The sequence below is a fragment of the Halorientalis brevis genome (assembly GCF_042678165.1).
Taxonomy (GTDB): domain Archaea; phylum Halobacteriota; class Halobacteria; order Halobacteriales; family Haloarculaceae; genus Halorientalis; species Halorientalis brevis.
This window is the reverse complement of record NZ_JBHUDJ010000001.1, coordinates 637,432-689,614: the sequence shown is the minus strand read 5'-3', so window position 1 is coordinate 689,614 and position 52,183 is coordinate 637,432. Positions and strand designations below refer to the sequence as shown.

Sequence of the window (52,183 nt, the reverse complement as noted above, 5' to 3'; positions counted from 1 at the left end):
CGAAAAAATCTGGACCAAAAAAGGCGCGCCCTCCGGGCGCGTGAACCGCTCGCGCCGCCGGCGCTCGCGGATGCTTTCTAGAACTACTGCGACAGCGTCTGTGCGAGCGCGTCTGGCGCGCGATCTGCACAGGACTCGCACAGCCAGTTTCCTTTGAGCCGGTAAACGGGCCATCCGACCCGCAGATGGGGCAACTCTTGAGTACGGTCACGGGCTCTCGGACGGGCGCTAGCCACAATGTGACTACTCCCACGAGTGAACTCGTGGGCTTCCTTCACTGAAGGTTAGGCCCACGTCATCTGGGGAGTTCGCAGATTCTATCTCATCGTCGAGTCCTTCGAGTCTGATCTGCGTTTCGGGCTGAGCCACGACAGCCCCCGCCGTCGATAGCGGGCTTTCAATATCCTTACCGACGGCTCGTTGACCGATATTTGAAGCACCGTTCTTGTCTGCACTATCGTCCAGACCGCAGCTGTGGCACTCAATGCGTCCCTGAACCTCGCGGTTCGTGTTCTGTGAGCCACATCGCCAGCACGTTACAGACGTGTCGTATTCCTCGATAGGGAGACACTCTCGTCCATCAAGATGGGCTTTGTACGTGAGGAAATTCGCCATCTTCGCAAACGGCATCTTGTGGGTCTTGTCGTTCACGTACCGGCCTTCGTCGCTGTCGAAACGAATGCCCGTCATGTCTCCAAAGACGATCACGGCGTTGCGCTTTCTGGCACGAGCGACGATCTCGTTTGCTGTCTTGTGGAGCGCGTCTTCGACGGTTCGAGATTCTTTGTCTCCAAGGCGTTGGATGACCTGAGCGCCCTGTCTGACTTTCGCGTTCCCGATGGACTTGCGGAGTTGCTTGTAGTGTTCTCGAACGTCACGAACACGCTTGCCGTGGAACTCAGCATCGCGGTCAGACAAGAAGGTACTGACAGCGATCCACTTCGCACCCATATCGACGGCAAGTACGTCATTGTATTCCTCGTTGACGGTCACAGACCGTGTACAGACGAGGTGGACGTACCAGTCACCGTTTTTGTAGACAAGTTCGGAATCACTGAGATACTCATCTCGCATCAGCGATTCATCTTTGTCGGGGACAATTGCTGGACACCAGATACTGTTCCCCTGCCCTCGGTCGGGGTCATAGACGGGAACTTTGAACCACCAGTCGGACAGAACCGTATCTTCGTCGTGTTCGATGGTGATGCAGTCATTACGGAGAACGACTGGTTGCATGGTGTCTGTTCGTGGATTCTTGTTCGAGCGAACCTTGTCTGCCTGTTGACTTGTGGCAGAATAGAGGTTCACATCACTGGTAGCATCCTGAACAGCAGTCTGAAACGTACTGTATTCCCGTGAGAGAAGGGACTCTTTGCGTTGAGTGAGTGAATGGAGCCGGATGCGAACAGTGGTCGTGACCTCTCGAAGCATCGGTTCGCTGTATGCTGATTATCGGCTTGAACTAGCTTAAAGCTGTGCTTCCACCAACCGTTTGGCTGCTATCGAGAGTGGCTTGATTGTCGGAGCGGCGGATTCATCCCACGACTGAAGTCGTGGGCTTTCTCCTTGTATCTCTGTAAACGGGGACTTATCGAGTCGAGACACCGTCTGCGGACCCACCACCGCGGTTCCGCTTTTGCAGATAATAGGCGTAAACCAGCACGGCACCGATAATGGGTGGAAAGAAGAACCCGATGAAGAATCCGACGGCCCACATATCCGCAGTGTCCATGTTCCGCTTGCTGGCATCGCGATAGATCCACACCGCTCCGAACGCGGCGAGCGGGATGGCGAGGAACCACGGAACGACGATCTCCACCATTGGACTGTCTCTACTTTCGTTCTCCCTGTTCGTTACTCCCGCACTGCGTCGGCGATCTCCGCGACGTCGGCGGTCGTCTTGAACGTCGTCCCCCCGTAGTGGGTCCGCGAGGCCTCGAATCCTGCGTCCCGCAACCGTTCCAGGAACTCGTCCATGCCGATTGCAGACTCGTTCCACCGCTTGTAGAGCCGATGCTGGTCGTAGTGCATCGGGCGGTGGAGTTCGTCGCTGATGGTCGCGAGCAGGTCCCGCGCACGGTCGGCGGTCCCCATCTCCTCGGTGACGTGCTCGCGAACTGCGTCGACGAACGCGGCGTCGTGGGCCGGGCCGAGCCACAGCGGCCCGGCGGTCTGGAGGTGGTGGCCGCAGTGCGGACACTCGTCCATGGGGTCGGCGATGAGGCCGCGGTCGGCCCGCCGGAACAGACAGTGCTGGCAGTGGTCGACGTAGCCCAACTCGTCGAACAGGTCGTTGGCGGCCTTCGCGCCCTCCGAGACGCTGAGGTAGGTCCGGGCGTAGTGGTCGGTGACGTGGCTCAACACCGGCCGAGCGGCCACGTCGAAGCGTCCGGCCGTGCGGACGAGCGACGAGAGGAGAACGCGCAGCCCCATCTCGGCGTGGTACTCGGTGTTCCGGGGGACGGCACCGTACTTGCGGACGCCGCTCATGAAGTGAGCGCCACACAGCGGCGCGGTGTCGGTGGCGGTGACACAGAGCAGTCCGCGTGTCCCCCGACTGGCGGCCTCGACGAAGGGGACCGGCGTCCCGAACGGGTCGACGTCGACCACGTCGTAGCGCTGCTGGTGCATGCGGACGTTCGCGTCCTGGTGGCGAACGTCGCCGGCGAGGTCGTTCCGCGCGAAGTTCTCCTCGGCCAGCGCGACGGCGTCGGGATCGATGTCACAGGTGGTCACGTCCCAGCCGTCGGCGGCGGCGCGCACGCCGCGGACGCCGCTGGCCGCCGTCGCGTCGAGATACGAGTCGGCCGGGCCGTGGTCGCCGTCCCGGTAGGCGCGCAGCGTCGCGATCGTCACGTCCCGGTTGAGTTCCATCTCGGGGTTGTAGAACACCCCGTCCTCTTTCCCGTCGGTCGCCTCGCTCGGGACATCGACTTCGACGTTCCCCTCCTCGACGAGCATACCTCCTCTCGCATCCCCGGTGCGTTAAGCCGTACGCTCTCGGTTCGCTGTGCCGTGTGCACCGAACTCCTTTTCTCACTCCTACTCGAACGACATGTTCGTGACCCCGGTCGAGGAGTGGGTAGCGACCCTCGAAGCCGCCGGCGAACTCACGCCCGAGGCCGTCGATCGCATCATCTCGCTACACGGCGAGCGCGGCACGCAAGCGATCGACGCCGTCGCCGAGCGCCGGGTCAAGCAGTACCGCGATTTCACCGTGGTCGTCGGCTACGACGACGAGTACATCGTCGAGAACGGCTCCTGTAACTGCGCCGACGCCGAGTACAACCTGGACGCCGACGACCCCACCCAACTCTGCTGGCACACCATCGCGGTCAAGATCGCCGAGGCGATCGACGCCGCCGACCACCACGACATGTGGTATTCGGACGTCCGCGAGTTCCTGTGACTGCGTCTTCCCATCGGTGATCGGAACGCTCGGATAGTACCCTCGTGGGAAATCTCCCCGACAGACGGCCGTCACCTCACGGCGGAATCGGGACCATACTGGTCGTTGCAGAGCGTGAAAACACTGCCCGGGCGGTGAAAGGGCGGACGGCGCGTCGGTGAACGGACTGAACGAACTGAACGGTCTGTCCCCTTTATCATCTTCCCGTCAAAATGGTGACACGGGCGCCCTGGTGCTCACGATTCGGGCCTCCCGGGCCAGTGCGGTGGGTGTCGGGGCGTCTTCTTCCCCAGTTTCCGCTGGTCGTGACTGACTCCTGGAGCCGTCGCGTCGGCTGGACTGGCTACCCAAAAACGAAGTCGACAGGTGGCGTCAGTCGCCGGCGGATTTCATGCCGGTGTCTTCGAGGTCAGCGCCGCCGACGGACGAGCGGAGCGCGTCCATCCCGTCGTCGCGGTCGATGCCGAAGTTGTCCTCGTAGAGCTCCTCGACGCGCTCCTGTTCGTCCTCGGAGAGCGCGGGCGTGTCGGGTGCCCCGGCCCACTCGTCGATGTCGTCGGTGGTGCGGAACGTGGGCGTGACGGTCGCGACCTCGTCGAACGAAAGGAGGTACTGGATGGCAGCCTGGCCCATCGTGCGCTCGCCGTCGCGTTCGAGGAAGCGGACGTTCTCGACTTTCTCCCAGCCGGTCTCGTACCACTCCTGGGGACGGTGCGCGCGGTGGTCGCCTTCGCCGAGTTCCGTGTCGGGCGTGACCTGCTCGTTCAGCAGTCCGGACGAGTGTGGCACGCGCGGCAGGACGGAGGTGTCGGCGTCGAGGCGGCGGACCTCCTCGATGGCGTGGCGGCCGGGCACCTGCTCGAACATGTTCCAGACGAGCTGGACCGCGTCGAACTCGTCTTCGACGGACTGGGTGGCCTCGGCGAGCCAGCCGATCGAGGGGCCGAGCGCCCAGCCGATGGCCTCGACTTTCCCCTCTTCCTGGAGTTCGTCCAGGGTTTCGAGCACGTCGGGGGTGACCTCGTCGACGTTGGCGTTGTGGAGCATCAGCATGTCCACGTAGTCCATCTCCAACCTCTCGAGCGAGCGGTCGAGCGCGGTGCGGATCCACTCGGGATCGACGCGCTTGGGGAGTTCGCCGTGGCCGGCCTGGGGGTTGTTGTAGAAGTCGTAGCCGACCTTCGTCGAGACGACCGCCTCGTCGCGGTACTCGTCTAAGGCCTCGCCGATGAGTTCCTCGGAGTCGCCGTGGCCGTACACGTCGCCGGTGTCGAAGAAGTTGATGTCCTGTTCGAGGGCGTGCTGGACCATGTCGATCGCCTGGTCGCGGGAGCGGTCGCCCCACCAGTCCGTGCCGACGACCCAGGCACCGAAGCCGACTTCTGAGACCTCGATACCCGACGAACCGAGTTCGCGGTAGTTCATGTCCGCCGCTTGGGACGCAGGCCACTTAGCGAACACGGTCCGCGCTGGAAACTTTTGTATCCCTCCCACGCGCACGCCAGCGTATGAACGACGCCCTCGCGCGCCGACTGGATCTCGTCGTCACGCTGCTCGGTGCGATCCTCGGTGCGCTCCTGGCGATCGCACTCCTCACTTGGGGAGCCAACGGCTTCCTGCTGGTCGGCAGCGCCGCGTTCGTCCTCGGAATCGGTGCCGGCGCACTCGTCCAGTTTTCGGGGCAGCCGACGGACGGCGAGTCCGCCGACGCGTCTGCTCAGGACGACTGATCGCGCAGCGTCGGCGTCGCCACGGCGTCCCGGAGCGCCACGTCGCCGTACGCCCGGCGGACCCACCACCAGAGCAGCGCCAGCCCGAGGACGAGTGCCAGCAGCGCGACGAGGCCGCCCTCCGGCCCGAACGCACCGCCCGTGAACAGTTCGGGACCCGTCGTCTCCGTCTCCATGACGGTCACGCCGACCGTGATCCCGCTGACCGGGAACCCGTACACCGCGCCCACGGTGGCGTTCCAGGTGAGGTGCATCCCCACCGGCACCCCCAGGCGATCGGTCAGCACGTAACCCAGCCCAAGCAGGATGCCAAAGAGCGTGATGTTGACCACCGAGAGGGCGGTGGCGTTGGGATTCGACGCGTGGAGGACGCCGAAGATACCGGCGGTCACCAGCGTCGCGATGACCATGGCAGCGCGGGTCCCGATCCGCCAGAACCCGGCCAGCCCCTCCGCGATGTTCGTCAGGAGATAGCCGCGCACGATCAACTCCTCGAAGACGCTGACGCCGACGAAAAACAGGACGACGAGCAGGACGGCGAACCACGGCGGGGCCGATCCGAACCCGAGCAGCGCGCTCTCGCTGGTTCGGAACAGGCCCGTCACGGTGAGCCACCCGAAGGCGAGTTCGACCAGGAACACCGCCGTCGGGAGGACGACGCCGAGCGCGAGGCCGAACGCGCAGTCGCGCCACCACTGGCCGTCGAGCCGAAGGCCCAGATCGGTGAGGTGCCGTCTGTCGATGACGTAACTGAGTCCGAGGAGGGCGGCCAGCAGCACAGCGGTGAGTACGAGATACAGGAGCGTGCCGTACAGCGCGGGGAGGTACGGGCCGCCGAACTGGCCGGGTTCAGGGAGCAGGGTCGACGCCAGCCCCACGAGAAACAGGACGACGCCGAAGCCGACCAGTCCGAGCGCGAGTCGCCAGGGCATGCGGGGGCGGCGTTCGGTCGAATTTATGAACACCCGTTGCAGCGTGGACGCTGCCGAACTCCGTCCGGTTTCGCCGCTCGTCTCGACGTCCTCGTCGGTACGCATACTCGTTCGTTTGCCCCGCTGGTGGGTAAAGTCCGGTGTCGGGTTCCGAAAAGAATTCGAGTCACTGCGTTGTCGTTTGTCTCATGGACCCTGCCCTCCGTCGTCGGCTCGACGCCCTGATCGTCATCTGCGCAGCGATCCTCGCGTACCTCGTGAGTTCAGCCCTGTATCGCGATGCCGTGTTCTTTCTCGTGGGATGGCTCGTGTTTACCGTGGGTATCGCGAAGGCTGCCGACTGGTATGTGCAGTTCTCCGTCCTCTGGGAGACGACCGAGCCAGCTGAATCCGAGCTCTGACGTTTCTACTCCGGCCTGAACGGCAGTCGTGGCTGCTGTTCGTACTCTTCTGTGCATGGTTTATTTTACCGACACAACGTATCGCCGATATGCACCCCGCTCACCGTCGTCGCCTCGACGCGTTGATCGTCCTCTGTTCGGCCATGCTCGGCCTCGCAGTGACCGTTCTCTTCCTCTCAGAAATGGCCGGACCGTTGCTGTTCGTCTTCGCGCTCGTTCCGACGGCCGTCATCGCGCTTGTTGCCCTCACCTACGCCGACGGTAGTATCTCCGAGGAACCGCTGGCCGACGGATAGACCGTCCCGGACTGCCCTACTGTTGCCGATCGCGGACCTGCTGGTCGAGGCGGTCGAGTCGGCGCTGCAGGCGCAGCATGTAGCCGAACAGCAGGCCGAAAATGGTCGTGTAGCCGACGAGTAGTAGCGGTTCCATCAGCGGTCACCTCCGTTGCGTGGCTGTGTCATGCGAATGCGGTCTTCGACTTCGTGGAGTTCGATGCGCAGTGCCATGAGGTACGTGTAGAGGAAGGTCGCGGCGGCGAGCGACACCATGAGCGTCGTGGGATCGATGTTGGCGCTCACGTTCGGGTTCGCCAGCGTCGTCTCGTGGAAGGTCGGCGTCCACAGTCGGGTCGAGAGGTAGGAGATCGGCACCGTCACGAACCCGAGGACACCGTAGACGGCGGCGTAGGTGTCGTCACCGCCGTGTTCGGTCGCGCCGTAGACGACGAGGTAGCCGGCGTAGATGAACCAGACGACCAGGAACGTGACGAGTCGGACGTCCGTCCACTCCCACCAGGAGTTCCAGATGACGCGGCCCCAGATGCTGCCGGTGATGAGCGTCAGCGTCGCGAACAGGTAGCCGATCTCGCCGGCGCTGTGGGCGAGTCGGTTCCAGAACTGGCCGTCGTAGCGCAGGTACAGCGCGCTGCCGACGAACGTCACCGACATCGCGAGCGCCGCCACCCAGGCCAGCGGGATGTGCCAGTAGGCGATGAGGTTCGCGCCGTGTTTGACGCCGTACATCGTGTCGGACGCGTGCCCGAACACCAGCACCAGCGAGAGCACGCCGGACGCGAGCGTGCCCCACCGCACTGTCCGGCTCCACATGACCCAGTGGGCCAGGCGGATGACGCGGGCCAGCGCCGACGATATTGTACTCATTGTGAGATTCTCTGTCGTGGTAATGGGACGGGCCGTTTAACGCTTTTCACCTCGGGTCGCGCAGTCACTCAGACCACTCCGTTGGCGACCGTCATCGCGAGCTTGTCGATCTCGAACAACATCGACACGCCGGTGAGCACGAGCAGGCCGCCGGCCACGCGCCTGAGTACCGCTGGCCGATCCTCGGTCAGCACGCGGTCGCGCAGCCACTGCCCGCTCCGCTTGCCGCCGTAGGCGACGACGAGCAGCGGGAGCCCGAACCCGGTGCCGTAGACGAACAGCAGCGCGCCGCTCCGGACGAGGTCGCCGGTCGTCCCGACGTACGCGAGCACCGCGCCCAGGACCGGGCCGACGCAGGGAAGCCAGATCACGCCCAGCAGCAGGCCCAGTGCGACGGCGCTGGCGAGCGGATGGGACCCGCGCTCCAGCGTCGTCGAGAGCGAGGTGGCACGCCCGGCGACGCGCGAGGCGTACCGCTCGTAAATCGCGTTGAGGTCGTCGTCGACCATCACTGCGCCGAACCCGATCATGAGCACGGTGAAGGGGAGTCGGAAGGCGTCGGGGTCGAGCGAGCCGAGTGCGCCGGTGGCGACGCCAGCGGCGGTAAAGGAGACGACGCTGCCGGCGACGATGCCGACCGGGCGCAGGCGGTGGCCGACGCCGCCGGCCAGCAGCGGCGGCAACATTGGCAGACAGCAGGGCGTCAGAATCGTCAGTATCCCTGCCAGAAACACCGCCGTTGCGCTCGGGAGGTCGACCATGCTCGAAACGAAATGGTGGCTGAAAGAAGTGGCTGTCGTCAGTTCCCGCCGTCCATCGCGTCAGCGATGCTGTTCTGGTTGTCGGCGGTCTCGTTGCGGAGCGGCTGGTCGTACCGGTCGACGTCGGACGGGATCATGCTCTCGTTGAGCGGCGTGTCGTCGGTCGGGATGCCAGCCAGTTCGAGCTTGTGCGTCATCGGGTTCTTGTCGTAGCCGAACCGTTCCTGGACGCGCTCGTAGTAGACTGCCTCGTCCGGCGCACCGGCCTCGGACCAGTCTTTGGGCTGGCGCGGCAGGTGCGGCCGGTCGTGAGCGTTCATGTAGCCCGCCATGTCCTGGACGTCGCGCCAGTCGGACACCTGGTGGGCGTAGCCGTACGGCATCGCTTCGCGGATGAACGCCGCGGAGGTGTAGATCCGGCCCATGCCAGCGCCGTCGTTGTAGGAGCCGTTGCCCCACAGCGGCGGGTACTGTCCCTCGATGCCCTGCCCGTCAGCGCCGTGGCAGGACGCGCAGTTCTCGAGGTACAGCTCGGCACCGCGCACCGGGTTGACCTCCGGAATCGGCACCTTCTCGTCGCCCGTCGGCTTGTTCAGGTGCTGCCAGTACGGTTTGCTCCCGGTGGGCTGGCCCTGGGCGAGCCACTCCATGTAGGCCTCCATGGCCTGCACTTCGCGGCTCGTGTACTCGGGCATGCCCTCCGGGGAGTCCGGCGAGTTCATGCTCCGCATGAAACAGCCCATGATGCGCTGGCGCATGTCGCGCATCCGGCTGGTCCGGTTGGTCCACTCGGGGTAGCTCGCGGCGGTCCCGACCAACGGAATCATGTCGATGTCCTGCCCGACCATGCCCTGGGTCGTCGGCAGGTCACCGCCGCCGTGACAGTTCGCACACGAGAGGTTGTTGCCGACGTGGTTCGGCATCTCCTCGGACGTGTTGGCCATGATCTCCCGGCCACGCTTGACGAGTTCGCGCTCCATGGGGTTGCTCGGCAGCGTCGACGCGTTCATCTGCTTGGGGACGAAGTTGACCTGCTCGCCAGCGGTCGCGTTCCGGTAGCGGAAGTTGTCCTTCTGCTCACCGGTGCGCAGGTCCTGGTCGTAGACCTTCGAGTCGTTCCACTGGGCGGGGAGGTCGGTCGGTCCGCCGCCACCGCCGACGCCAGCACCGCTGCCCGGCGCTGCCGTGTTGTTGAACGCGTCTTTCGTTGGCGCACTGCCACAGCCCGCGAGCGCGACGAGCGCGACCGCGAACACTGCTGCCAGCATGTGCCGGCGTGTGAGCCAACTCATACTGTACTCACCTCGAAACTGCCCGACTTGTGTTGAATTCGTGCCAGCATAGTAGAAACGTTACAATATCGAATGGGTGTTTACAGACCTCCCTCATAATTATTTCCATGGCACCGCTCTGTGAGGGTCGTTCGAGCGGTTCGACTGTGTCAGTGTGCGAATATTTCGGAGTATTGGGACGGATCTCCGACTAGCAGTCGAGGGTTATTTACTCGCCGGACACCGAGGCCCGAGCAGTTCGATGAACGCGCGGAAGGTCCTGACGGTCGTGTTTTTCGTCGCTGCACTCGCCATCGGCTACACGTCGATGAACACGGCGCCGGTGTTGCGTGACGAATCGTACTCCTATCACGGCGACACGGCCTGGCACACCGACTACGAGAAGGCCCAATCGATCGCCGAGAAGGAAGACAAGCCCATGCTCGTCTACTTCTGGACGACGTGGTGTACCTACTGTGAGGACTACAATCGGAACGTCTACTCGAAGCCCGCCGTCCAGGACCGTCTCGACGACTTCGTCCTGGTCGCGGTCAACTTAGACGCCGACGACCCGCAGACGTCGCGCCTCGCGAACCAGTACAACGCCGACTACCCGCCCCAGCTCGTCGCGACTGACCCGCAGGGCGACCAGCTCGTGAAGATCAACGGCTACGTCGAACGCCAGCAGTTCCTCTCGAACCTCGACGAGGCCGAACGGAGGATGGGCGAATGACGACCCTCGGGACCGCCGTTCTCGCGGGCGGGACCCTCCTGTCGCTCGTCGCGACTGTCCTGCTCGCGGTCGGATACGTTCGACGCGACGACCGCTTCGATGCATACGTAATCCGGCTGGTGGCGGGCGGATCGGGGCTGTTCGTCGCTGCGCTGTCGCTGCTTACGTATCAGTTCGTCACGACGGACTACACGAACGCGTACGTTTGGCAGAACACCGCGGACTACCTGCCGCTGCTGTACCGGGTCACCGGCGTCTACGCGAGCAACGCCGGCTCCCTGCTCCTGTGGGCCACGATCGCCTCGCTCGTGGTCGCCTGGGCGACCTGGCGTCGCGGGCTCGCGGACGCGCCATCGCGGCTCGTCGCCGCCCTCACCACCGGCGCGGTGGCCTACTTCGGGACCATGCTCCTGTTGGACAGCCCGTTCACGCACGTCTCGACGGTCGTCTCCGGGGGCGTCCCGACGACCGGCAACGGCCTCAACCCGCTGCTGATCGACCCGTACATGGCCATCCACCCGCCGCTGATGTTCATCGCCTACGCGCTGTTGACGATGCCGTTCGCCATCGGCGTGGCCCACTTCGTCGGCCTCGTTCGGAGCGGTGAGGGGCTGTTCAGGACGTGGAACGGCTCTGTCACCAGGTGGCTCCGCGCGGCCTGGCTGTTCCTGACCGCCGCGCTGGCGCTGGGCGCGCTCTGGTCGTACACTGTGCTCGGGTGGGGCGGCATCTGGGCCTGGGACCCCGTCGAGACGGCGATTTTCATCCCGTGGCTGTTCCTGACGGCGACGCTGCACGCCGTCGTGAACTACCGGCCCGGGGACCGGTACTCCGTGCTCGCGCCCGCGATGGTCGCGTCGACGTTCGCGCTCGTCGTCTACACCACGACGGTCGTCCGCAGCGGCGTCTTCCGGAGCGTCCACTCCTTCGCCGACAACGGCGCTGGCCTGGGCATGCTGCTTCTCGTGGGCGCGACGGCCGTCCTCGGCGTCGGCCTCCCGCTGGGCTTCTGGCTGCTGCGCGAGGAAGACGACGCGACCGACGACGGAGAGTGGCTGACGCGCTCGACGCTGCTCCACGGCGCGGTCCTCGCGCTGGGGCTGCTCGCATTCATTTCGCTGTGGGGACTCACCTTCCCCGTGCTGCGTGACCTCGCGACCGGGATCGAGGTGGAGGTCACCGCCCGCTACTACAACCGCTGGAGCTACCCGGTCACCCTGCTCACGATGCTCCTGCTGGGGTTCTACATGGACTTCGACGTGGAGGGCAAGCGCCGCGCCCTCGCCGGGCTCGGCGTCTTCGCGGCCGCGACCGTCGTCGCTGCGCTGTACGCGCCCTCGCCGGCCTGGCAGCTCGGGGCCGGGACCGAGGCGAGCGGCTTCTACGCGCTCGTCGGCCAGCTGAGCGCGCTCTCGGCGTTCCCGCCGGTCGCGTACGTGCTCATGGCGGTGGTGAAACGGGCGCTCGACCGCATTCCCGGTGCACCGCGCCGGACCCAACTCAAACAGACCGGCGTGATGCTCGTCCACGTCGGCGTCGCGGTCCTCGTCTTCTCGCTGGCGTTCACGTACCTGTTCACTGGCCAGGCGTCGGTCATCGTCGGCGGTGGTGGCGCGAACGGCGGCCAGGTCGACGTGCCGAACTCGCCGTACGCGGTACAGGCGCTCGGCTTCGAGACGTACTCGCTGCCGGAAGACCCGAACGTCGAGGGAGTCGCGCTCTCGACGACCGAACTCCAGCAGCGCGGGGCTGCGACCAACGGGACGACACAGGCTGTCCACGGCACCGTCACGGACATGCGCCAGGGGCCGCGGGCGACGGTGTATCAGCTCGACGACTCGGGCATCTGGGTCGGCGTCACGTCGCCCAACGGGACCGCCGGCCCGGCGTACGCTCGCGGTGACGCCATCGTCGCGCGCGGCGCCGTCATGTGGAACTACGTTCCCCAGACCGACGCCGTGGTCGTGACCGATCCGACGAACGTCGGGACGACGGCGTCCCCGCCGGACTCGCTGGGCCTGGAGCGCGTTCGCGTCCAGGCAGTCAACCTCGCGGTGATCGAGGGCAACCGGCAGGTCGCGGTCGGGCAAGCGGCCCAGCGGCGGTATCCCCGCCAGGGCGGCATGCAGACCCGTGACGTCCTGATCGACCGCGGACTGGCGTACGACACGTACGTCATCGCGGCCGTCCAGGGCGACACCGCCTCGCTCACGGTCAAGCGCATCCCGCTCATGACGCCGCTGCGACTCAGCATCGTGTCGCTTTTGGTCGGCATGCTGCTGATCTTCCTGTTCGACCCGGCACACGGCGTCTGGACGCGCCCGCTCGCCCCGGCTGCGGAAACTGACTCCGACCCCACGACTTCAGACTAACATGTCACGCTCGCTGCTCACGATACTGCTCGCGCTCGCCTGTCTCGCTACCGTCACCGGCGTCGCCGCCGCGGCCCCGGTGACCGGCACCGTCTCCGTCGACAACGGGACCGCCGAGGGCGACCAGGTCACGGTCACGCCGCTGAACGGGAACTTCGAGCGGGCCGGTCAACCGGTCACGACCGCCGTCGAGAACGGCTCGTATCGGGCGGCCGACGTGACCGACGCGCCGCTGTACGCCGTGGAGCTAGACCACAACGGCCTGCGCCACTACGCGGTCGTCCAGGAGCCGACCGCCGACTTCGAGCTGTCGGCCGGGCTGTCGGCTCGGCTGGCTCGCCCAGACGGCACGCCCGTTGCGAACGCGACCGTGACCGTCACCTCGCCGAACGGGCCGTCCGTGGCACAGCTGCAGACCGGACCGGACGGTGCGCTCGCGCTCGATCAGTTGCAACCCAACCGGACGTACCGCCTCAACGCTCGGCTGGACGGTGCTCCGTATCGCTACGTGCTCCGGACCGGCGAGAACGCCACTGACGCACGGCTCACGGTTCGCCCGCCGACCGCGGACGAAGCGGTTCTGACGGCGACTGGCGGGAACCCGGCCAGCCACATCGTCCAGCCGATCCAGAACGGCTCGACCACGCGCGTCGTCGAGACCATCCGCCTGCAGAACGCTGGAAACCAGCCGTTCCGCGGCCCGATACACGTCGGCCTTCCGGACTCGGCGACCGTCCAATCGGTGTCGATCGAGGGGCAGCGACTCCAGTACCGGCGCACGGCGGACGGGCTGGCGGTGAACGCGTCGCTGTCGTCGGGATCGACGATCCGCACTTCCGTCCAGTACACGCTCGCCGACGGCACCGTCTCGAAGTCGGTGCGACACGAGACGGACTCGCTCGCGGTCGTCCTGCAGGGACTCGATCCCGCCGCCGTCAATCACTCGTCGAACCTGCGCCTCCGCAACGCCAGCGGGATGCCTGTCCCGATGTTGACCAGCGCGGACGCGCTGGCTCCTGGTGACGGTATCTCGGTGACTTTGCCGGGCGCAGGCGGCACAGACCAGTCGAGCGGCTCGATGCCGCAGTTCCCGGCCGGCCCGCTCGTGGCCGGCCTGCTCGCCGTCGTCGTCGTCGGCATCGCGGCGTACCGAACCGTCTAGTCAGCGACGACGGCCTCGAAGACGACCATTCCTGCGAGGAGGATGATGCCGGTGTAGGCCACCAGGAGCCGCAGCCACGCGGACGGGTCGCCGCCGACGCTCAGCAGGCGGGTGAGTTCGACGCCGGCCAGCAGGACGGGGATGACCAGCGGCACCAGCAAGATGGGGACGAGCGACGTCCGGAGGTTCGACTGCGCGGCGAGCAAGGAGAGCACGACGCCGACGGCCGAAAAGCCCAGCGACGCGATCAGGATGGTTCCCGCGAGCGCCGCCAGCATCGTCGCCGGCGGCCGGTAGTTGAGAAAGACGGTGATCGCCACGAGCGTCACCAGCGAGACGCTCGCGACGAAGATCGTGTTGCTCGCGACCTTGCCGAAGTAGATGGCTGTGCGGTCGACCGGTGCGAGCAACAGCCCGTCGATGGCGCTGTCGCGGTTCTCGGCCGTGATCGCCTGCGTGACCGAGATGGTGCCCGCGAAGACGAACGCGATCCAGAGCGCGCCCCGGCCCAGCACGGTGAGATCGGAGACGGACTTGGCGAACCCGAAGGCGAAGGCGACGACGACGAGCAGGGAGAACACGAGCGACGTGGCGAACACGCGCTTCGAGCGGAGTTCCACGAGCAGGTCTTTGCGGACGATGGTCCACATCGCTCGCAGGTACGTCTGGGCGCTCATGTTCCCTCCAGTCCGACGGCCTCGCGGTAAGCCCGCTCGAAAGCGCCGTGGTCGGCGTACTCGTCGGCCCGCGCGTCGAGTTGCACCTGGCCGCGGTCGAGGACGACGGCCCGGTCGCAATGTTCGAACCCCCGGTCGAAGTCGTGGGTCGCCATGACGACCAGCCGGTCGCTGACGTCCGTGAGCACGTCCGACAGCGTCGCGGCCGCGCGCTGATCGAGGCCGGCGTACGGTTCGTCGAGCAAGAGCACGTCCGGATCGTGAAGCAGCGCGCGGGCGAACGACAGCCGTTTGCGCATGCCGTGGGAGAACGCGTTCGGCCGCTCGCTGGCCCGGTGGGCGAGCCCCACGCGATCCAGGAGCGTTTCGCAGCGGTCGGCGTCGACGCCGTGCAGGCGGGCGTGCAGCCGGAGGTTCTCGCGAGCGGTCAGGTCGTCGTACAGCATCGTGTCGTGGGTGACGACGCCGAGCCGCCCGCGGACGGCGTCTGACGCCTCGCCGAGGGGCTCGCCGTCGAGCAGTACCGTCCCCTCCGTCGGCGTCGCGAGCGTCGACAGCAGGCGAATGAGCGTCGACTTGCCGGCCCCGTTCGGTCCGAACAGGCCGAGGAACTCGCCGTCACTCACTTCGAGGTCGACCGCGCGGAGCGCGTCGAACTGGCCGAACCGCTTGGAGAGCCCGTCGACGGCGAGCCGCGTCACGCCGGACCACCACGGTTGCCACTCGAACGGCCCTCGTCAGCGGCTCGAAACCCCGGGACGGTCACGTGTCGTCGGGGCGCTCGGACCCCTCGTGTGCCCTGACCGAGAGCTGGCGGGCGTCGAGTCGGCCGTCCTCGTAGACGCCCTTCGCGACGACGATGCGGCCGTTCGCCATCGTCTCGGGCATCGTCTTCTCGTAGACGACCGGGACGGACGCGTTCCCGTCGGTCACCCTGAACGTGATGCGGTCACCGGCGGTGCTGAGATTCGCCACGCGGCCTTCGAGGTTGACGCGGTCGCTGGCGTGGGAGCCCTCGTCGAGTTCCGTCGGCGAAACGAACTGCGTCGTCGCGGTTGACGTCGTCGTGAGCAGTCCGAACAAGAGTGCGATGCCCACGCCTGCGACGACGAGTTTGAACTTTCGCTGCACGTTATGTCGTCCCTGTTGGCGAACGTGTTTCAATCTTCCGTGCTCGTCCGGAGCCGTGTACACGATTGGCAGAACTGTCCTTGTGTGGGACGACGCCCGCTATCGGTCCGGAACCGTTCGGTTACCTCGCGGTAATGGCGGCGCAGCCAACGAAAACCACTATCACTGGGCCGGTCTATCGAAGGGACATGACGAAGCGCCACGTCTCGCTGCCGCCCCTGGCTGAGGAGGGGCTCCGGGCGTTCCTCACGGAGGTCGACGAGCGACTCTCCAGCGATGAGAGCACCTGCGACGTCGTGGAGGACGTGCTCGTCGATCTGCACGGCGATCGAGAGGCGTACGAGCGCTGGCAGGACGGCGGCGACGTCTCGCCTGCCGAGCGCGTTCGCCTCCAGGGGTACGACCCCTGCAACGCGACGCTCGAAAGCGAGTACTACGCCGAGGTCGAAGCGATGGAGGACGAGTTCCGGCAATCGAAGTACCTCCAGTGGCTCTGGCGGCAGTTCGACGCCACGCCGATGGCCGACAACATCGCCTTCGCGCTGCGCTTCCGCCAGATGCTCGCCAAACACCTCTTCGCCGAGGCCGGCGACGACCTCCGCCTGTTCAAGGGCATCACCTTCACCTACGGCCACAACATCGAACTCGGGGACAACGTCGTCGTCCACGACGACGTGCACCTCGACGACCGCGGGAAACTCACCGTCGGCGACCGCGTCTCGATCTCCGACAACGCGCACGTCTACAGCCACGACCACGACGTCAACGACCAGACCCACATCGACAACTACCACACCATCATCGAGGACGACGTCCGGGTCACCTACGACTCGATGGTCCGCGCCGGCGTCAAACTCGGCGAGAACTCCATTCTCGCGGCCAAATCCATCGCCGGGAGCGACGTCCCCGCCCACCACATCGCCGCCGGTCAGCCCGCGAAATCCGTCGCCGTCAAAGAGGGCTGGGAGAGCGTCGCCGAACCGATCGAAGACGCCAACGAGGACAACCGCGAGGCGCGGCGCGTCGAGTACGAAGTGCCCGAGAATCTCGACACCTTCGACGAATTCAAGCGCGACCTCCAGCCGCCGGACGCCTGAGGACGCAGGTCCGATCTGTCGCCTTCTCTTCTCCCGAACCTCGAACTCCGGTTCTCTGCTTGCTCAGTACAGAGTACCTTTTTTGCACTCGGGTGTCCTCACGCTGACGCGCTGCGGGCACCACTCGTGCAAAAAATCTACGCTAAAAAAGCCGGACGGCTCGCTCCTTGCGGTCGCTCGCGTCCGGTAAACCGCTCACTTCGTTCGCGGATGCTGGCAGTCTTCACTGCTCAGTGGGCACACACAGTGAGCACGCTAGCATCTGGCGCGCCGGTTCGCCTGAAGACACTCCGCGTTTTCCGAGCCCTCGTTCGTTTCCGTTGGTCACTCATGATGACACCGGACGCGAGCGAACGAAGTGAGCGAGTCGTCCGGCAGTGTTAGTCCAGGTTTTGCAGACGGGGGTGCCCGCAGGCCGGAGGCCGAGGACACCCCCGTGCTGTAAAAAGTGGGGGGACAGACCCAAGTACTGTGACAACGTATACCACGCCATGGAGGTCTGGACCTGGATCGTGGCGTACATCGTGGGGTTCAGTCTCCTTCAGTTGCTGGTGTACCGGTATTTCCGGGACAGCGAGCCATCGGTCGAGCAGCCCTCGCCTGGAACCGGCGAGCGGTACGCGGCAGGGGACCGACTGAAGCGGGATCAGACCGGCGGGAGGGCCACGGAGGACGGTCTGTACTGCCAACACTGCGGTGCGTTCAACGAGCAGGCGGCCACGTATCGATACTGCAAACAGTGCGTTTCGCCGCTGCGGTAGCGAGTCGCTTTTCCCTGCACTCGTCGGAGTGCGGGTATGCAGAGCGTCGCGATCAACGTCGCCGCCAACACCAACGAGCCCGGCGTCCGCGGGCCGCTCTTTTCCGACGGCTCCTTCGAGTACGTCCCCATTCCCGAGTCGAAACCGACCAGCGACGCGGTCCCGACCTACGCCGATCTCGACCTCGAAACGTCGCTGCCGGACGGATACCGGGACGCGCCGGTGCACCTCGATCCGGAGTTCGCCGAGTATCCACGCTGTGAACGCTACACCTACGGCGACGAACACGGGATCAAAGCCAGTCCGCTCTCGAAGCTCTCGGCGGGCGACTACCTGTTGTTCTACGCGACGCTCGCGACCGGTGCGGACCGCCCTGACTGGGCACCGCCGGAGTGGGGCGCCTTCCTCATCGGGCAGTTCCGCCTGGCTCGCGACGCCATCACCGGCGAGGAGTATCGCGAGCTGGCGGCGGCCGAGCGGGCTCCCTACGCGAACAACGCTCACGTCAAGCGCAGCGAGTTCGACGCGCGCGTCCTCGTGACGGGCGACCCCGACGGGTCCGGGCTCTACGACACGGCGATTCCGCTGAGCACGCGGACGGCCGGGAGCGACGCGAACCAGTTGGTCACCGAGCTGTCGAGCGACTCCGGGAAGGGACCGTGGTGGCGGCGGCCCATGAAATTCGACGCCGAGGCGACCGAGCACCTCCACTCAATCCGAGCGACTCACTCTTTCGACGCGTGTTTCGCTGACTGACGGAACCCCCGGATCGAAGCGACCCCGCCGCCGTCTGTCGGTTGCGTTCTCAAACGTGAGAACAAGAAGCAAACAACTATGGTCGGACGCGGGTATGTTGAGCGCATGAGAGTTTCGACCGGCGTCCCGGGCTTCGACGAACTCGTCGAGGGCGGTCTCCCGGCGCAACGGCTGTACGTGGTGAGTGGCCCGCCGGGGAGCGGGAAAACCACGTTCTCTTCGCAGTTCATCACGGACGGGGCGCGGAACGGCCAGAACTGCCTGTACGTGACGATGCACGAGTCGAAAGAGGAACTCATCCACGACATGGGAAACTTCGACTTCGGCTTCGAGAAGGTGATGCGGTCGGATCGGGTGCAGTTTCTCAATCTCGTCACCGAGGCCGGCAAGCGGACCATCACGCAGTTCGGGACCGAAGGGGGCCTGACCAATCGGCTGGCGGCGTTCATCGAGTCCAACGGGATCGATCGGGCGGTCATCGACTCGACGATGCTCCTCCAGCACTTCTTCTCGGACATGTCCGACGAGATCACCGGCTTTCTCTCGGCGCTGAAACAGACGGATACGACCATCCTCCTCATCTCGGAGATGACCGACCCGACCTCCTACGCCGACGAGCACTACCTGGCGCACGGCGTCATCTTCTTCCACAACTACATGGAGTCGGGCGGCATGACGCGAGGCGTACAGACGATCAAGATGCGCGGGACGGCCATCGACTGTGACATCTACAAGATCGACTTCTCGGATAACGGTCTCCGCGTGTACCCTGACGAGAAGGTCAAACGATGAGCCTCTACGAGGAACAGTTCGACCCCGATTGGGACTCGCTCGACCGCGACGAGGCCATGGTCCGCGCGTTCGCGCTCGGCGTCGCCGCTTCGATGGGCGAACCCAACGAGGAGGAGTTCGAGGCGGTCCAGGCGGAGATGGGAACGAACTACGACGCCAGCATCGTCGAACTCGCCTACAGGGAAGGAAAAGGCAAGACGGCGAAACGAATGCAGGAGACCGACGCACGCGGGATGACACTCTGGCGACGACTCCTCACCGACGAGTTCGACGCCGAGTTGATCGGTCTCGACGAGGAGTGGGACGTCGACACCGTACAGCTCCTCAAAGACGCCGCCGACCGCGCGACGGATTTCCCCTCCGCCGTCGCCGACCGGACCGAAGCGATCGACCGCCCCGATCCGGACCCGGAACAGACTGATTTTCCCGACTTCCTCGAATAACCGCTCGCCTGCTACTGGCCGTCAATTCAGACTTTCGGGAGCGACAGCTTCACGACGCTCCCCGTCCGGTGTTCGTCGGCCTGCGGCTGACTGCCTGCAGCGCTTCGCGGCGCTCCGTCTTCCATCCAGGACTCGCCGCCGTACTGCCGGACGATCGACGCGGTCAGGAACAGACCGAGTCCCTCGCCGTCGCTGTTCATTCCGCGTTCGCTCGCCTCGAACACCTCGGTTTTGCGGTCGTCGGCCACGCCGGGACCGTTGTCCGCGACGGCCACCACCACCTCGTCGTCACGCTCGGTGAGCGACACTTCGACGTGTGGCTCGGCGGCCGTGTTGTGTTCGACGCCGTTGTTGAGGACGTTCGCCAGCGCCCGCCCGAGCAGGTCGTTGGCTTCCACGGCGATGCCCTCCGGGTCCGTCCCGTTCACCTCGAACGTCGCCTCCGGGTAGTTCCGCCGCGCTCGCTCCAGTTCCGCGTCGAGGACCGACGCCAGGTCGACCGGGAGCAGTTCCGGATCCTCGGTGAGCGTCCGGGTAATCGTCCGGATCTCTTCGATGGTGTCTGCCATCTCGCTGGCCTGGTCGATCACCGTCTCGACGTACTCCTCGCCGTCCTCGTCGACGTGGGTTTCGAGGACCTGTGTCTGCCCGCGGATGACCGTTAGTCCGTTCAGCAGGTGGTGGCGCAGGATTCGGTTCAACACCTCGTTTGTCTCCTGCTGGCGTTCGAGGAACTCCTGTTCGAGCTTCGCCTCCGTCGCCTTCTGGGCGTTCTGCTGGGACCGCACCTGTGCCGTCCCGACCAACAGCCCGAAGAAGCCGCCCGCGACGACTTGCGTCAGAATCTCGACGCTCATCGGCACCCGTGACTGACCGAGTATCTCCAGCAGCACCGTCCAGCCGCCGAGTCCGAGCATCGTGTAAATCCCCAGCGCGTACCAGACCGCGACCGTCCGTCGCTGTCCCGTCGCGAGGTCCGACTGGTGGAGCTGCAGCCCCTGCCACACGATGAGCATCACGAACAGCGCCGGCAACAGCAGGTCCACCACGAAAAAGAACGGCTCTGCGACGTGTAACCGTGCGAACCCCGTAATGAGCCCGAGCAACATCAGGCTCACCATCGGGACGATCCACTCGAACAGCGTCTCGTCCACCCCCTCCTCGACGAACTCCTCCCAGTCCATCGCCTGTGCGTAACTTCCGCTACCGTGTAATATAATCATCGAATCATCATGATCCTCAGCAAACACAACTGTGCTCGGCCCCGTTTCAGTCCGGTAGGTTCTGCGACGAAACCGATCGTCGTCTCTGTAGATGGGTCCAGTTTGATAACATGTGGTTTTGTTTATTTCACATATTAGATTATGAAAACAGCGGCAAACGCTTACAAGGACGCATTCGAGACGTACCGGTCAGACGGAAGTCTCGGACCTGTGGGGGGTGCAGTCGACGACCGTCGACGCACAACACGGGGCGCTTCCGGGGGGTACAATGAACCGTTCCAGCACGCAGTCCGGAGTAGGGGAATCGCCGGTCGTTTCGACCGAATCAGTTCGATCACTGGCAGTGACAGCGCTCGTTCTCGCGCTGCTCGTCACCGGCTTGCTCGTCGGGAACGCGACCGCCGTGACGGCTGCGAACACCACCGACGAGACGACCAGAACGATGGTCCCACCGGCGACCGCAGCCAGCGCCGCAGACGCACCGCCGGCATCGACGTCCGCGTCTCAGCAGGGACTCCCCGCTGTGACGGGACCGGCCGCAGCCGCCGGCGTCGTTGCCGGCGTCACCATCGCGACCGGTCTGTTCGTTCGCCGGCAGGGGTGACCGGAACACAGTCCGTGGCGGCGACTCGGTGAGCGACAGCGGTACTCGTCACTCGCGGGCCGTTCCTTGCAGGATGCGCCGGCCGGGAATTGAACCCGGGCTATGAGCTTGGGAAGCTCATGTCCTACCACTAGACCACCGGCGCTTCGTTCGCTTTGCTCACTCGCGCCGAGCATCGACGGACTTCGTCCGTCTCAACACCGGCGCGCTCACTTCGTTCGCGCCCCGAGCCCTGCGTCGCCGCGCTCCGCAGGACACCGGCGCTCATTCCATCCGTATCCGACCGCGGCACTTGAACGTAGCGCTTCCGGCCACGCGATCGCCGGCGAGCGCTGTCTGGAAAGCCCGCCGAAACGCGCGCTCGCTTTCGGTAACCTACCCACTAGCGTCGAGATAGCGACCGATACTCCGGGACGGGGACGAACTCGGTGGACATACGGACCGGTCGCTGTCGCACTCGTTTCTCCTGGCCCCTGTCGGATGCGGGGCACGTTGCTACGATTTTTCGGAAATCCAGTCTTTCCAGTGACCGTTCACTGGGCGCCGTCTGGCGGTCTGGAATACCTCACTCATAACGAAGGTGCTGTCGGCCAATGTGTGCGGTGCATGTCTGGCAGCGAAAACAGAGGATTGACTGCAGTACAACTGGTGGCGCTCACGCTGGCAACGGTCGCGATCGGCAGCATCGCGATCGCTGGTGGCGCAGTGGCGGCCACACAGGAACAGACCCCGAACCAATCGCAGGCGCAGAACCAGTCACAGGGACAGGCACAGGTCCGGCTCGTTCACGCGTCCCCCGACGCGCCGCCGGTCGACATCTACGTCGACGGTGAACCGGCCGTCGAAGACCTCGCGTTCGGGAACGCGACGGACTACGTCGAGCTCCAGCCCGGGATGCACAACGTCACGATCACGGAAGCTGGCAACGCCACCAACGTGGTGTTCCAGCAGGACATCCCGGTCAAACCAGGACAGTACACCATCGCTGCCGCGGGTGAAGTCACCCCCGGCGCGGAACGCGCCTTCACGCCGGTTCTGCTCGCCGACGACGCGCAACCGGGTGAGGACGAAGCGATGGTCCGCCTCGCACACCTCTCTCCCGACGCGCCGACAGTCGACGTGACCGTCGCGGAGAGCGGTGACGTGCTGTTCGACAACGTGAGCTTCGGCAACGCGACCGACTACGAGACCGTCCCGCCGGGCGATTACACCCTCGAAGTCCGTCCGGCGACGGCGAACAACGACGGCGAGGTCGTGACGACCGTCGACGTCTCCGTCGAGGGCGGACAGGCCTACACCGGCATCGCGACCGGCTACCTCAACCCCGACGAGGCCGCCGGCAACGAGACGTTCCGGGTCCTCGTCCTGGAAGACGAGACCGCCGATCAGCCCGGACAGGGCCAGGGCCAAGGCCCGCCGATGTGAAAGCAGCGTCCTGCAGTCGCGAGGGCAACCGCCGATAGCGCATCTCCGAACGGCCGCCATTTTTTCCAGTAAGTGGACGCTCTTCCGATTCTTGCGACGATTGTGCGATAATGTTGGCGTAATTCCCCGGATGGAAAGCGTATAGTCCCTCCCGGACGTAGCCGTCGGCATGTCTGAATCGAGTTCGGTCGAGCGCGCTGGCGAGCCACTCGATCTCTCGTTGTCGGCGGCTGAACTGGAACGCCATCGCGAACACATCGTCGCGTTCATCCGGAACCAACTCGACGCCGCGGGCGTCGAGGAAGCCGTTCTCGGGCTCTCGGGGGGCATCGACAGCACGACCACTGCGTACCTGGCCGTCGAGGCGCTCGGAGCCGACAGCGTTCACGGACTCGTACTCCCGAGCGAAGTCAACCGCGACCGGAACATGAGCGACGCCGAACGCGTCGCCGAGACGCTGGGCATCTCCTACGACGTCATCGAGATCGAACCCATCGTCGACGCAATGCTGACGGCCGTCCCGAGCGTCAACGCGGACGCGGACACGAGCAGTGATCCCCTCAAGACCGCCGTCGGGAACCTTCGCGTGCGGACGCGGGCAGTCCTCAACTACTTCGCGGCGAACCGTCGGCAGGCCCTGGTCCTGGGGACGGGGAACCGCAGCGAGGCGCTCGTGGGCTACTTCACGAAGTACGGCGACGGCGCGGTGGACTGTCACCCCATCGCCAACCTGTACAAACAGCAGGTCCGCCAGCTAGCGAAACACCTCGGCGTCGAGGACGACCTCGCCGAGAAGACCGCCAGCGCCGAGATGTGGTCGGGGCAGACCGACGCGGAGGAACTCGGCGTCGACTACGACACGCTCGATTCGATCCTCGCACTCCACGTCGACGGACCGCTCTCGACGTCCGCGACCGTCCGGACGCTCGACGTCGACGAAGACCTGATCGAGCACGTCCGCGAACTGTACGAACGCAGCGCGCACAAACGGCAGGTCCCCCCAGGCCCCGAGCCGCTGTACTGAGCTACGCCGATTCGTTCATTTCGACGAGGATGCGGACGAAGTCGCCGCCCTCGCCGCTGTCCGGGCCGACGCCTTCGAGTTCGTACGTCGCCGGATTGACGGACTCGTTGTTCACCTGGACCGTGACGTTCGTCCCGGGATCGCTGTCGCGGTAGGTCGTTCCGTCGTAGGTCACCGTGCTCCTGGTGACGTCGATGCCCAGCGTCGCCATCGCGTACTCGAGGGTGACGCCCTTCGCGTGGACGTGCCATGCCGACCCGTCGCCGGCCTCGAAGTGGAATCCCGGGTACTGCTGTGGCTTCTGGAACTTGGGCTGGCTGAAATCGAGCGTCTGTCCGTCGATGGTGACGTTGATGTGGCCGTGTTCGTGGACGTCGCCCACGTTCGTCGGAGTCTGTGCGACGTCACCCATCGGTGTGGTCGCGGCACTGCTGCCGCCCCAGACGAAAAACGTCACGTAGACGATGACGCCGACGGTGAACAGGAGCAACCCGCCGAGGACGACCGGCCCGGTCGGGAACTCGCCGCCGTCGTCACCCACGTGCTGTTCGACGCGTCGCCTGTCGATTCTGCTGAGTTCCCCCTCGTCGTGCGCCGCGTGCAGGTGCTCCAGGTAGGCGTCCTCGTCGGCGAACGACTCCGCACAGTAGTTACAATCCGGCATGTGCTCTCCCTTGTCGTCTCAATTGCTTGGCGAGTCTACGATTCAATCCTTTCGGTTCACGTGATATTCCCTCGCTGCGGGATTCATCGGTCATCAGCGGTCGAAATCCGCCCGCTCGATGAGCGTCGCGAACGTTTCGGCCTCGCGGGCCTCCTGAGTCTCCTGCGCCGCGGTATCCCGCATCCGGTCTTTCAGCAGTGAGAGTGCGGCGTGGTCGTTGTCGGTCAGCGACTCGGCGACGGCTTTCGGGTCGTCGACGACGCGCGAGACGAGTCCCATGCGCAGCGCCTCCTGGGCGTCGACGACGCGTCCGGACAGCGCGATGTCCATCGCCTCGCCCTCGCCGACGACGCGGGGCAATCGAACCGTGCCGCCCCAGGCGCCGAACAGTCCGAGCGTCACGCCGGTCTCCGCGAACGTCGCGCGTTCGGTCGCCACGCGCAGGTCACAGGCCAGTGCCAGTTCGACGCCGCCGCCTCGCGCCGGGCCGTCGACGCCAGCGACGACGACGCTGTCGCTGGTTTCGATGGCCCGCGCGACCGCCTGCCCGTGCTCGGCGAAGGCTGGTGCCGCCTCCCCGTCGAGGTCCGCGACCACGTCCAGATCGGCACCGGCACAGAAGGCGTCGCCGGCACCCCGGAGGTAGATCACGGGGGCGTCGGTCTCGGTTACGGCCGTTTGCAGTGCGTCCAGTCCGTCGGGGGTCAGCGCGTTCCGCCGGTCGGGGCGGTCGAGCGTAATCACCCGAAGGGACTCCTCGTCAGTCGTGGCAAGCATTGGACACTCCTGGTCGGTCGTTTCCAAAGGTCTTTGCCTTTCCCGCCGCTAGGTCGCGGTAATGGAGGAAGCCGCTGCGGTCCGGCGAGCGGCGCTGGAAGCAGTCGATGACGTCGACCCCGCCCGGCTCTTCGAGCGCATCGAGCAGCGCGTCGAGGCCGGCTCGATGGCCCCCGGGGCGCTCACGCTTCTCAGCGCAGCGGCCGTCGACGATGCGATCGGCTCCGAGGGCATCGACGACCGCGCTGCCGGCGTACAGCTCATCTACGAAGGCCTGCGCCTGACCCGTGCACTGGCCCACGAGAGCCCCTGGGACACCGGCGAGTCGACCGGCGCCTGGCAGGCCGTCCCGGTCACCGCCGACCGACCCGATTCGGACGGCAAGTCGCGACGCGCCGCCGCCGCCGACGTGGACGTTCTCGTCGCCGACATCCTCGTGGCTCGGGGGTTCTACCTGCTGGCCCGGACGGAAGCCGCCGACGCCGCCGTCTCGGTCGTCCGATCGTTCGGCCGCGACCAGACCGTCCGCCGCGAGACCGCCGACCCGACGCTGGACCACAACCTCGAAACCGACGTGCTCGAACTGGCCGTCGTCGCCGGCACGACCGCCGCCGGCGGCAGCGCACCGGTCCACCTCCGGGAGTTCGTCACCGACCTCGCGGACGCCGGGACCGGGCTGCCACCGGCCGATGCCGTGCTCACCGAGGCCGTCCGCGACCGGCTCGACGGCCTCGTCGGAACCGACGCCTCGCCGACCGGTGAAGCGCGGACCTCGGCCGACCACTAAATCGAAACGCCTAAAGACAATCTCCTGTTACCGTGTATTGCGGACACAACGACGGTATGCCTGGGTAGCTTAGCGGTAAAGCGCGTCCTTGGTAAGGACGAGACCCCGGATTCAAATTCCGGCCTAGGCTCTTCTCGCGAACGATATGGAACGGAGTTGTATCTCCGTCCCCCAGGGTGAGCGTGTGTGCCGAGCGGAATTTGAATTCCTGGAAGACGAGCATAGCGAGTCTTCCTCCGGTTCAAATTCCGGCCTAGGCTCTTTTCACGAACCAACGACGCGGAGTTTCATCTCCGTCCGTCAGAGTACACGTGCGGCGCGGGAGCTACCTGCTCTCAACCGACGCCCGCGATCGCTAACGCTGTAATAACTATCCTGAAAATACTTGCCGTCGATTTATTAGTTCGGCATACATTGACATGATTGGTAATGATTCACGGGAAAGGGCCGCTGCTCAGTATCGACGTCGGGGATCGAACGACGACGGAAGAAGACATCGACGACGTCCTCCAGTCGTTCATCGGGGGTCGAGGGGTCGGGACGAAACTCGCGCACGACCGGATTCCGTTCGACGCTGACCCGCTCGGGCCGGACAACCGGCTCGTCTTCGCGACGGGACCGCTCCAGACGGCGACGATGAGTTTCACCGGGCGGATGAACTGTACGGGACTGTCGCCGCTGACCGACGGCTTGCTCTCTTCGAACGCGGGCGGGTACATGTCCCGGCCGTTCGTCGAGACGGGCTACGGCGCCGTCGAGATCACGGGGGCGAGCGACGACCTCGTCGGGGTCCACGTCTGGGACGATTGCGTTACGTTCGAAGACGTATCGAACCTCGACGGAGCGACGATCGACGAGGTCGTCGAGTACGTCGACGCAGAACACGACCTCGGGATGGAGCACACCGCCATCGTCGGGCCGGCCGGCGAGAACGAGGTGCGCTACGCGGCGATCATCACCTCCGAGTCGCGCGCGTTCGGCCGCGGGGGCCTCGGCGCCGTCCTCGGCGCGAAAGGCGTGAAGTTCGTCACATTCGACGGGGACTCCCGACCGGAGTACGACCTCGACGAGGAGATCACGCGCGCGGTCCACCAGGAAGCGGCGACCTCCGATAGCCCGATGAAAGACGCCGGCACGGTGTCGGTCTCGTCGTACGCCAACGCCGTCGAGGCGATCCCGACGAAGTACTTCGCGGAGCAGTCCTTCGACCGGATGGAGTCGATCGGCTCGTCGGCGGTCATCGACCACAAGTACGAGAACGGCACCTGCTCGTCGTGTGCGTTCGCCTGCAAACTCCCGACGAAAGACGAGGAGACCGGGTTCACGACGGAAGGCCCCGAGTACGAGACGGTGATGGCGTTCGGGTCGAACGCGCTGGTCGACGACTTCGTCTCGATCATGACGGCGAACGACAAGTGCGACCAGCTCGGGCTAGACACCATCTCGTGTGGGGACACCATCGCCGCCTATCTCGCCGCAAACGACGAGTTTGGCAACGACGACCTGCTGCTCGAACTCGTCGAAAAGATCGCCTACCGCGAGGACGAGGGCGACCTGCTCGCTGAGGGAATCGACCGCATCCACGACGACCTGGGCGTGGAGAACTGGACGATGAAAGGCATGGAGTTCTCGGCGCACGACGGGCGCACGCTGAACGGCCAGGCGCTGTCGTTTGCGACCTCGAACCGCGGTGCGGACCACATGTACGCCGAGATGTACAACCTCGAGTATCCCCTGGTCGCGCCCAACGAGGCGCTCCCGAAGGAGGGCGTCGACGGCAAATCGGCGACGCTCATCGAACACGAGAACCTCAACGCGGTCAAAGACAGCGGCGTCCTCTGTAAGTTCTCCTTCTCGAACATGACCGAGGAGCGTACGGAAGCGCTGTTCCAGGCCGAGTACGACCGGCTCATGGACGTGGGCAGCCGCATCGTCGAGCTCGAACGGCACTTCAACAACCAGCGCGGGAGAGACCGCGCCGACGACGAGTCGCTCCCCTACGAGATCGAGGGGTTGGCGGCGGAGCTGTCGAACTACTACGAACAGCGCGGCTGGAACGCCGACGGCACCGTTCCCGACGAGAAGATCGCTGGTTCGTCTGCCGCCGGCGACTGAGCCCCTCGCTCTGTTACAGGAAGCTTATACGGAGTGTTCTCCTACGGCCGGCCACATGACCGCAGAGACGCCGTTCTCACGTCGCCGACTGCTCCAGTCGGGTGCCGCGCTCGGCACCCTCGCGCTCGCCGGCTGTTCCGGTGGCGGTTCGTCCACGCCGACGAACCGGCCGTTCAGCCAGGAGGATCGAGGGGGAGACGCACCGGCACCCACCGAGACCGAGACGCCCGTCGAGTACACGACGGTCGACGAGGCCGAACCGACGGCGACGGTGGGCGAGATCGTCGCCGACGAGAAACTCGCCCTCGTCGTCAGGGGGTTCGAGCGGCAATCGGCCCAGGGGCTGGATCAAGAGTTGCTCATGCTCGACCTCGGCATCAAGAACCGAACCGTCGGCGAGTACATCTCCTTCAGCAACATGCGGATGCACCTCGAGGACGAGCAGGGGGAGACGTATCGCCACTGGCGGTTCGGCACTGACGTCGGCGCCGAGGTCAGTTACGAACAGCTCGCGCCCGGCGAAGTCGTCTGGAGTTCGGTTCCGTTCCAGGCGCCGGCCGACCCGAGCAGTGCCAGCGCCGTGTTCACGTTCGAGACGCCCTCGGTTTCGTTCGATCGAGTGACGGTCGACCTCGGGGAGTCGGTCGAACTCGCCACGCGGTTCGAGCAGACGCTCGACGTGGTGACCTACGACGTGGGCGAGACGGTCACCCAGGAGGGCCTGTCCGTGACGCTCGAGGACTTCCGCATCGTCCAGTCGATCGACGGCGCGGGCGCCGCCGGCGACGGACGGGTGTACGTGATCCCGAAACTGAGCATCGAAAACGGGGCCGACGCCCCGAAACTCGTCCGCCAGATCAGCCACACGAGCCTCAAAGACGACCGTGGGCAAGCCTTCCGGATCGACGCTGCGGCACGCGAAGCGCTCCCGAACGCGCTCAAGCGGCGGAAGCAGATCGCGCCGGGGAACACGCGCACCCGCGAAATCCCCTACGTCGTTCCGGAAGCCGTCCAGTCGCTCTACTTCGTCTTCGACTTCTCGATCGACCTCGGCGGGTTCCGACGGTTCTGGGAGCTCTAGTCGCCGTTCCCGGCCGTGTCTCGGTTTTCGGCCGCTGTCTCCACGCCGTCGCCGTCGAGCCACGGCGTGTTCTCGCTGTCACCGCCCGTCTTGTAGACGCCGCGAGCCGTCGCGACGTGGTGGTCCTCGACGTCCCAGACGTCGATGCTGGCGACGGCGACGCTCCCGCCCATGCGCAGCACTTCGGCTTCGGCGACGAGGTCGTCGGTGGCCGGCGCGAGGTAGTCCATCCGCATGTCGATCGTCGGCGAGACGTCCTCTGAGAGGGAGATGACCGCGGCGCCCCCGACCGTGTCGGCCAGCGAGTAGGTCACGCCGCCGTGGGCGACGTCGCCACCGGGGACCGACGACAACTCTTCGCGCATCGTGACACGTCCCGCCGCGTACCCGTCGGCAGCTTCGGTCAGTTCGATGCCGAGCAGGTCCGTGAAGGGCATATACGAGAACATCTCAGTAACGTCCATGCAGCAACATGTGACCACCGGGAAATAAGGGTTCAGAACACATACGGTGTCACACCACACGTCGTGGCGGGCCGCGCTGCCGGGCCTGGGGGAAAAGGGACCGACTGTCGTTTCGCCACGATACGCAGAGAGCATGACATCATCGAACGCGTCTCGTACCCGACAGTCAGCACGAGGTATCGCCACGCAGCCAGCACAGCAGCGACCGACCGGAGTGGGGACACGCACATGACGATGCGCTATTTCACCTTCTCGCTCATCCCGCTGGAAGAGCGAGATTTCCACCCGATCATCGCGGCACTCAAAGAGCACCCCGACCTTTCGCCGGAGCAGCTGAAGTACATCAGTCTCCGCGAAGACAAGACCGGGATCGTCCTCGTCGGCCTCCGCGGCGACGAGTCCGCAGCCGAATCGGTGTTCGACGAGCATCCCAGCGCGCTCGACTGGGAGCTGATCCCCGGCGACTCGGGCTTTTACGCCTACGTCCACTTCGACGACAGCGACCCCGCCGTCGGGCTCCTGGAACTGCTCGACGAGTACCGTCTCGTACTCGACCTGCCCTTGCAGTTCACCAGCGAGGGGTGGCTCCGCGTCACCGTCATCGGGAGCGACGACAACATCCAGGAAGCGCTCGCCAACGTCCCGGACTCGATCAAGGCCGAAGCGACCGAGATGGGCACGTTCCAGCCGGACGACAGCCGCGCCATCGCCACCCTCACAGAGCGCCAGCGCGAGGTGTTAGAGGCCGCCGTCGAACTCGGTTACTACGAGGTGCCCCGCCAGGCCACCTACGAGGAGATCGCCGACGCGTGCGACTGCACCGTCGGCACCGTCGGCGAACACCTCAACCGCATCGAGGCCCGCATCATCGCCGCGACCGTCACCTGACCGCCGCCAGCAGGTCCTCGAACAGCCGCCGTTCGCGGTCGGCCAACTCCTGAACCGCGTCGGCCGCCTCGGCCAGATACGGAGCCATCGCGTCGGCGTCGTCGCACTCGCTGGCCGTTTTGAGCGTCTCGCCGACCGCCGTCCAGTCGGCGGCGACGTCGGCCATCTCGTCGGCCGCGGCCATCGGAACCGCCGGGACGGCTTCGGCCGCGGCGTCGAGGAACTCGGCGTACATCCGCCGGAAACAGCCGCCACCGGTGCCTCGGCGTTCGACGTTCTGGTAGGCGAACCTGACTGTCCACTGCGGGTCGTCGAAGGCCGTCCACTCGGTGAGTTCGTCGGCGAACGCGCGAATCCCCGCCAGCCCGTGCGTGCCGGGGCCGAGTTCGCGGTCGACCGCCGACGGCGAGAGCATGTATCTGGCCGTCCGGGCGATAGCCGTCGGCGCCGCCTCGGCGAACGTCCTGTTCGGCTTCGGCTCCGTGACGACCAGCGAGCGGGTGGTGTCCGGCAGCATGTACTCGGAGGTCATCGCCGCGCGGAGGCGTGCCAGCGGTAACTCCTGTGGCGTCTCGAACTCGCTGTCGGCGAGCAGCACCGTCTCTTCGGTCTCGTCGTAGCCGATCACCAGCAGCGAGTGGGGAGCGAAGTGGGTGTCCGTCTGATAGTAGTCCAGATAGTAGATGTCGGTGAACACCAGGACCGGGTCGTCCTCGTCGATCCGCGTCCGGAGCGACGCCAGGAAGTCGGCCCAGTCCTGTCCGCTCCGGTGGTCGTGTCCGATGGCGAGTTGCTCGAAGAAGGCGCGTTCGAGCCAGAGCGGGCGACCGAAGAAGGCGCGATGCGGACTCTCCGGCAGCTCGAAGAAGGTGAAGCCGAGGCCGGACGCGAGGCCGAAACAGGTCAGTTCGTCGTATCCCCATCCGTAGTAGTCGGCGAGGTTCCGGAGGGAGGTCGACCCACAGTGGTTGCCCGGCCGGTGCTCGAATCCGTCGACGCGGTGCATACTGGTGGTGGAATGCGGGTCACTATAACCGTGCTGCCGCCTGACAGTCGCCGCTCGCGGTCGTTGAACGTGTGGAAGGGGGAGAGATGGGCATCGCCGGGGACCCGAGCGCCGCGATGGGTCATGAGCGACGACGAGGGTATCCTGGCAGCGCGGCGGAGCGCTGCGGACGTGACGGGTGGTCGTGGACGACGCTCGGATGACGCGTCGGTGATGCTAGTTCGGGGAGTAGGTGAAGCGTCGGTGCGCGAGCGAACACTGCTCGTGTATCCACCTCCAGTGCTATCCACCCGCGCCAGTGCCGTAGTTATGTATCGATTGGGCGTCCCCTCGCGCCGACCCCGCGACCGTAAGACCTGCTTATCGGGCCGAGCGCGGCATACGCAGTTCCTAGCGTAGGGCCCCGGTCACTGGGAGTGCTTCGTTCGGCGCTCTTCGTCGGTGCCGGCGCGTCAGGAGAAAGAGTGCACTGGGTCGCTGCTCAGGGCAGTCGGAACTCGATCGCAGCGCCCTGGCCGAAGCCGACGCATTCGGTGGCGAGGCCGAGTTCGGCGTCGCGCTTGTTCATCTCGTGGATGAGCGTCACGGGCAGGCGAGCACCGGAGGCGCCCAGCGGGTGCCCGATGGCGATGGCGCCGCCGTTGACGTTGAAGATGTCGTCGTCGAAGCCGAGTTCCTGCTGTGAGTAGTAACACTGGGAGGCGAAGGCCTCGTTGAGTTCGACGAGGTCGTAGTCCTCCGGATCACGGCCCGTGCGCTCACAGAGGCCGCGGGTCGCGGGAACCGGGCCGATTCCCATGACGGTCGGGTCGACGCCGGCGACGTTGTTGCCGCCGACCTCGGCGAGGACGTCCAGGTCGTGCTCTTCGGCGAACTCCTTGCTCGTGATCATCGTCGCGGCCGCCCCGTCGGAGACCTGGCTGGCGTTGCCGGGCGTGACGGTCCCGTCCGCTTTGAACACGGTCGGCAGTTCGGCCAGCTTCTCGGCGGTCGTCCCCGGGCGGAGTCCCTCGTCTTCCTCGACGGTGATCTCGTTGCCGTCCTCGTCGTGGCCCTGGATCGGGATGATCTCGTCGTCGAAGCGACCTTCCTCGGTGGCCGCGACGGCGCGCTGCTGGCTGCGAGCGGCGTACTCGTCTTGCTCTTCGCGGGAGATGTCGTACTCCTCGGCGACCTTCTCGGCGGTCATCCCCATGTCCAGCTCCGCGACGTTGTAGTCCTCGTTCATGCTCGGGTGGACGTTCGGGGTGTTCTGGCCCATCTTGACCCGGGACATGCTCTCGACGCCGCCGGCGATGATGCACTCGCGCTGGCCGGCGCGGATTGCGTCACTGGCCGAGATGATCGACTGCGCCGAGGACGCACACCAGCGGTTGACCGTCGTCGCGGGGACGGACTCGCCCAGGTCGGACAGGAGCGCGATGACGCGGGCCATGTTGTTGCCCTGTTCGTCGCGCTGCTGGGCACAGCCCCAGATGAGATCGTCGACGTCCTCGCCGGAGAGACCGGTCTCGGCGAGCATCTCGTTGATCAGTGGAATCGACAGGTCCTCGCTGCGCACGTCCGCGAAGACGCCGTCTTCTTTGCCCTGTGGGGTTCGGTAAGCCTGCACGACAACAGGTGTGTTCTCTGCCATACACACCCAATCAGGGTCCACGATGTTAAATGCCGTAGAACTGGTAACACCTGCACGAACAGTTGTCTCGCCCGTCCGACCTCCCGGTGGGGACGACAACCGCCGCTTTGTGGTTGTTAACTCTGTGAGATGTGTGGTTAACAACTGATGTTCCTGTGTGGGTGGCTGTCTCTCACACCTGCGATCGAGTCCGGGGGGCTTATATCCGTCGCGCGGTAACCGAGTTGGGAATGAGTAACCCGGAGCTGGACGTTGTCGAGTTCCTGCTGACGACAGCAGTGTACAATGGGGACCGCGACTTGGACGAGGACGACCTGCCGCCGGCCTACCGGCAGGTGTTCTGGACGGACGGCCGGATCGAGCGGCCGCTGTCGGCGACCGGCCAGACGGCCGCCGACGCGACTGACGTGGACCGTCCCTGGGACGCCGTGGGGGACCTGATGTTCACCCAGCGCGACGACTTCTCGGGCGACATTGAGTTCACCGACCAGGAGTTGGCCGAGGAGTGGTTCCTCGACCGCGCCGACGAGGATCGCATCCGCGCGAACCCCGCCCTCGCGGCCGCGTACGGCGAGGAGTTCGACGTGAGCCACGAGGCCGCCCGCGAGGTGAACCGACCGGCCCGCGCGGACCGCGCCTGGATCGACAGTCTCCTCGAGGAGTACTTCGACGAGGAGGAAGAAGAGGAGATGCTCGACCTCGTGGACATCCGCGCGCCCGAGGAAGTCGAGATGACCATGGACGACCTCGTGTTGACGCCCGACCAGGAGGGCGAGATCCACAAGATCGTCAAAGCCATCGAACACCGCGATTACCTCGCACAGATCGGTCTCCGAGAGATCGGGAAGCTCCTGTTCGTCGGGCCGCCGGGCACCGGGAAAACGTCCGTCGCCCGCGCGCTGGCGCACGACCTGGAACTCCCGTTCGTCGAGGTGAAGCTCTCGATGATCACCAGCCAGTACCTCGGCGAGACTGCCAAGAACGTCGACAAGTCCTTCGAGGTCGCCCGGCGGCTCGCGCCCTGTATCTTCTTCATGGACGAGTTCGACTTCGTGGCGAAGACCCGCTCCTCGGACGAACACGCGGCGATCAAGCGGGCGGTCAACACGCTCCTGAAGAGCATCGACGACATCAGCCTCATCGACGACGACGTCCTGCTCATCGGCGCGACCAACCACCCCGATCAGTTAGACGCCGCGGCCTGGCGACGCTTCGACGAGATCGTCAACTTCCCCAAGCCCGACCGCAGCATGCGTTCGGACATCCTCCAGGTCGTCACCCGGGACATGGAGATCATCGACTTCGACCCGGACACGCTCGCGGAGATCACCGAGGGCCTCACCGGCAGCGACCTCCGCCTGGTGCTCCGGGAAGCCGTGCTCTCGGCGCTGACCGAGGAGCGCACGACGCTCACCCAGCAGGACCTGGAGGACGCCGTCGCGGACTTCGAGGAACGTGACAACCTCAAGAACCTGGACATGATCGACGGCGACGCCGACGCCCTGGTCGCCGGCGGCGACATCTCCGGTGCGGGCAACGACGAGTCACACGACCACAGTCACGACGGCGAAGCACACGACCACTCACACGACTGAACCACTCTGAGGGGAGGGCTTTTTCTCCACGGGGAATCACTCCGTGAACGATGCAGGTCACGTTGCTGGGAACGGGAGACACGACCGGGACGCCCACGGCAGGCTGTTCCTGTGACACCTGCGAGTACGCTCGCGAGCACGACGTCGAGCGCACGCGCTACTCCGTCCACGTCCACAACGAGCGCACCGGCGAGTCCCTGCTCGTCGACGCCAGCCCGGATTTCCGATACCAGTTCCTCGAACGCGACGTCGACCTCCCGGACGCCGCCGTCATCACCCACATCCACTTCGACCACCTCGACGGCCTCGGCAACGCGTACCGCCTGCTCTCGTCGCTCCCGGTGTACGCCGCCGACGAGACTGACCCCAACACGTCGGAGAGCGTCGCCGACACCGTCGAACGCCGCTTCGACTACCTCGACGCCATCACCGCGCACCCCCAGACGCCGCTGGAGCCGTTCGAGACCTGCGGCTTCGAGGTGACGCTCCTGCCCGTCGACCACCCGCCGCTGGTCTGTTACGGGCTCGTCGTCGAAGACCCCGAGACGGGCGCGAAACTCTCGCTGTCCGGCGACACGAGCTTCGGCATTCCCGAGTCCTCCCGCGAGCGCCTGCGAGGCGCCGACCTCCTGCTCGCCGACGGGATCGTCCCCGCCCACATGTCCGAACACCACCCCTACGGCGGGAAACACGAGGACGACTCGGGGGTGCCGCGCACCTTCGGCACCAAACACATGACCATCGAGGGTGCGAAATCCCTCGGCGAGGAACTGAACGCCGCCGACACGCGGGTCGTCCACGTCTCGCACTACGTCCCCGCCGACGAGGCGTTCGAGGACCCGCTGGCCGTCGACGGCGAGCGCTACGAGTTGTGACGCAACTGCTGAACGAGTGCGGGACACTGAAGACAGCGGCACGCTCGCAGTCGGATAGATGACACTCGTCGACCTCTGGGTCGCCGTCGCGCTCGCCGGCGCCGTCGTCCAGGCGGGCTACGAGACGCTTCAGAAGCACCTGACCGCCGACGTCGACGCGCTCCGGCTGAGCTACGTCACGTCGATCCTCGGTAGTCTGCTCCTGTTTCCGGTCGCACTCTGGGTGCTCTCTACGCAGCCCGTCTCGGTAACCCTCACCGTCGTCGCCGGGACGCTCGTCGCCGGCGTCGCGAACGTCCTCGCGCTGTACGCGTTTCTCACTGCACTGACGCAGGCGGACCTCTCGGTCGTCTCGCCGCTTCGGCAGTCGACGCCGCTGCTGGTCGCCGTGCTGGAACCGCTGGTGCTGGCCACTGCGTTCGGCCCCAGCGTTATCCTGGGCGCCTTCGCCGCCACCCTGGGCGGGTACGTCATTCTCGCCGATGAATCGCTTTCCTCGCCGCTGGCCCGGGTCACCGAACCGGGGCCGCTGCTGGCACTCGGGACGGCCGGGCTGTACGCCGTCGCCTCCGTCGCCGCCCGCTTCGTCGTGGTCCGGGTGCCGTCGCTGCTGTTCACGTTCTTGCTCTACGTCCAGATGGCGCTGGCCTTCGGGGTCCTGCTGAGACGCCGTGACGGCACCCTGCCGACGCGCGCGCTCGGCCAGCGGCGCTTTCTCGCGCTCGGGGCGATGACCACGCTCCGGAGCGTCCTCATCTTCGCCGCGTTCGCGCTGGTCGCGGCCGCCAAGGCGACGGTCGTCCTCCGGGTGTCACTGGTGCTCACGGTGCTCGCTGGCGGGGCGCTGTTCGGGGAACAAGGAGTGGGGCGCCGTCTCGTCGGCGCTGGGTTGGTGATGGTCGGCGTCTGGCTGGCGCTCTAATCCAGAAACCGGTCCAGCCCGGACTGGCGCCGCTGGCGGCCCTCGGGATCTGGGTCCCAGGGCTGTCGTCGGTCCCGCTCGGCAACCAGGTCCACGTCGGGCGCTTCGGCCGCCGCGAACCCCGCACAGTCGGGGCCGCACTCGCTCGCCGCGTCGACGAGCCGGCCCTTCCACCGACAGAACGGCAGACACGCGGTGCCGAACCGCTCGCCGGCCTCGCTCTCGGCACACGCGGGCAACTCGTAGGTCCGCCAGCCTTTCCCGTAGGCGCGCTCGGCCACCCGACGGCGGTACCGGGCCTTCTCGGCGGCGCTGACGACTTCGACGTCAGTCCGCGCGGTCCGCTCCTCGACGATGTCGATACCGGGTTCGTCGGGGGAGAGCGGCGTCGGCTCGCGGAGCACCTCCCGGTCGCCGCTCTCGGGATCGAACCGCCAGACGCCGACTTCCTCGGGGATGCGGTTCAGGTGTGCGCCGGTGACGTACGACTCCGTGGCGAGGACGACCGCGTCGAGCAGACCGAGGCTCACGTCCTTCTGGAGCTGGGTCTGGAGATCGCCCGGCCGGGCGAGGTCCGGCTTGTTCTCGACGCCGACGAGGCGGCCGAACCAGTCCTCGGGGTACCGTGCCGTCTGGCGGACGTACGTTCGGCCGCGGCGGCGTTCGCGCTCGAAGAAGCCGAGGTCCACCGCCCGCTCGACGATCGACTCGGCGTGGTCGGGATGGCGGTCGAACGCGTCTTTCCAGTAGCGGAAGCGACCGGTGCCCACGTCGCTCTCGATCGCGGGGGTCGGAATCCGATCGGGCGTGATCGCTGCGCGCTCGGCGAATTTCGGGCCGGGGTCGACCAGGACGAGGTCCATGATGCGCCGGCCGCGGACTGCGGTGCCGAGCTGGCGGCTCACGATGGCCTCGCCGTCCGCTTCGAGGTGGGCCGCCAGGGCGAGTTCGAAGGCGAACTCCTGCACGGGCGAGACCAGGGACGGTGCGCGCAAAAGTCTCGCGCTCCGGGCGGGTTACTCGGCGCCCTCGTCCGCGAGCTCCTCCATTCCCTCTTCGATGGTCTGGGCCTGGGCGAACTGCGACTGGGCCGCGTCGGCGATGTCCTCGATCTCGTCGGCGACGTCCTGGGCCTGCGTGGCCGTCTGGTCGATCATGGCGGCGACCTCTTCGGTGCTCGACGCCTGGTCGTCGGTCGCGTCGGCGACCTCCTCGATCCCCTCGGCCGTCTCCTGGGCGGCGGCGACGACCTCGTCGAGTTTCGACAGGATCGCCTCGACGCGCTCGACGCCGTCGCCGATGCGCTGGCCCGTGTTCTGCAGGCTCTCGGCCGTGTCCGCGGTGTCGGCCTGGACGCTCTCGACGAGCGCTTCGATCTCGGCGGCCTGTGCCTGTGACTCCTCGGCGAGTTGCTTGACCTCGTCGGCGACGACGGCGAAGCCTTCCCCGGCTTCTCCGGCGCGGGCGGCCTCGATGGAGGCGTTCAGCGCCAGGATGTTCGTCTGGTCGGCGATGTCGTCGATGATGTCGACGATGTCGCCGATCTCCGCGACGGCGTCCTGCAGGTTCTCGACCTTGTCGAGCATTCCCTGGCGGTCCGCGTCGAGTCGGGTCATCAGCTCGCGGGCCTCGTCGGCGGATTCACGGCCGTCGTCGGCGAGAGACGCGGCGTCACGGCTCGTCTCGCGGACCTGCTCAGCGCTGGCGGCGACCTCCTCGATCGAGGCGCTCATGTTCGAGACCTCGCTGGCCACCTGTTCGACGTCGTCGCGCTGCTGGTCGGCGAGGTCGGCGATCTCGTCGCTCCCGTCGGCGACGGCGGCCGTGGCGTCGCGCAACTCCGCGATCGCCGCTTTCATCTCCGCCGCCGTCTCCTGGCGTCGTTCGAGCTCTTCTTCCTGCTGGCGCAGATCCGTGATGTCCTGGATCACGGTGGTCCCCCCGACGAGGGCGCCGTGGTCGTCGTACAGCGGGACGCTCGACAGGACGACGTTTCGCCGCTCGTCGTGGTGGGTCAGCAGTTCCAACTCCTGCTCGCGGACCGGGTCTTCGCTCTCCAGAACCACTTCGAGCATCGTCGTTTTCGTGTCGTGGGTCTCGTCGGTTCGATACACTTCCCACAGTGGCATCTCCCGGGCTTCCGCCTCGGTGACGCCCGTCAGCTCCTCCATCGCCTCGTTGAACAGGAGAATCTCGGCCTCCCGGTCGAGCACGATGACCGGCTGGAGGAGTTCCTCCAGGGCGTCGACCCAGATCTGCTCGCCCGACTGGAGGTACGCGTCCATCGCGATCTGCATGTCGACGTTCGTGATCCGCAGGAACGACTGGAGCTGGTCGCGCGTCCGCTCGAGGGCGGCCGCGTCGTCGTCCGAGTCGCCGAGCTCGGCTTCCAGCCGGTCGAACAGTTCACCGACGATCTGCTCGTGGTAGTGCTGGTACATGCCGATGTAGTGTTTCGGCGGCATGTCCAGGCGCTCGTGGAGCTTCCCGATGACCGCCCGCTGCTTGAAGTACTCCCGCCCGTAGCCGGCGGTCCCACCTGGCCTGTACGGATGGTCACCCAGGCTCAGCAGGTACCGGCGCTGGGTCCACTTGAGCTGCTCGACCGACCGGTCCGAGCGGTCGAGCACGTCGAGCGTCTGTTCGTACTGGCCCAGGTGATCGTAGAAGTGGTCGGCGAGATCGTCGGCGACGTCCTCGAACAGGGGCGTCAGCTCCGCCAGCCGCTCTGCGTCGCCGTCGTCGAAGCCGACGAACTCCTTTCGCCAGTCCATCTCCGCGACGTCGAGACCGAGCGCCGACAGCAACTGCTCGTCGTCGACCCCTGCTCGCAGCCCGATCTCGTCCAGCGACGCCGGCCCGTCCTCCGACCCCGGGATCTGGCCACCGTCCGGTACTGGCGTCACGGTTCCGGCTCCCTCGTCGCGACGGCTCTCCGCCCGTGGCTCCGCGGCGCCTCGCAAGCGGGCGAGCGTCGACTTGATTTTATCACGATAGTTCATTGTTGAAATATAGTCGAGTATATGACAATATGGTCGCATAATGGTGTGTGGTGGCACGTATATCTACCGACAGAGTCACGCTGCGAAAATCGGTGGCGCTGGGCCGTCAGTTCCGACTCGGCAGGCGTCGGCGCTGAGTCGCTCTCCGGTTCTCGGGGAGCGTGAGGTAGTGGTTGTCGGCGACGAACGTATCCTGTCCGAACTCCGAGAGGACCATGTCGAGGAAGGCGGCCTCTTTCTTGGACGTGTCCTTCCACGTGTAGCAGTGGAGGTCGCGACTGAGCGGGTACTCCTTGGCCCCGAGGTTCTCGCCGTACTCGTAGGTCGTGCCGTCGAGTTCGAGGGCGACCGGCGGGACTGGGCCGTCGGGTTCGACGAACGCGAGCGCGAGGTAAGCGATGGCGTTGTCGGACTGTTCGACGAGTTGCTTGACCTGCTGGTTCATCTCCTTCCTGACGTCGGGTTCGATGGGTGCCTCGGGATCGCCGTAGAGGTTCGCGCGGAACGCGGTGTCGGTCCCGGAGCCTTCGGCGCGGGCGATGGCCTGGATCTCCCTGTCCGGGCCGCCGAGTTCGCTCCAGTTGGTGATCTCCTTCGTGTAGATCTTCTTCAGTTCGTCGCCGGTGAGCTTCGTGACGCCGGCGTCGTAGATCTCGCGGGAGACGACGATCGGCTGGCCGTCGACGGCGACGACGTGATCGACGAACGAATCCAGCGTGGACTGATCGGCGTCGGGGAGTTCGGCCGCGACGGGCGCCGAGGAGTTCCCGATGTCGACGCGGCCTTTCTGGACGCTCTTGACGCCTCTCTCGGAGTGGCTCAACCCCACGTTGACGACGTACGGCGGCGTCGAGCGCTCGCCGGTCGGTTCGAAACCATTCTTTCCGGCCCAGTAGTCGGCGAGGTTCTCGTCGGTCTCGATGCCGTACTCGGCGTGAGGCCAGTATTCTCGGTCGTCAGCGGGCACGTTCGAATTCCAGTAGGATGCCGCTTTGTTCGCGATCGGGTAGATCGTGGAGGACCCGTCCGCCGTGAGCGGGGGGATCGACTCGGTGGGTTCTTCTTCCGTCGTCTCCGCCTCGGTGGTCTCTTCGACCTCGGTCTCCGTTGCGGTTGGTGCGTCTGTGCTCTCGGGGGCCGTCGCGGTGGCAGTTGGCTCGTCCGTTGCTGTCGTGCTGTTCGGTTCGGCCGTGCCGGGCGCACGGTCTTGAACACAGCCGGCGATGCCGGTCAGGGCGGCCGCGAGTCCCGTCGCGCGCAGGAACTCGCGCCGATTTGGAGGTGAATCGGACATCAGCAGTGAGGTTTTCAGCGCTGTCATTTCGTCTTGTTGATTTCTCTGCACGTCAGGCCGACTGTCCGGGTGACGACAGCACTGACAGACGCCGTGGCGGGGCAGGTGCGACCGTTGTCACTGCGGAAGGGAGAACAGCAACTTTATCACCCGCAGGCGGCGAAGACACGATAAGATTACTTCCGAAATGACAGACGAACACCGACAACCGGAGGTGAACATCGGACTCGTCGGCCACGTCGATCACGGCAAGACGACGCTGGTGCAGGCCCTCTCGGGGGAGTGGACCGACCAGCACTCCGAGGAGATGAAGCGCGGAATCTCGATCCGCCTCGGCTACGCCGACGCGACGTTCCGGCACTGCCCTGACCTCGACGAACCCGACAAGTACACGGTCGAGGACGAGTGTCCGGACGGCTCGCCGAGCGAACCGCTTCGGACTGTGTCGTTCGTCGACGCACCGGGTCACGAAACGCTCATGGCGACGATGCTCTCGGGCGCCTCGCTGATGGACGGCGCGGTACTGGTCGTCTCGGCCAGCGAACCCGTCCCGCAGGCACAGACCGAAGAGCACCTGATGGCGCTGGACATCATCGGCATCGACAACATCGTCATCGCCCAGAACAAGATCGACCTGGTCGACCGCGAACAGGCCGCCGAGAACTACGAACAGATCAAGGAGTTCGTGTCCGGGACGGTGGCGGAAGACGCCCCGATCATCCCGACGAGCGCCCAGCAGGGCGTCAACATGGACGTACTGATCAACGCCATCGAGGAGGAGATCCCGACGCCCGACCGCGACCCGAGCGAAGATCCGCAGATGCTCGTCGCGCGCAGCTTCGACATCAACCGCCCGGGTACCACGTGGGACTCGCTGATGGGCGGCGTCCTCGGCGGGAGCCTCACGCAGGGCCGCCTCGAGGCTGGCGACGACCTCGAACTCCGTCCCGGCCGCGAGGTCGAGGAAGGCGGCCAGACGGAGTGGCGTCCCGTCGAGACGACCGTCAGGTCGATCCAGGCCGGCGGCGAGGACGTCGAGGAAGCCTCGCCCGGCGGCCTCCTGGGCGTCGGGACGGGACTGGACCCGTCGCTGACGAAAGGCGACGCCCTCGCGGGGCAGGTCGCCGGCCCGCCCGGCACGCTGCCGCCGGTCCACGAGCAGTTCACGATGGACGTGGAACTGCTCGAACGGATCGTCGGCGACGTCGAGGAGGAAGTCGAGGAGATCAGCACCGGCGAACCGCTCATGCTGACGGTCGGCACGGCCACGACGGTCGGATCGGTCACGAGCGCGCGCACCGGCGAATGTGAAGTCGCACTGAAGCGGCCGGTCTGCGCCCAGGACGGCGCCAAGATCGCCATCAACCGCCGGGTCGGTGCGCGCTGGCGGCTGATCGGCGTCGGTACGCTGCGTGGATGACGGTCTGCATGGACACCAGCGCGTTGATGATGCCGGTCGAATGCAACGTGCGGGTGTTCGAGGAACTCGATCGGCTGCTCACCACGGATGACCTCGCCGCACCGCGGGCCGTCGTCGACGAGCTGGCGAAACTCGCAGACGGCAACAACGGTGCGGAGGGGACGGCAGCGAGCGTCGGGCACGACCTGGCGACCGAGCGCTGCCGGATACTCGAGCACGAGGAATCGTACGCCGACGACGCGCTGGTCGAACTCGCCGCCGCAGGCGAGTGTGACTACGTCGTCACGAGAGACCACCCCTTGCGAGACCGCCTCCTCGAACGAGGCGTTCCAGTAATTGGTTTAAGGGGTCAGCACAAACTCGCCATCACTCAACCATAGTATGTACAAACGGGTTAAACTTCGCGACACGGTCGAGGTGCCGCCCGAGCACCTCGCTGACGTAACTCCCGGGCTCGTCAAGCGCCTGCTCCAGGACAAGCTGGAGGGACGCATGGACGAAGACGTCGGGAGCGTCGTCTCGGTTATCGAGGTGCACGACATCGGGGAAGGTGCAGTCCTGCCGAACCAGCCTGGCGTCTACTACGAGGCCGAGTTCGACGCACTCACCTTCGATCCGAAGATGCAGGAGGTCGTCGACGGCGAGATCGTCGAGGTCGTCAACTTCGGTGCCTTCGTGGGTATCGGACCGGTCGACGGTCTGCTCCACGTCAGCCAGATCTCCGACGAGTACCTCGCGTACGACGAGGAGAACCAACAGCTCGCCTCCCGAGACTCGAATCGCACGCTCGGCGTGGGCGACGCAGTGCGGGCGCGCATCGTCACGAAGAGCATCGACGAACGCAACCCCCGCGACTCGAAGATCGGCCTGACGGCGAAACAGGTCGGGCTCGGCAAGCACGGCTGGCTCGACGAGGAGCGCAAAGAGCGCGAGGCGACTGCAGGTGAGTAATCATGGCCGATAGACTCGTCTGCCGTGAGTGTCACCGCGTCCAGTCGTCCGGTGAGGAAGAGGCCTGCGTGGCGTGTGGCTCGTCGTCGCTGACCGAGGACTGGGCCGGCTACGTCATCATCAGCCACCCCGACGAGAGCGAGATCGCCTCGGAGATGCAGGTCACCGAACCGGGCAAGTACGCCCTGAAAGTCCGCTGAGGCCGTGACAGACGACCACTCCAGTGCGGACGGCGACGAGACGGCGGTCGTCGTCGAGCTGCAGGCTGCACTCCGCTCAGAGCTCAAAGAGCCCGTCGGCCCGATCTACACCGACACGGAGGCGCTCCTGGCCGACGCCGCCGAGCCGCTCGTCGCCGTCGGCGACATCGTCACCTACCACCTGATGCAGGCCGATCGGACGCCGGACGTGGCGCTCGTCGACGGCCGGACGAAACGCTCGGCCGTCGACGATCACATCCAGAACGCGATCGACAGCGACGCGTTCGACCGGGAACGACACGTCTCGAATCCGGCAGCGACGCTGTCGGAACCGCTGGTGACTGCGCTGCGTGCGGCACTCGACGGCACAGCGGACGGTACCTCGACGGTGATCGTCGTCGATGGCGAAGAAGATCTGGCTGCGTTGCCGGCCGTCGTCGCCGCGCCGACGGGCGCGAGCGTCGTGTACGGACAGCCCGACGAAGGGATGGTGCTGGTCACCTGTACTGGCGAGTCAGTCGAGCGAATGCGAGACCTCCTCGGTCGCATGGACGGCGACGCGGACCGGTTGTGGTCGCTGCTCGGCGTCGCGGACTAATCCTCGACGAACCAGACGACGAGCCGAACGTGTTCTGAATCGAGTTCCCAGCGGTCGCGGAGTTCCGTGAGCCAGGACCACAGCGTCGGCCAGTCGTAGGTGGCCAGTTCGCGCAGCCGCTTCGGGACGACGCGGTAGACGTAGTCGTCGTACCGGATCGTCTGTTCGGTCGCGAGCGTCTCCACGGTGTCCGCTGGTAGTTCCGTCCAGGCATCGACGTCGCGTTCGACGAGCCGCCCCTGCGGGGTGAACTTCTCGGTGCGACGAACGGCCGCCTCCCACTCTTCCCGGGTGGTGACCGCCGTCAACTCCGGCACCGCGTCCCAGTCGGCGCGTTCGAGTTCGCGCAGCGAGACCCAGGACGCGTCGTCGCTCGAGACGTCCTCGTAGTCGAGCCGGGCAACGCGGCTCATCGAGTCGGGCAGTCCACGGTCGGGGGCGATCGGTTCGAACTTCGCGTCGTTCTCGACGCCGAACAGATACCCGGAGAACGGCGCGCGGCCGCCCATCATCTCCTGGAGGTTGACGAGCGCGCGCCAGCCGTCGCCCTCGAACTGATCGTCCGACCAGTCCACGTGGCGATATTCGACCCAGCCGTGCGTGGTCCTGCCCATCGATACCGGACGTTATCACCCATGATATGTATCAGTTATCCCTGCAGTCGACGCTAACGGGCCGATACCTGCGTGGCATGGCACCAATGCTCAATATTGAAAACCGTGGCTCCCCGGGGGCCTCACGGACGGTGCCGGATCGACTGTCGACGTGTAGCGGTCCCTTCGAAATCCTTTTACTCGTTTCGCGGAGACGTAAGGGCAACGAACCATGGATATCGATATCATCGAGGAAGACGAGAACCCGATGTTGCACCGGACCGACGTCCGGTTCGAGATGGTCCACGAGGACGCAACGCCGTCTCGTCTCTCCGTTCGCGACAGTCTCGCGGCGAAACTGAACAAGGACTCCGACGAGGTCGTCGTCCACGAACTCGACACGAAGTATGGGATGCGCAAGACCGTCGGCTACGCGAAGGTCTACGACTCGCCCGAGGACGCAAAGGACGTCGAGCAGGACCACATGCTCGAGCGCAACAAGATCACGGCCGACGCCGACGAGGCCGAGGAAGAGGCAGAGGAGGCATAAGATGCCCCGCCACGAGTTCTACGACGACGACGGCACCACGGAGAAAGAGCAGTGCCCCCGCTGTGGCGACGCGTTCCTCGCCGACCACGGCGACCGCCTCCACTGCGGTCGGTGCAGCTACACCGAGTGGAAATAGACCCCTAGATGCGCGTTCTCGGTATCGAAGGGACAGCCTGGGCGGCCAGCGCGGCCGTCTACGACGGCGAAGGCGATTCGGAATCCGAGGACGAGTCCGTTTTCATCGAGACCGACGCCTACCAGCCCGAGAGCGGCGGCATTCACCCGCGCGAGGCCGCCGAACACATGGGCGAGCACGTCCCCGAGGTGGTCCAGACTGCACTCGCGCACGCTCGCGACCTCGCGGCCGAGGACCCCACCCACGAGGACGGTGATCCACCGGTCGACTGCGTCACGTTCTCGCGCGGCCCCGGCCTCGGGCCGTGTCTCCGGATCGTCGGCACGGCCGCCCGTTCGGTGGCCCAGCGGTTCGACGTACCCCTCGTGGGCGTCAACCACATGGTCGCCCACCTGGAGATCGGTCGTCACCAGTCGGGCTTTGCCTCGCCGGTCTGTCTGAACGCCAGCGGCGCGAACGCGCACATTCTGGGCTACCGGAACGGTCGCTACCGCGTCCTCGGCGAGACGATGGACACCGGCGTCGGCAACGCCATCGACAAGTTCACCCGCCACGTCGGCTGGTCGCATCCCGGCGGGCCGAAGGTCGAGAACGCCGCCAAAGACGGCGAGTACCTCGACCTCCCGTACGTCGTGAAGGGAATGGACTTCTCCTTTTCGGGCATCATGAGCGCGGCCAAGCAGGCGTACGACCGCGGGGAGGAGATCGAAGACGTCTGTTTCGCCTTACAGGAGAACGTCTTCGCGATGCTGACGGAGGTCGCCGAGCGCGCGCTGTCGCTGACTGGCAGCGACGAACTCGTCCTCGGTGGCGGCGTCGGCCAGAACGAACGGTTGCGAGAGATGCTCGGCGAGATGTGCGCCCAACGTGGCGCCCAGTTCTACGCGCCCGACAACCGGTTCCTGCGGGACAACGCCGGGATGATCGCCGTCCTGGGCGCGAAGATGTACGCGGCCGGCGACACGCTGGCGATCGAGGACTCGCAGATCGATTCGAACTTCCGCCCGGACCAGGTGCCAGTGACGTGGCGGTCGGGCGAATCGGTCTCCCAGCCAGTCACCGACGAGGACGAGGTGCAGGGCGCGGAGGCGACGGTCACCATCGAACCGGATCGGGTCGTCAAACGGCGGGTGCCGCGTTCGTACCGCCATCCTGCGCTCGACGAGCGACTCCGAATCGAACGCACGCGCGAGGAGACGCGGCTCACGAGCGAGGCGCGCCAGCACGGCGTCCCGACGCCGGCCATCTATGACGTCGATCCCCAGGAGGCGACGATCGTCTTCGAGCGCGTCGGCGAGACGGATCTGCGGGGGGCGCTGACCGAGCAGCGGGTTCGCAACGTCGGTCGCCACCTCGCGACGATCCACGAGGCCGGGTTCGTCCACGGCGATCCGACGACGCGGAACGTCCGCGTCGCCGGGCTCGGCAACGACGCCGCGGACGACCGCACGTATCTCATCGACTTCGGACTGGGCTACTACACCGACGACGTCGAGGACTACGCGATGGACCTCCACGTGTTCGCCCAGTCGCTCGCGGGCACGGCCGACGACCCCGAGACGCTGCTGGAGGCCGCCGAGGACGCGTACAGGGCTGTCGGTGACGAGGCGGTGCTCGCGCATCTGCGCGAGGTCGAGGGTCGCGGTCGATATCAGTAGCCCGCCATCTTTTTCCAAGTCGGGTATCCTCGGTCCTACGGGCCTGCGGGACCTCCGGTCCCGCTCTGCTCGCGCGGATACTGGTGATAAGTACAGGTTGTGGAGTGAACACACCAGCATCCGCGCCGCGGAGCGGCGCGGTTCACTCCAGACGAACGAAGTTAGTCTGGAGGGTGTTTTAGTCCACCGGAAGACTCGCGTTGCTCGTCTTCCAAGCTCCCGTTCGCAAGCTCACGGGAACAGGTTTTGCAGACGGGGGTGCCCGCAGGCCTGAGGCCGAGGACACCCCCGTGCTGTAAAAAGTGGGGGACAAACGTTCATTACGCGCCCAATCATAACTGCACACATGGCTGACAAACCGCAGTCCGGAGAGATCTTCGGCGTGCCGTACAACTTCGAGCGACCGTCCATCAAGCGCCTGCTCTCGTCGTACTGGCGGCCGGGCGAAGGGATGCTCGTCGAGAAGCCGTTCGGCATCGGCTATACGCTGAATCTCGCGAACTGGCGGTCCTGGATCGTGGTGGCGGTCGCCGGCGCACTCTTCTGGCAGCAGCGCGGCGGCGACGACGGTGGCAGCGAGACCGAACAGGACGAGCCCGTCGAAGTCATCGTCGACTGATACTGCCGGACAGGATTTTCACAGCCGGTGGCCGCGTAGAAACCGATTGTCGAGGTGTATCTGCCGGGAGATGTCCTGAACGACCCACGAGTCTGTCCGGCAGCACGTGAAGCGACGCCTCTTTTGTCCCGCCACACCGAGCGGGGCGTATGCTCCGGTTCGTCACCACCAACGAGGGGAAACTCCGGGAGGCCCGCGAGTACCTCGGGGCCGACGCCGAGGTCCGACAGCTCGATTTCGACACCACCGAGATCCAGGCCGACGACATCGCGGCCGTCGCCGCCCACAGCGCCCGCCAGGCCTATCGGCACGTCGACGAGCCAGTCATCGTCGAGGATTCCGGACTCTTCGTCGACGCCCTCGACGGGTTCCCCGGGCCGTACTCTGCGTACGCGGAGGACACGCTCGGGATCGAACGCGTCTGGAAGCTCGCCGAGATGGAATCGGACCGGTCGGCGTCGTTCCGGAGCGTCATCGCCTACTGCGACGGCGAGGACTTCGCGGCGACGCCGGAACCGGTGAATCGCGAGCGGAGGGGACAGGACCAGGCGGCCGACGAGCGCGCGACGGCGACGACCGACGACCAGGTCCAGGAGGGCGACCTCCCGGTGAAGATCTTCGAGGGGTACGTCCCAGGCGAACTCGTCGCGCCCCGCGGGGAGGGCGGGTTCGGCTACGACCCCATCTTCGAGCACGACGGAACGACCTTCGCGGAGATGGACGCCGCGGAGAAAAACGCCGTCTCCCACCGCGGGCGAGCGCTGGCGAAGTTCGCGGAGTGGTTCCAGGAGCGCTAGCGACTGGAACTGGACGAGACGCGGTTCGTCCGTGGCCGTCGACTGAGCCTAATCCTTTTGGGCCATCTCTCAAGGGAGACGACGGTGAGCAAGCGATATGGCCACGAGTGAACCGGCTTCGGACAAAGAGGAATCGAAGCAGTTCCTCGTGCAGTGCGAGGACTGCACTCTCGAACAGACGGCCATCGGCCGCGCCGAAATCGAGGCGATCGCTACCGTCCATCAGGAAGACACGGGGCACGCGCTCGTCGCCGTCGAATGGCCGCAGTAGCCCGGGCGAGTACGAAACTCAGTTTCCGCGGGCGTCCTGGTCCGGACCGGGGTACTCACCGCCGACCACTACCTCGTACAGCGACTCGGGATCGAACAACGTCACGAACGCCCGCGGTTCGCGAACGCTGACGTCCATGTGTTTCCGGAGGCTCGCGCCGGCTTGCGCGCTGCCGAGGCGGTCGTCGAACGAGAGCAGGTGGACCGCGTCCCCGTTGTAGGCTGAGGCCAACGCCGGATGGTCGCCCTCGGGCTGGTCGACCGGCTCGCGGAGCGTCTCGACGTGCTCGCGCCAGTCGGCGGCCAGGTTGGGCGTCGAACACTGTGCGATGACCGCCGCGGCGTCGTCGAGGAGCGCGTCGCTGGCGACGAGCGTCACCCAGGAGTGGTCGCGTGCCAGGTCGAGCGCCTCGCGGGCGGGACCGCCGACGAGGAGGTCCGCGGCCAGCACGTCGGCGTCGGCGACGAACCGCGCCGGGTTCGGGTCCGGCGGCGTCTCAGTCATCGCGTCGCTCCGCGAGCGCCTGCTGGATGGTCTCGACGTCGGTTTCGTAGTCGATCGCACGCTCGAACAGTGCCGCCCAGGTCATGGTCGGGAGACGGCCGGGACGGTGGAAAGTCCACCGGTCAGGCGCGCTGTGTGACGAGCCAGTAGGCCAGGCCGCCGAGGAAGGCGACGCCGACGTTGGTCACGACCGCGAGGACGCCGATGGCGCCGACCAACACCGGGTGGTCGGTGTCGGCCGCGACCCGGCCCAGTTGCGCGGCGACGACGAACAGCAGGGCACCGAGCATCGCCAGCGGGAAGCCGAGCCACAGACCCGCGACGAGGGCCGCGCCCAGGTACAGCACGCCGAGGACGACGTTCGCCCCGCCGGTTCGCGCGCCGAAGGCGTACTTGCCGGCGAGCCCGCCGCTGCCGTGACACATGGGGAACCCACCGAGCGGGACGGCCGCGAGTGTCATCGTGCCCATGCTCCGGCAGAGCCGGTCGGCCGACACGTCGGCGTCGAAGAAGTCGCCGAGCAACAGCGACGTGGCGACCGCCGCGTTCCCGACAGTCATCGCGAGCTGCGCGAGCGTTCCCTCGACCGCCCCGACCGTGAACGCGGGGTCGCCCGTCGGAAACACAGTCAGGGTCGGGAGCGAGAGCGCCGGCAGGGGTGCGACGACTAGCGTCCAGAGCGTGCCGACGCCGAGGACGGCCAGGCCGGCGAACCGCCAGTACCCGACGGCAGCGATGACGACGGCGATGGCGCCGCCGGCGACGGCCATCGACGGCCGTCCCATCGAGAGGTCGAGGCCGGCTTCCACGAGCAGGAGCGCGACGGCCAGTTGCACGCCGCGGATCACCGGTTGGCCGACGTAGCGCTCGACGTAGCCGAGCGTCCCGGTCGCACCGACGACCAGGAGAACGGTCCCCGCGAGCAACCCGGCCGCGACGAGTTCGCCGTAGGTGAGCGCACCGGCGATCGCCAGCCCCGCGAGCGCTTTCATCGGCTCGACCGACAGCGGAAGCCCGTACCGGACTCCCCAGACGATCTGGAACAGCCCGAAGAACAGAAAGACGTGTGCGATCGACACCGGAGTGAGCGTCCCGAGTGCGACGACGATCGGCAGGACGGTAACTGAATCACCTAGCGCACCGGTCACCTCGCCGAGGGACAGTTCGAGCCTGCCATCGAAGTCGAAGCGGGACGTGACGGCCACGTTCGTGGGATCGTGACCGTCGGCAATCAATCTTCGCAGTAACTGCGTGCGGTTACTGACTCTCGCCCTCGTAACTGTCTCAGCTGCTGTAACGGTCTCCGTTGCCAAGGAACCACATACTGATGGTATGGATTCCCTAAATCACCAGATACTTGTCTATAACCTATACACTAATGGTCATGGAAGTGGAGACAGCAGAGAGCCAACAGTTCTCGATACGGGAGGGGGTCCGATACCTCGCCGCGACGCTCTGTATCATGGGGCTGTTATACGTGCCGGCGGTTTTCGCGCCGTCGTGGATCCGAGTGTTGACGACCGTGCTGCTCGTTGCGCTCCTCGGACTCACCGGTCGCGCACTGCTCTCGGCAGTGTTAGCGTTCGCGCAGCCAGCGACACCGGAACTCGACCGCCAGGCGGAACTCCCGGACGTCAGCGTCGTCATCCCGGCGTACAACGAGGCCGCGGTCCTTCCGGCCACCATCGACGCCTGTCGGAACCTCGAGTACCCCGCCGAGAAACTGGAGATCGTCCTCTGTTACGAGGCCGACTCCGTCGACGACACCGAAGCCATCTGTAAGGCGGCCGCCGCAGACGACGATCGCTTCGTCGCCGTCGAGCGCGACGAGCCCGGCGGTGGCAAGGCCAAGGCGACCAACTACGCGCTGCAGTACGCCACTGGCGAGATCATCGCCAGCATCGACGCGGATCACCGGTTCAAGCCCGACGCGATCCGCCGCGCCGTCGCCTGGTTCCAGCAGGACGACGACATCTGGTGCGTGAAGGGACGCTGCTACGGGGACAACGCCGAGGACTCGCTGCTGTCGCTGCACGCGACCGTCGAACGCCACATCGCGGAGAAAGGCGATCTGTTCGCGCGCGAAGTGTTCGGCGGCTTCACCATCTTCGGCGGCGGGCAGGCCTTTTTCCGCGCGACACTGTTCGACGAACTCGGCGACTTCGACGAGGACGTGCTGGTCGAGGACATCGACATGTCGTCGAAGATCCACGAGCACGGCAAACGCCTCCACGTGGACCCCTCGATCGTCACCTTCGAGGAGAACCCCGCGACGCTCCAGTCGTGGTGGAGCCAGCGCAAGCGCTGGGCGCGCGGCTGGATGCAGGTCGCGTTCCGGTACCTGACTCGGCTCCCGCGCAGCGAAAACGTCTCCACGATCGCTCGCCTCGACTCGGCATTCACGTTCTTCTACGCGCTCGTTCCGGTGTTCGTCGCCTTTACGATCCCGATACTCGGACTGGAACTGTTCGGCGTCAACACGGACACGTACCTGCCCTACGGCGAGTGGCTGTGGCGACTGCTGGCGGTGACGCCGGCCCTCGCGGTCGGATGCGTGTTCGTTCAGGACTACCGCGACGGGTTCTCCCACGACTGGCGCGAGTACCTCGCGCCGGCGACCCTCTGGTTCTATCTGGCGCTCCAGAGCGTCGTGTACGTCGTCTCGTTCATGGACGAGGTCGTGTTCGGTCGGCCGAGCGTCTACGTGACGACGGCTCGCGTCGACTCGCAGGCCGGCGCGAACAACAGCAACAAGAGCGCAGAGTCACCCTCTGACTGACGGTATGACGGTTGTCTGACGCGATTTTAAGTGGCTTCCTCCCGTCTGCTGGAGTACGGGCGCGCAGCAGACGGCCTCAGTCTCCCATCCTCCCGGCGCGCCCGGACACTGTTGACCCCACCCCACCCTTTCCT

General features: G+C 66.0%; 58 protein-coding genes and 2 tRNA genes. 35 read left to right on the top strand and 25 right to left on the bottom strand.

Features of this window, described 5'->3' with window-relative positions:
* Window positions 1-243 precede the first annotated feature (243 nt).
* From ACFR9U_RS03550 to ACFR9U_RS03540, 3 genes are all read right to left on the bottom strand, one after another.
* Window positions 244-1,431, bottom strand: a complete 1,188-nt coding sequence (locus ACFR9U_RS03550) for an RNA-guided endonuclease InsQ/TnpB family protein (RefSeq protein WP_247376632.1) — start codon at window positions 1,429-1,431, stop codon at window positions 244-246.
* Between the two features lie 157 nt (window positions 1,432-1,588).
* On the bottom strand, window positions 1,589-1,822 hold the full coding sequence (locus ACFR9U_RS03545; protein WP_247376635.1) for a hypothetical protein: 234 nt from the start codon (window positions 1,820-1,822) through the stop codon (window positions 1,589-1,591).
* Window positions 1,823-1,854: 32 nt separating this feature from the next.
* A complete protein-coding gene (locus tag ACFR9U_RS03540) occupies window positions 1,855-2,961 on the bottom strand; it encodes a tRNA (guanine(26)-N(2))-dimethyltransferase (RefSeq protein WP_247376637.1) in 1,107 nt (368 codons plus the stop codon).
* Between the two features lie 94 nt (window positions 2,962-3,055).
* On the opposite strand from ACFR9U_RS03540, the gene ACFR9U_RS03535 reads away from it, so the two are divergent.
* A complete protein-coding gene (locus tag ACFR9U_RS03535; RefSeq protein ID WP_247376639.1) occupies window positions 3,056-3,409 on the top strand; it encodes a hypothetical protein in 354 nt (117 codons plus the stop codon).
* A 372-nt stretch (window positions 3,410-3,781) separates the two neighbouring features.
* On the opposite strand, the gene ACFR9U_RS03530 is transcribed toward ACFR9U_RS03535, so the two are convergent.
* On the bottom strand, window positions 3,782-4,834 hold the full coding sequence (locus ACFR9U_RS03530; protein ID WP_247376640.1) for an aldo/keto reductase: 1,053 nt from the start codon (window positions 4,832-4,834) through the stop codon (window positions 3,782-3,784).
* Between the two features lie 83 nt (window positions 4,835-4,917).
* Here ACFR9U_RS03530 and ACFR9U_RS03525 point away from each other — a divergent pair, with 83 nt between their 5' ends.
* Complete coding sequence (locus ACFR9U_RS03525; RefSeq protein WP_247376642.1) at window positions 4,918-5,139, top strand: hypothetical protein; 222 nt, start codon at window positions 4,918-4,920, stop codon at window positions 5,137-5,139.
* Here the strand turns inward: ACFR9U_RS03525 and ACFR9U_RS03520 are convergent.
* Window positions 5,127-6,176, bottom strand: a complete 1,050-nt coding sequence (locus ACFR9U_RS03520; protein WP_247376644.1) for a CPBP family intramembrane glutamic endopeptidase — start codon at window positions 6,174-6,176, stop codon at window positions 5,127-5,129. The genes ACFR9U_RS03525 and ACFR9U_RS03520 overlap by 13 nt on opposite strands.
* Before the next feature lie 83 nt (window positions 6,177-6,259).
* Between ACFR9U_RS03520 and ACFR9U_RS03515 the strand changes: the two genes are divergently transcribed.
* Together ACFR9U_RS03515 and ACFR9U_RS03510 are read left to right on the top strand one after the other, a co-directional pair.
* Window positions 6,260-6,472 carry a hypothetical protein gene (locus tag ACFR9U_RS03515; RefSeq protein ID WP_247376646.1) on the top strand — a complete coding sequence of 71 codons (213 nt, stop codon included), beginning with the start codon at window positions 6,260-6,262 and terminating at the stop codon, window positions 6,470-6,472.
* A gap of 89 nt (window positions 6,473-6,561) precedes the next feature.
* A complete protein-coding gene (locus ACFR9U_RS03510) occupies window positions 6,562-6,768 on the top strand; it encodes a hypothetical protein (protein ID WP_247376648.1) in 207 nt (68 codons plus the stop codon).
* A gap of 16 nt (window positions 6,769-6,784) precedes the next feature.
* On the opposite strand, the gene ACFR9U_RS03505 is transcribed toward ACFR9U_RS03510, so the two are convergent.
* The 4 genes from ACFR9U_RS03505 to ACFR9U_RS03490 all read right to left on the bottom strand — a co-directional run bounded on the left by ACFR9U_RS03505 (window position 6,785) and on the right by ACFR9U_RS03490 (window position 9,688).
* Window positions 6,785-6,904, bottom strand: coding sequence for a CcmD family protein (locus tag ACFR9U_RS03505; RefSeq protein WP_247376649.1), 120 nt, complete (start codon window positions 6,902-6,904; stop codon window positions 6,785-6,787).
* Window positions 6,904-7,635 carry a cytochrome c biogenesis protein gene (locus ACFR9U_RS03500; protein WP_247376650.1) on the bottom strand — a complete coding sequence of 244 codons (732 nt, stop codon included), beginning with the start codon at window positions 7,633-7,635 and terminating at the stop codon, window positions 6,904-6,906. Before ACFR9U_RS03500 ends, ACFR9U_RS03505 begins: the two co-directional genes overlap by 1 nt.
* Before the next feature lie 68 nt (window positions 7,636-7,703).
* On the bottom strand, window positions 7,704-8,396 hold the full coding sequence (locus ACFR9U_RS03495) for a cytochrome c biogenesis CcdA family protein (protein WP_247376652.1): 693 nt from the start codon (window positions 8,394-8,396) through the stop codon (window positions 7,704-7,706).
* Window positions 8,397-8,434: 38 nt separating this feature from the next.
* Window positions 8,435-9,688: a c-type cytochrome gene (locus ACFR9U_RS03490; protein WP_247376654.1), complete on the bottom strand. Its 1,254-nt coding sequence runs from the start codon at window positions 9,686-9,688 to the stop codon at window positions 8,435-8,437.
* 241 nt (window positions 9,689-9,929) lie between these two features.
* On the opposite strand from ACFR9U_RS03490, the gene ACFR9U_RS03485 reads away from it, so the two are divergent.
* The 3 genes from ACFR9U_RS03485 to ACFR9U_RS03475 are packed head-to-tail and all read left to right on the top strand — an operon-like array spanning window position 9,930 to window position 13,934.
* Window positions 9,930-10,400, top strand: coding sequence for a thioredoxin family protein (locus ACFR9U_RS03485; RefSeq protein ID WP_247376656.1), 471 nt, complete (start codon window positions 9,930-9,932; stop codon window positions 10,398-10,400).
* A complete protein-coding gene (ccsA, locus tag ACFR9U_RS03480) occupies window positions 10,397-12,772 on the top strand; it encodes a cytochrome c biogenesis protein CcsA (RefSeq protein WP_247376657.1) in 2,376 nt (791 codons plus the stop codon). Before ACFR9U_RS03485 ends, ccsA begins: the two co-directional genes overlap by 4 nt.
* A gap of 1 nt (window position 12,773) precedes the next feature.
* On the top strand, window positions 12,774-13,934 hold the full coding sequence (locus tag ACFR9U_RS03475) for a hypothetical protein (protein ID WP_247376659.1): 1,161 nt from the start codon (window positions 12,774-12,776) through the stop codon (window positions 13,932-13,934).
* On the opposite strand, the gene ACFR9U_RS03470 is transcribed toward ACFR9U_RS03475, so the two are convergent.
* The 3 genes from ACFR9U_RS03470 to ACFR9U_RS03460 form a co-directional block, all read right to left on the bottom strand.
* Window positions 13,931-14,611, bottom strand: coding sequence for a heme exporter protein CcmB (locus ACFR9U_RS03470; protein WP_247376661.1), 681 nt, complete (start codon window positions 14,609-14,611; stop codon window positions 13,931-13,933). The two genes, ACFR9U_RS03475 and ACFR9U_RS03470, sit on opposite strands and share 4 nt — an antisense overlap.
* The gene (locus ACFR9U_RS03465; RefSeq protein WP_247376663.1) at window positions 14,608-15,312 is read right to left on the bottom strand and encodes an ABC transporter ATP-binding protein; all 705 of its coding nucleotides are present in this window, start codon (window positions 15,310-15,312) and stop codon (window positions 14,608-14,610) included. The genes ACFR9U_RS03470 and ACFR9U_RS03465 overlap by 4 nt, the downstream gene beginning before the upstream one ends.
* Window positions 15,313-15,373: 61 nt before the next feature.
* A complete protein-coding gene (locus ACFR9U_RS03460; protein ID WP_247376665.1) occupies window positions 15,374-15,742 on the bottom strand; it encodes a cytochrome c maturation protein CcmE domain-containing protein in 369 nt (122 codons plus the stop codon).
* 188 nt (window positions 15,743-15,930) lie between these two features.
* On the opposite strand from ACFR9U_RS03460, the gene ACFR9U_RS03455 reads away from it, so the two are divergent.
* The 5 genes from ACFR9U_RS03455 to ACFR9U_RS03435 all read left to right on the top strand — a co-directional run bounded on the left by ACFR9U_RS03455 (window position 15,931) and on the right by ACFR9U_RS03435 (window position 19,591).
* Window positions 15,931-16,839, top strand: coding sequence for an acyltransferase (locus ACFR9U_RS03455; RefSeq protein ID WP_247376667.1), 909 nt, complete (start codon window positions 15,931-15,933; stop codon window positions 16,837-16,839).
* 491 nt (window positions 16,840-17,330) lie between these two features.
* Window positions 17,331-17,600, top strand: coding sequence for a DUF7577 domain-containing protein (locus ACFR9U_RS03450; RefSeq protein WP_247376668.1), 270 nt, complete (start codon window positions 17,331-17,333; stop codon window positions 17,598-17,600).
* 36 nt (window positions 17,601-17,636) lie between these two features.
* Window positions 17,637-18,356 carry an Nmad3 family putative nucleotide modification protein gene (locus tag ACFR9U_RS03445; protein ID WP_247376670.1) on the top strand — a complete coding sequence of 240 codons (720 nt, stop codon included), beginning with the start codon at window positions 17,637-17,639 and terminating at the stop codon, window positions 18,354-18,356.
* Between the two features lie 105 nt (window positions 18,357-18,461).
* Complete coding sequence (locus ACFR9U_RS03440; RefSeq protein WP_247376672.1) at window positions 18,462-19,148, top strand: RAD55 family ATPase; 687 nt, start codon at window positions 18,462-18,464, stop codon at window positions 19,146-19,148.
* On the top strand, window positions 19,145-19,591 hold the full coding sequence (locus tag ACFR9U_RS03435; protein ID WP_247376674.1) for a hypothetical protein: 447 nt from the start codon (window positions 19,145-19,147) through the stop codon (window positions 19,589-19,591). The genes ACFR9U_RS03440 and ACFR9U_RS03435 overlap by 4 nt, the downstream gene beginning before the upstream one ends.
* Before the next feature lie 26 nt (window positions 19,592-19,617).
* On the opposite strand, the gene ACFR9U_RS03430 is transcribed toward ACFR9U_RS03435, so the two are convergent.
* Window positions 19,618-20,775, bottom strand: a complete 1,158-nt coding sequence (locus tag ACFR9U_RS03430; protein ID WP_379813763.1) for an ATP-binding protein — start codon at window positions 20,773-20,775, stop codon at window positions 19,618-19,620.
* Between the two features lie 382 nt (window positions 20,776-21,157).
* On the opposite strand from ACFR9U_RS03430, the gene ACFR9U_RS03425 reads away from it, so the two are divergent.
* The gene (locus ACFR9U_RS03425; protein WP_247376679.1) at window positions 21,158-21,418 is read left to right on the top strand and encodes a hypothetical protein; all 261 of its coding nucleotides are present in this window, start codon (window positions 21,158-21,160) and stop codon (window positions 21,416-21,418) included.
* Between the two features lie 74 nt (window positions 21,419-21,492).
* Here ACFR9U_RS03425 and ACFR9U_RS03420 read toward each other — a convergent pair.
* A tRNA-Gly gene (locus tag ACFR9U_RS03420) sits at window positions 21,493-21,563 on the bottom strand.
* On the opposite strand from ACFR9U_RS03420, the gene ACFR9U_RS21340 reads away from it, so the two are divergent.
* Window positions 21,521-22,843: a DUF4397 domain-containing protein gene (locus ACFR9U_RS21340; protein ID WP_465262011.1), complete on the top strand. Its 1,323-nt coding sequence runs from the start codon at window positions 21,521-21,523 to the stop codon at window positions 22,841-22,843. The two genes, ACFR9U_RS03420 and ACFR9U_RS21340, sit on opposite strands and share 43 nt — an antisense overlap.
* Before the next feature lie 169 nt (window positions 22,844-23,012).
* Window positions 23,013-23,867: an NAD+ synthase gene (locus tag ACFR9U_RS03410; protein ID WP_247376683.1), complete on the top strand. Its 855-nt coding sequence runs from the start codon at window positions 23,013-23,015 to the stop codon at window positions 23,865-23,867.
* 1 nt (window position 23,868) lies between these two features.
* On the opposite strand, the gene ACFR9U_RS03405 is transcribed toward ACFR9U_RS03410, so the two are convergent.
* Complete coding sequence (locus ACFR9U_RS03405; protein ID WP_247376686.1) at window positions 23,869-24,531, bottom strand: hypothetical protein; 663 nt, start codon at window positions 24,529-24,531, stop codon at window positions 23,869-23,871.
* Between the two features lie 93 nt (window positions 24,532-24,624).
* Window positions 24,625-25,308 (bottom strand): enoyl-CoA hydratase/isomerase family protein, encoded by a 684-nt coding sequence (locus tag ACFR9U_RS03400; protein ID WP_247376688.1) that lies wholly within the window; start codon window positions 25,306-25,308, stop codon window positions 24,625-24,627.
* Window positions 25,309-25,369: 61 nt separating this feature from the next.
* On the opposite strand from ACFR9U_RS03400, the gene ACFR9U_RS03395 reads away from it, so the two are divergent.
* The 4 genes from ACFR9U_RS03395 to ACFR9U_RS03380 all read left to right on the top strand — a co-directional run bounded on the left by ACFR9U_RS03395 (window position 25,370) and on the right by ACFR9U_RS03380 (window position 29,291).
* Window positions 25,370-26,095, top strand: coding sequence for a DUF7114 family protein (locus ACFR9U_RS03395; RefSeq protein WP_247376689.1), 726 nt, complete (start codon window positions 25,370-25,372; stop codon window positions 26,093-26,095).
* A 58-nt stretch (window positions 26,096-26,153) separates the two neighbouring features.
* Window positions 26,154-26,225 (top strand) — tRNA-Thr (locus ACFR9U_RS03390).
* A gap of 299 nt (window positions 26,226-26,524) precedes the next feature.
* Window positions 26,525-28,210, top strand: coding sequence for an aldehyde ferredoxin oxidoreductase C-terminal domain-containing protein (locus ACFR9U_RS03385; protein WP_247376691.1), 1,686 nt, complete (start codon window positions 26,525-26,527; stop codon window positions 28,208-28,210).
* Window positions 28,211-28,265: 55 nt separating this feature from the next.
* On the top strand, window positions 28,266-29,291 hold the full coding sequence (locus ACFR9U_RS03380) for a DUF4352 domain-containing protein (protein ID WP_247376693.1): 1,026 nt from the start codon (window positions 28,266-28,268) through the stop codon (window positions 29,289-29,291).
* Here the strand turns inward: ACFR9U_RS03380 and ACFR9U_RS03375 are convergent.
* Window positions 29,288-29,755, bottom strand: coding sequence for a PaaI family thioesterase (locus ACFR9U_RS03375; RefSeq protein ID WP_247376694.1), 468 nt, complete (start codon window positions 29,753-29,755; stop codon window positions 29,288-29,290). The two genes, ACFR9U_RS03380 and ACFR9U_RS03375, sit on opposite strands and share 4 nt — an antisense overlap.
* 228 nt (window positions 29,756-29,983) lie before the next feature.
* On the opposite strand from ACFR9U_RS03375, the gene ACFR9U_RS03370 reads away from it, so the two are divergent.
* On the top strand, window positions 29,984-30,643 hold the full coding sequence (locus tag ACFR9U_RS03370) for a helix-turn-helix domain-containing protein (protein ID WP_247376696.1): 660 nt from the start codon (window positions 29,984-29,986) through the stop codon (window positions 30,641-30,643).
* Here the strand turns inward: ACFR9U_RS03370 and ACFR9U_RS03365 are convergent.
* Both ACFR9U_RS03365 and ACFR9U_RS03360 read right to left on the bottom strand, forming a co-directional pair.
* Window positions 30,636-31,649, bottom strand: a complete 1,014-nt coding sequence (locus ACFR9U_RS03365; protein ID WP_247376698.1) for a BtrH N-terminal domain-containing protein — start codon at window positions 31,647-31,649, stop codon at window positions 30,636-30,638. The genes ACFR9U_RS03370 and ACFR9U_RS03365 overlap by 8 nt on opposite strands.
* 481 nt (window positions 31,650-32,130) lie before the next feature.
* Window positions 32,131-33,285 (bottom strand): thiolase family protein, encoded by a 1,155-nt coding sequence (locus ACFR9U_RS03360; protein WP_247376699.1) that lies wholly within the window; start codon window positions 33,283-33,285, stop codon window positions 32,131-32,133.
* A gap of 230 nt (window positions 33,286-33,515) precedes the next feature.
* Here ACFR9U_RS03360 and ACFR9U_RS03355 point away from each other — a divergent pair, with 230 nt between their 5' ends.
* The 3 genes from ACFR9U_RS03355 to ACFR9U_RS03345 are packed head-to-tail and all read left to right on the top strand — an operon-like array spanning window position 33,516 to window position 36,677.
* The gene (locus ACFR9U_RS03355; RefSeq protein ID WP_247376701.1) at window positions 33,516-34,880 is read left to right on the top strand and encodes an ATP-binding protein; all 1,365 of its coding nucleotides are present in this window, start codon (window positions 33,516-33,518) and stop codon (window positions 34,878-34,880) included.
* 50 nt (window positions 34,881-34,930) lie between these two features.
* Window positions 34,931-35,755 carry an MBL fold metallo-hydrolase gene (locus ACFR9U_RS03350; RefSeq protein WP_247376703.1) on the top strand — a complete coding sequence of 275 codons (825 nt, stop codon included), beginning with the start codon at window positions 34,931-34,933 and terminating at the stop codon, window positions 35,753-35,755.
* Window positions 35,756-35,813: 58 nt separating this feature from the next.
* Window positions 35,814-36,677 (top strand): DMT family transporter, encoded by an 864-nt coding sequence (locus ACFR9U_RS03345; protein WP_247376705.1) that lies wholly within the window; start codon window positions 35,814-35,816, stop codon window positions 36,675-36,677.
* Here the strand turns inward: ACFR9U_RS03345 and ACFR9U_RS03340 are convergent.
* The 3 genes from ACFR9U_RS03340 to ACFR9U_RS03330 all read right to left on the bottom strand — a co-directional run bounded on the left by ACFR9U_RS03340 (window position 36,674) and on the right by ACFR9U_RS03330 (window position 40,973).
* Entirely contained in the window at window positions 36,674-37,645 is a 972-nt protein-coding gene (locus ACFR9U_RS03340) for a DUF5787 family protein (protein ID WP_247376706.1), read from the bottom strand. The two genes, ACFR9U_RS03345 and ACFR9U_RS03340, sit on opposite strands and share 4 nt — an antisense overlap.
* Before the next feature lie 48 nt (window positions 37,646-37,693).
* Window positions 37,694-39,679: a methyl-accepting chemotaxis protein gene (locus ACFR9U_RS03335; protein ID WP_247376708.1), complete on the bottom strand. Its 1,986-nt coding sequence runs from the start codon at window positions 39,677-39,679 to the stop codon at window positions 37,694-37,696.
* Between the two features lie 106 nt (window positions 39,680-39,785).
* Window positions 39,786-40,973 (bottom strand): substrate-binding domain-containing protein, encoded by a 1,188-nt coding sequence (locus tag ACFR9U_RS03330; RefSeq protein ID WP_247376710.1) that lies wholly within the window; start codon window positions 40,971-40,973, stop codon window positions 39,786-39,788.
* A gap of 187 nt (window positions 40,974-41,160) precedes the next feature.
* Here ACFR9U_RS03330 and ACFR9U_RS03325 point away from each other — a divergent pair, with 187 nt between their 5' ends.
* The 5 genes from ACFR9U_RS03325 to ACFR9U_RS03305 are packed head-to-tail and all read left to right on the top strand — an operon-like array spanning window position 41,161 to window position 44,142.
* On the top strand, window positions 41,161-42,393 hold the full coding sequence (locus ACFR9U_RS03325) for a translation initiation factor IF-2 subunit gamma (protein WP_247376712.1): 1,233 nt from the start codon (window positions 41,161-41,163) through the stop codon (window positions 42,391-42,393).
* An 8-nt stretch (window positions 42,394-42,401) separates the two neighbouring features.
* Window positions 42,402-42,773, top strand: coding sequence for a DUF188 domain-containing protein (locus tag ACFR9U_RS03320; RefSeq protein ID WP_345893362.1), 372 nt, complete (start codon window positions 42,402-42,404; stop codon window positions 42,771-42,773).
* A 1-nt stretch (window position 42,774) separates the two neighbouring features.
* Window positions 42,775-43,344: a DNA-directed RNA polymerase gene (locus ACFR9U_RS03315; protein ID WP_247376715.1), complete on the top strand. Its 570-nt coding sequence runs from the start codon at window positions 42,775-42,777 to the stop codon at window positions 43,342-43,344.
* The gene (spt4, locus tag ACFR9U_RS03310) at window positions 43,344-43,544 is read left to right on the top strand and encodes a transcription elongation factor subunit Spt4 (RefSeq protein WP_345893365.1); all 201 of its coding nucleotides are present in this window, start codon (window positions 43,344-43,346) and stop codon (window positions 43,542-43,544) included. The genes ACFR9U_RS03315 and spt4 overlap by 1 nt, the downstream gene beginning before the upstream one ends.
* A 4-nt stretch (window positions 43,545-43,548) precedes the next feature.
* On the top strand, window positions 43,549-44,142 hold the full coding sequence (locus ACFR9U_RS03305) for a GTP-dependent dephospho-CoA kinase family protein (RefSeq protein ID WP_247376719.1): 594 nt from the start codon (window positions 43,549-43,551) through the stop codon (window positions 44,140-44,142).
* Here ACFR9U_RS03305 and ACFR9U_RS03300 read toward each other — a convergent pair.
* The gene (locus ACFR9U_RS03300) at window positions 44,139-44,756 is read right to left on the bottom strand and encodes a hypothetical protein (RefSeq protein WP_247376722.1); all 618 of its coding nucleotides are present in this window, start codon (window positions 44,754-44,756) and stop codon (window positions 44,139-44,141) included. The two genes, ACFR9U_RS03305 and ACFR9U_RS03300, sit on opposite strands and share 4 nt — an antisense overlap.
* Window positions 44,757-44,967: 211 nt before the next feature.
* Between ACFR9U_RS03300 and ACFR9U_RS03295 the strand changes: the two genes are divergently transcribed.
* The 6 genes from ACFR9U_RS03295 to ACFR9U_RS03270 all read left to right on the top strand — a co-directional run bounded on the left by ACFR9U_RS03295 (window position 44,968) and on the right by ACFR9U_RS03270 (window position 48,766).
* On the top strand, window positions 44,968-45,285 hold the full coding sequence (locus tag ACFR9U_RS03295) for a 30S ribosomal protein S24e (protein WP_247376723.1): 318 nt from the start codon (window positions 44,968-44,970) through the stop codon (window positions 45,283-45,285).
* Between the two features lies 1 nt (window position 45,286).
* A complete protein-coding gene (locus ACFR9U_RS03290) occupies window positions 45,287-45,421 on the top strand; it encodes a 30S ribosomal protein S27ae (protein WP_247376725.1) in 135 nt (44 codons plus the stop codon).
* Window positions 45,422-45,429: 8 nt separating this feature from the next.
* A complete protein-coding gene (locus tag ACFR9U_RS03285) occupies window positions 45,430-47,079 on the top strand; it encodes a bifunctional N(6)-L-threonylcarbamoyladenine synthase/serine/threonine protein kinase (RefSeq protein WP_247376727.1) in 1,650 nt (549 codons plus the stop codon).
* Between the two features lie 346 nt (window positions 47,080-47,425).
* A complete protein-coding gene (locus ACFR9U_RS03280) occupies window positions 47,426-47,698 on the top strand; it encodes a DUF5808 domain-containing protein (RefSeq protein ID WP_247376729.1) in 273 nt (90 codons plus the stop codon).
* Window positions 47,699-47,847: 149 nt separating this feature from the next.
* A complete protein-coding gene (locus ACFR9U_RS03275; protein ID WP_247376731.1) occupies window positions 47,848-48,495 on the top strand; it encodes a non-canonical purine NTP pyrophosphatase in 648 nt (215 codons plus the stop codon).
* A 97-nt stretch (window positions 48,496-48,592) separates the two neighbouring features.
* The gene (locus ACFR9U_RS03270) at window positions 48,593-48,766 is read left to right on the top strand and encodes a hypothetical protein (RefSeq protein ID WP_247376733.1); all 174 of its coding nucleotides are present in this window, start codon (window positions 48,593-48,595) and stop codon (window positions 48,764-48,766) included.
* An 18-nt stretch (window positions 48,767-48,784) separates the two neighbouring features.
* Here ACFR9U_RS03270 and ACFR9U_RS03265 read toward each other — a convergent pair whose 3' ends face one another.
* Both ACFR9U_RS03265 and ACFR9U_RS03260 read right to left on the bottom strand, forming a co-directional pair.
* Window positions 48,785-49,270, bottom strand: coding sequence for a DUF7384 family protein (locus tag ACFR9U_RS03265; protein ID WP_247376735.1), 486 nt, complete (start codon window positions 49,268-49,270; stop codon window positions 48,785-48,787).
* Window positions 49,271-49,392: 122 nt separating this feature from the next.
* Window positions 49,393-50,475, bottom strand: a complete 1,083-nt coding sequence (locus ACFR9U_RS03260; protein WP_247376737.1) for a putative sulfate/molybdate transporter — start codon at window positions 50,473-50,475, stop codon at window positions 49,393-49,395.
* A 179-nt stretch (window positions 50,476-50,654) separates the two neighbouring features.
* Here ACFR9U_RS03260 and ACFR9U_RS03255 point away from each other — a divergent pair, with 179 nt between their 5' ends.
* On the top strand, window positions 50,655-52,049 hold the full coding sequence (locus ACFR9U_RS03255) for a glycosyltransferase family 2 protein (protein ID WP_247376739.1): 1,395 nt from the start codon (window positions 50,655-50,657) through the stop codon (window positions 52,047-52,049).
* The last annotated feature ends 134 nt before the right edge of the window (window positions 52,050-52,183 follow it).

Coding starts and splice junctions, on each gene's coding strand:
- ACFR9U_RS03550 (WP_247376632.1), bottom strand. CDS start 1,431: ATGCTTCGAGAGGTCACGACCACTGTTCGCATCCGGCTCCATTCACTC.
- ACFR9U_RS03545 (WP_247376635.1), bottom strand. CDS start 1,822: ATGGTGGAGATCGTCGTTCCGTGGTTCCTCGCCATCCCGCTCGCCGCG.
- ACFR9U_RS03540 (WP_247376637.1), bottom strand. CDS start 2,961: ATGCTCGTCGAGGAGGGGAACGTCGAAGTCGATGTCCCGAGCGAGGCG.
- ACFR9U_RS03535 (WP_247376639.1), top strand. CDS start 3,056: ATGTTCGTGACCCCGGTCGAGGAGTGGGTAGCGACCCTCGAAGCCGCC.
- ACFR9U_RS03530 (WP_247376640.1), bottom strand. CDS start 4,834: ATGAACTACCGCGAACTCGGTTCGTCGGGTATCGAGGTCTCAGAAGTC.
- ACFR9U_RS03525 (WP_247376642.1), top strand. CDS start 4,918: ATGAACGACGCCCTCGCGCGCCGACTGGATCTCGTCGTCACGCTGCTC.
- ACFR9U_RS03520 (WP_247376644.1), bottom strand. CDS start 6,176: ATGCGTACCGACGAGGACGTCGAGACGAGCGGCGAAACCGGACGGAGT.
- ACFR9U_RS03515 (WP_247376646.1), top strand. CDS start 6,260: ATGGACCCTGCCCTCCGTCGTCGGCTCGACGCCCTGATCGTCATCTGC.
- ACFR9U_RS03510 (WP_247376648.1), top strand. CDS start 6,562: ATGCACCCCGCTCACCGTCGTCGCCTCGACGCGTTGATCGTCCTCTGT.
- ACFR9U_RS03505 (WP_247376649.1), bottom strand. CDS start 6,904: ATGGAACCGCTACTACTCGTCGGCTACACGACCATTTTCGGCCTGCTG.
- ACFR9U_RS03500 (WP_247376650.1), bottom strand. CDS start 7,635: ATGAGTACAATATCGTCGGCGCTGGCCCGCGTCATCCGCCTGGCCCAC.
- ACFR9U_RS03495 (WP_247376652.1), bottom strand. CDS start 8,396: ATGGTCGACCTCCCGAGCGCAACGGCGGTGTTTCTGGCAGGGATACTG.
- ACFR9U_RS03490 (WP_247376654.1), bottom strand. CDS start 9,688: ATGAGTTGGCTCACACGCCGGCACATGCTGGCAGCAGTGTTCGCGGTC.
- ACFR9U_RS03485 (WP_247376656.1), top strand. CDS start 9,930: ATGAACGCGCGGAAGGTCCTGACGGTCGTGTTTTTCGTCGCTGCACTC.
- ccsA (WP_247376657.1), top strand. CDS start 10,397: ATGACGACCCTCGGGACCGCCGTTCTCGCGGGCGGGACCCTCCTGTCG.
- ACFR9U_RS03475 (WP_247376659.1), top strand. CDS start 12,774: ATGTCACGCTCGCTGCTCACGATACTGCTCGCGCTCGCCTGTCTCGCT.
- ACFR9U_RS03470 (WP_247376661.1), bottom strand. CDS start 14,611: ATGAGCGCCCAGACGTACCTGCGAGCGATGTGGACCATCGTCCGCAAA.
- ACFR9U_RS03455 (WP_247376667.1), top strand. CDS start 15,931: ATGACGAAGCGCCACGTCTCGCTGCCGCCCCTGGCTGAGGAGGGGCTC.
- ACFR9U_RS03450 (WP_247376668.1), top strand. CDS start 17,331: ATGGAGGTCTGGACCTGGATCGTGGCGTACATCGTGGGGTTCAGTCTC.
- ACFR9U_RS03445 (WP_247376670.1), top strand. CDS start 17,637: ATGCAGAGCGTCGCGATCAACGTCGCCGCCAACACCAACGAGCCCGGC.
- ACFR9U_RS03440 (WP_247376672.1), top strand. CDS start 18,462: ATGAGAGTTTCGACCGGCGTCCCGGGCTTCGACGAACTCGTCGAGGGC.
- ACFR9U_RS03435 (WP_247376674.1), top strand. CDS start 19,145: ATGAGCCTCTACGAGGAACAGTTCGACCCCGATTGGGACTCGCTCGAC.
- ACFR9U_RS03430 (WP_379813763.1), bottom strand. CDS start 20,775: ATGGACTGGGAGGAGTTCGTCGAGGAGGGGGTGGACGAGACGCTGTTC.
- ACFR9U_RS21340 (WP_465262011.1), top strand. CDS start 21,521: ATGAGCTTGGGAAGCTCATGTCCTACCACTAGACCACCGGCGCTTCGT.
- ACFR9U_RS03410 (WP_247376683.1), top strand. CDS start 23,013: ATGTCTGAATCGAGTTCGGTCGAGCGCGCTGGCGAGCCACTCGATCTC.
- ACFR9U_RS03405 (WP_247376686.1), bottom strand. CDS start 24,531: ATGCCGGATTGTAACTACTGTGCGGAGTCGTTCGCCGACGAGGACGCC.
- ACFR9U_RS03400 (WP_247376688.1), bottom strand. CDS start 25,308: ATGCTTGCCACGACTGACGAGGAGTCCCTTCGGGTGATTACGCTCGAC.
- ACFR9U_RS03395 (WP_247376689.1), top strand. CDS start 25,370: ATGGAGGAAGCCGCTGCGGTCCGGCGAGCGGCGCTGGAAGCAGTCGAT.
- ACFR9U_RS03385 (WP_247376691.1), top strand. CDS start 26,525: ATGATTCACGGGAAAGGGCCGCTGCTCAGTATCGACGTCGGGGATCGA.
- ACFR9U_RS03380 (WP_247376693.1), top strand. CDS start 28,266: ATGACCGCAGAGACGCCGTTCTCACGTCGCCGACTGCTCCAGTCGGGT.
- ACFR9U_RS03375 (WP_247376694.1), bottom strand. CDS start 29,755: ATGGACGTTACTGAGATGTTCTCGTATATGCCCTTCACGGACCTGCTC.
- ACFR9U_RS03370 (WP_247376696.1), top strand. CDS start 29,984: ATGACGATGCGCTATTTCACCTTCTCGCTCATCCCGCTGGAAGAGCGA.
- ACFR9U_RS03365 (WP_247376698.1), bottom strand. CDS start 31,649: ATGCACCGCGTCGACGGATTCGAGCACCGGCCGGGCAACCACTGTGGG.
- ACFR9U_RS03360 (WP_247376699.1), bottom strand. CDS start 33,285: ATGGCAGAGAACACACCTGTTGTCGTGCAGGCTTACCGAACCCCACAG.
- ACFR9U_RS03355 (WP_247376701.1), top strand. CDS start 33,516: ATGAGTAACCCGGAGCTGGACGTTGTCGAGTTCCTGCTGACGACAGCA.
- ACFR9U_RS03350 (WP_247376703.1), top strand. CDS start 34,931: ATGCAGGTCACGTTGCTGGGAACGGGAGACACGACCGGGACGCCCACG.
- ACFR9U_RS03345 (WP_247376705.1), top strand. CDS start 35,814: ATGACACTCGTCGACCTCTGGGTCGCCGTCGCGCTCGCCGGCGCCGTC.
- ACFR9U_RS03335 (WP_247376708.1), bottom strand. CDS start 39,679: ATGAACTATCGTGATAAAATCAAGTCGACGCTCGCCCGCTTGCGAGGC.
- ACFR9U_RS03330 (WP_247376710.1), bottom strand. CDS start 40,973: ATGTCCGATTCACCTCCAAATCGGCGCGAGTTCCTGCGCGCGACGGGA.
- ACFR9U_RS03325 (WP_247376712.1), top strand. CDS start 41,161: ATGACAGACGAACACCGACAACCGGAGGTGAACATCGGACTCGTCGGC.
- ACFR9U_RS03320 (WP_345893362.1), top strand. CDS start 42,402: ATGGACACCAGCGCGTTGATGATGCCGGTCGAATGCAACGTGCGGGTG.
- ACFR9U_RS03315 (WP_247376715.1), top strand. CDS start 42,775: ATGTACAAACGGGTTAAACTTCGCGACACGGTCGAGGTGCCGCCCGAG.
- ACFR9U_RS03300 (WP_247376722.1), bottom strand. CDS start 44,756: ATGGGCAGGACCACGCACGGCTGGGTCGAATATCGCCACGTGGACTGG.
- ACFR9U_RS03295 (WP_247376723.1), top strand. CDS start 44,968: ATGGATATCGATATCATCGAGGAAGACGAGAACCCGATGTTGCACCGG.
- ACFR9U_RS03290 (WP_247376725.1), top strand. CDS start 45,287: ATGCCCCGCCACGAGTTCTACGACGACGACGGCACCACGGAGAAAGAG.
- ACFR9U_RS03285 (WP_247376727.1), top strand. CDS start 45,430: ATGCGCGTTCTCGGTATCGAAGGGACAGCCTGGGCGGCCAGCGCGGCC.
- ACFR9U_RS03280 (WP_247376729.1), top strand. CDS start 47,426: ATGGCTGACAAACCGCAGTCCGGAGAGATCTTCGGCGTGCCGTACAAC.
- ACFR9U_RS03275 (WP_247376731.1), top strand. CDS start 47,848: ATGCTCCGGTTCGTCACCACCAACGAGGGGAAACTCCGGGAGGCCCGC.
- ACFR9U_RS03270 (WP_247376733.1), top strand. CDS start 48,593: ATGGCCACGAGTGAACCGGCTTCGGACAAAGAGGAATCGAAGCAGTTC.
- ACFR9U_RS03265 (WP_247376735.1), bottom strand. CDS start 49,270: ATGACTGAGACGCCGCCGGACCCGAACCCGGCGCGGTTCGTCGCCGAC.
- ACFR9U_RS03255 (WP_247376739.1), top strand. CDS start 50,655: ATGGAAGTGGAGACAGCAGAGAGCCAACAGTTCTCGATACGGGAGGGG.